The organism is Pseudomonas sp. SDT291_1_S447 (assembly GCF_054070155.1).
Genome location: NZ_JBSVXS010000022.1, coordinates 1 through 55,920, shown reverse-complemented (window position 1 = coordinate 55,920; position 55,920 = coordinate 1). Strand labels below are relative to the sequence as shown.

Here is a 55,920-nt window from a genome sequence, read left to right as displayed (position 1 = left end):
GAGCCGGCCGGAGCAGATTATCGAGAACGTTGGGGCGTTGAAGAATTTGAGCTTCAGTGCTGAAGAGCTGGCGGAGATTGACCGGTTTGCGCAGGAAGGCGGGATCAATCTTTGGGAGAAGCCTTCGACGGCAGAATAAGCGACCCTCACCCCAGCCCTCTCCCGGAGGGAGAGGGAGCCGACCGAGTTGTCTTGCGCCATACATCGACCTGAAATACCGAGTCGATTATGGATTCAGCAAAGCAATATCAGGTCGGCGTACCTCTAAAGCATCCCCCAATCAGTCCCCTCTCCCTCCGGGAGAGGGTTAGGGTGAGGGGCTTTTGCTGTTCAGGGCTCAGCGAAAAAACGGCACATCCCCCAACACCGTCGCCCGCTGCATCACCCGTCGCGCCGGCCGATAGTCATCCACCGCGTAATGCTGCGTCACGCGGTTATCCCAGAACGCAATATCGTCCTGTTGCCAGCGCCAGCGAATGGTGAATTCCGGCCGTGTTGCATGGGCGAACAGAAACTTCAGAATCGCCTCGCTCTCGGTTTCCGACAGCTCATTGATCTTCGACGTAAACCCTTCATTGACGAACAACGAGCGTCGCCCACTGACCGGGTGTGTACGAATCACCGGGTGCGACAGCGGTGGATTCTTGCGCCGAGCCTCTTCCCACTGCGCCAACGCTTCAGGCGTATTGCCATAGCGCTCCAGTGGAAACGAGCGAGTGAAGTCGTGAGTCGCGGTCAGCCCTTCGAGCAAACTTTTCATCGGCGCCGACAGCGCTTCGTACGCAGCAATCCCACTGGCCCACAACGTGTCGCCACCAAACTCCGGCAGCAACTTGGCGCTGAGCACCGCGCCCATCGCCGGGGTCGGCAGGAAGGTCACGTCGGTGTGCCAGATCGCGTTGTCGCGCACGTCGGTGACGGCGGTGTCGAGGATCAGCACTTCCGGTTGTTCCGGTACGTTCGGGTAGATCGGGTGAATGTGCAGGTCGCCGAAGTAAGCGGCGAAGCGCGCCTGTTGTGGCGGCTCGATTGGCTGGTTGCGGAAGAACAGTACTTGATACTTGAGCAGCGCCTGTTCGATGGCGTCGCGGTGTTCCAGGCTCAGCGGCTGACTGATGTCGACGCCGCTGATCTGCGCGCCGAGGGCCGAGCTTAATGGGGTGATGTTGAGGCTGCTCATGGTCTTTCTCTTCGAATTCGGGGTTCAAGCTTTTGTAGGAGTGAGCCTGCTCGCGATTGCAGACTGGCAGACAATGCTGTGGTGAATGACACACCGCAATCGCGAGCAGGCTCACTCCTATAGGGGATTCACATGAAAGTTGTCAGTGGGCCTGGCCGTCCCACGGCACCAGTTTGCGCTGCAGGGCGCGCAGGCCCATTTCCATGGCGAAGGCGATCAGGGCGATGACCAGAATCCCCAGCACCACCACATCGGTGACCAGGAACTGCGCGGCCGACTGCACCATGAAACCCAAGCCGCTGGTGGCAGCAATCAGTTCGGCCGCAACCAGCGTCGACCAGCCAACCCCCAGACCAATGCGCACGCCCGTCAAAATGTCCGGCAACGCGCTCGGCAAAATCACATGACGAATCAGCTGCACGCGAGTCGCGCCGAGCGACTGCGCTGCGCGCAATTTCGCCGGATCAACCGTGCGCACACCGGTGGCGGTAGCGATGGCAATCGGCGCGAAAATCGCCAGATAAATCAGCAGCACTTTCGACAACTCACCGATGCCGCACCAGATCACGATCAACGGCAGATAAGCCAGCGGTGGAATCGGGCGGTAGAACTCGATCAGCGGATCGAGCACGCCACGGGCGATGCGGTTGGCGCCGATGGCAATGCCCACCGGTACGGCGGTCAGAATCGCAAAACCGAGGCCCAGACCGATGCGGCTAAGGCTTGCGCCGAGGTGCTGCCACAGCGTTGAATCCATGTACCCGGTAGTCGCCAGCAACCAGCCTTTTTGCAGTACGGCAGAGGGTGGCGGCAGGAACAGCGGTTCGATCAAACCGGTGGCGGTCACTGCCCACCAGATCGCCAACAAGGCAAACAGCGTCAGCAAGCTGATCCAGCGTGTGCTGAGGCTGCGGCGTACGGGAATCGCCGCCGAAGCGCTGACCGGTTTTACCGCAGCCGAAGAAACGTCGTAACTACTCATGCGCGCTCCTGCCGTTGAATTGCACCGCGTTGCGAGAACACTTTGCTCAGCACGTGTTCGCGGGTTTCGATAAAACGCGGATCGGATTTGATCGCGCGGGCGGATTCACCGGCAGCGTAACGCTGACCGAAATCCAGATGCAGGCGCTCAACGATCTGCCCCGGATTCGGCGCGAGCAGAATCAGGTCAGTGGCGAGGAACACCGCTTCTTCAATGTCGTGGGTAATCAGGAAAACCGGCTTGGCCGTGCGCTGCCAGACTTGCAGCAACAGCTCCTGCATCTGTTCGCGGGTGAACGCGTCGAGCGCGCCGAAGGGCTCGTCCATCAGCAATACACGCGGATCAGCGGCGAGGGCGCGGGCGAGGCCGACACGCTGCTTCTGACCACCGGAGAGTTGCCAGATACGACGGCTTTCGAAACCGGAAAGATCGACCAGCGCGAGCATTTCACGGGCGATTTTTTCGCGTTTGTCCTTGGCGACCCCGGCCAGTTCGAGACCGAAACCGACGTTGGCCAACACATCCTGCCAAGGCAGTAACGCGTCATCCTGGAACACCACGCCACGTTCGGCGCTCGGGCCTTTGACCGGCACGCCGTCGAGGGTGATGCGCCCGGCGCTCGGTTCGACGAAACCGGCAATCAGGTTCAACAGCGAAGTCTTGCCACTGCCGGACGGGCCGAGGGCGACCAGCAATTGCTGAGGCCCCAGGGTCAGAGAAATATCCGCCAGCACCGGTTCCGGGCTGCCCGGGTACTGTGCGCTGATGCGCTCCAGCTGTAGCAAGGCCATCGCAGTTAACTCCCGATCAGTTGGTGATGAATTTGGCGCTGACGTACGGCGCGTAGTCCGGCAGAACGGCTTCGACCTTGCCTTGCTCCTTGAGGAACGCGGCGGTGTCGGTGATGGCTTTGGTGGTCGGCGCGCCGAGGCTGACGACCTGATCAGCCGCCAGCGGGTAGACGTTGCCCTGCAGCAGCAATGGGATGTCGCTGGCCTTGGCACCGGAGAGTTTCACCAGCTTGTCGACGTTGGACTGATCGGCGAGCCAGGCTTTCGGGTCTTTGCGGTAATCGGCGTAGGCGTCGAGGGTGACCTTGGCGAACGCGGTGACGATTTCCGGGTGCTTCTCGGCGAAGTCTTTGCGCACGATCCACGCATCGAAGGTCGGCGCGCCGAACTTGGCCAGCTCGCCGGAAGTGATCAGCACTTTGCCGTTTTCTTTGGCGACACCGAGTGCCGGATCCCACACGTAAGTGGCGTCGATGTCACCGCGTTTCCACGCGGCGATGATCGCTGGCGGCGCGAGGTTGAGCACGGTGACTTTCGATGGGGCGATGTTCCAGTGCTTCAGCGCCGCGAGCAGGCTGTAGTGACCGGTGGACACGAACGGCACAGCGATTTTCTTGCCGATCAGATCCTGTGGCGTCTTGATGCCGGAGCCGTCGCGCGCGACCAGTGCTTCAGCGGCGCCGATCTGCGTGGCGATGAGGAAAGTTTCGACCGGGACTTTGCGCGTGATCGCGGCGGTCAGCGGGCTCGAACCGAGGTAGCCGATCTGCACATCACCGGAAGCGATGGCAGCGATGATGTCGGCGCCGTTGTCGAATTTGCGCCAGCTGATGTCGGCCTTGGTGGCTTTTTCATAAGCGCCGTCGGCCTGAGCGACTTTCGCTGGGTCAACGGTGGTTTGGTAGGCGACGGTGAGGTCGGCGGCCTGAGCCAGAAAACTCGCGGCAGCCAGGGAGGCCACGGCGAGCAGGCGAAGCGGGAAATTCAGTTTCATTGAAGAGCTCCATATCAGGCGACCGAGCGTCGGCGTGAAAGGAGACTAAATGATCTAAGAATCGGCAAATAAATAACTTTTTAGAATGAGCTTATGAGCGGAAAAATCTAAGAGCGGGGGAGTTTGTGGGCTTTTCGGATTTATTCGTTCGACGTTAGATCTTTGCCCCCTCACCCCAGCCCTCTCCCCCAGGGGGGCGAGGGGGAAAGGGGGCCGATCTCTGTGCTTTTCAAGGCCTGAGCTCGGCTCGGTATTTCAGGTCGGCGTAACTTTCATGAGCAGCTGAATCAGTCCCCTCTCCCTCCGGGAGAGGGCTAGGGTGAGGGGCTTTTAGTTGCTGATCGCCAAAATACTCGCCTGATACGACCCGACAAACACGTCAAAATCCCCCACCTCGTTCTGCTCCAGCTCAGCCTGTGCAGCCAGCGACGTACGCGCCAACTCCTCAAACTTCGCCTGCTCATCCGCCGCCAGTGGCTCGCTGCGGAAAAATTCGGCATGCGCCTGGCTCTGACGCAACGAGAACTGCGCAAAGCTTTCCTTGTGCTCAGCCATCGCCGCCAACACCTGCGCGGATGGCGTCAGGGACGGATCGCTGACCTTGGCCAGTTGCGCATCGAGTGCCTTGCTGTGCGCATCGCCGCCATGGCTCTGATCCAGCAACGCCGCCAGTGGCGCGATTTGCTCCAGCAGTTCGGCCGCCCAGGTCTTCATCTCCACCGACTCACCGTCGCGCTGCAATTGCAGACCCGGACGGCGACCTTCTTTCACGACGCTGAGGAAGTTCGATGTGGCATTGCCGCACGACGTGTTGGTCAGCAACGGACTGTCGTTGAGCGCGCAATACAGCAGGAACGCGTCGAGGAAGCGCGACTCGGTGAGGTCGATGCCCATCGGCAAAAACGGGTTGATATCCAGGCAACGCACTTCAACGTACTGAATGCCACGCGCCACCAGCGCCTGAATCGGCCGTTCGCCGGTATAGGTCACGCGTTTCGGGCGGATGTTGGAGTAGTACTCGTTTTCGATCTGCAGGATGTTGGTGTTCAGCTGCACCCACTCGCCATCCTGGTGCGTGCCGACTTCAACGTACGGCGCGTACGGCGTGGCCACGGCTTTGCGCAGGCTGTCGGTGTAGCTCGCCAGATCGTTGTAGCACGGTGTCAGACCGGCCTGGGCGTTGCTCTGGTAACCGAGGTCGCTCATGCGCAGGCTGGTGGCATACGGCAAATACAAGGTGTCCGGATCGAGCTGTTCCAACTGATGCGAACGACCGCGCAGGAAACCGGCGTCGAGCGCTGGCGAGGCACCGAACAGGTACATCAGCAGCCAGCTGTAACGACGGAAATTACGGATCAGTGCGATGTAGGAAAACGACTGAAAATCGCGGTCAGTGCCGACAAATCCTTCGGTTTCACGCAGCAGCGGCCAGAGCTTTTCCGGCAGGGAGAAGTTGTAGTGAATCCCGGCGATGCACTGCATGGTCTTGCCGTACCGCAGGGCCAGACCCTTGCGATAGACGTACTTGAGCTGACCGATGTTGGAGGTGCCGTAATAGGCGATCGGGATGTCTTCCTCGGCCGGCAACGGGCACGGCATCGATGGACTCCACAGGTACTCGTTGCCGAGTTTGCTGTAGGCAAAGCGGTGAATCTTGTCCAGGCTCGCCAGCGTGTCGGCCGGGTCGGGCAGGGCGGGCGTGATGAATTCCAGCAGCGACTCGGAGTAGTCGGTGGTGATCTGTTCGTTGGTCAGCGCGGAACCCAAGGCTTCGGGGTGCGGCGTTTGCGCCAGGCGACCTTCGCTGGTCACGCGCAGGCATTCACGTTCGATACCGTGCAGGCACTGCTCGAGCAGAGAGAGGTTAGCGCGCTCGCCGAGCAGAGCCAGGCGGCGGTTGAGAAGTTCGCTCAATTTGGATTCCTTCACGCGTCAGTCGCCCCAATATGGGGGTGGGCAGGACGGTCTACAAGGGTGAAGTTGAAACTGGCGTTTTCGCCTGGTTTTGTAGCGGCAGGCCATTTGCCGGTCAGTCAGGAACTGCACAATCCCTGTGGGAGCGAGCTTGCTCGCGAAGAGGGTTTATCAGCCAAAATTTCGGTTGCCTGACACACCGCCTTCGCGAGCAAGCTCGCTCCCACAAGGTTCGTTGCGCCGAAATTAACTCAAAATGATGACCGGTAGCTACAGGACAGCGAACGTGCCTTGTGCTTTTGCGACCAGTTTGTCGCCCTGCATCACGTCGGCTTCGACCACTAAAGTGCGGCGGCCCGGGTGGATGACCCGTGCCGTACACATGACCTCGCCGTCGGAAACGGCGCGGATGTAGTTAATCTTGCACTCGATGGTCGCGCTCTGTTGATCGAAGCCGTGGGTGCTGGAACAGGCCAGCCCCATGGCGATATCGACCAGACTGAACAGCGCGCCACCGTGCAATTTGCCGCCGCGATTGCGCAGTTCCGGTTCCAGCACCAGGGCGACCTGCGCCACCCCGGTTTCCAGGCTGTGCAGGCGGCAGCCCAACAGCTTGAAAAACGCGCTCTCGACGAGCCCGGCCGGAATTTCCATCAGCGTTTCTTCAACTGCTTGGCGTTGGCGAACAGCGAGGCCATCGCGTTGTTCACTGGCGCTGCGGGTGCGGTTTCCTTACGTGGCGCGTTGTTCGAAGGCTGGCGCTGGGCCGAGCCCGGACGCGAACCACGGGCACCGTCGATTTTCTCGCCCGGGGTGTCGCCCATGCGCATCGACAGGCCAACGCGTTTGCGCGGGATGTCGACTTCCATGACTTTCACCTTGACCACGTCACCGGCCTTCACCGCTTCGCGCGGATCCTTGATGAACTTCTCCGACAGCGCCGAGATATGCACCAGACCGTCCTGATGCACGCCGATATCGACGAACGCACCGAACGCAGTCACGTTGGTCACCACACCTTCGAGGATCATCCCCAGTTGCAGGTCTTTCAGATCTTCGACGCCTTCCTGGAACTCGGCAGTCTTGAACTCCGGACGCGGGTCGCGGCCCGGTTTTTCCAGTTCCTGAATGATGTCGGTCACGGTTGGCAGACCGAAGGTCTCGTCGGTGAATTTCTTCGGATCCAGACGCTTGAGGAAGCTTGCGTCGCCGATCAACGAGCGGATGTCGCGGTCGGTTTCAGCGGCAATACGCTGCACCAGCGGATAGGCTTCCGGGTGAACGGCCGACGAATCCAGCGGGTTGTCGCCGTTCATCACGCGCAAGAAGCCGGCGGCCTGTTCGAAGGTTTTTTCGCCCAGACGTGCGACCTTCTTCAGGGCTGCGCGGGTTTTGAATGCGCCGTGCTCGTCGCGGTGCGCGACGATGTTTTGCGCCAGCGTCGCGTTGAGGCCGGAGATACGCGCCAGCAGCGCCACCGAAGCGGTGTTCACGTCAACGCCAACGGCGTTCACGCAGTCCTCGACCACAGCGTCCAGACCGCGCGCCAGTTTCAGCTGCGAAACGTCGTGCTGGTACTGGCCGACACCGATGGATTTCGGGTCGATTTTCACCAACTCGGCCAGAGGATCCTGCAGACGACGGGCGATGGACACGGCGCCACGGATCGACACGTCGAGATCCGGGAATTCCTTGGCCGCCAGTTCCGATGCCGAGTACACCGACGCACCGGCCTCGGAGACCATGACTTTGGTCATTTTCATCGCTGGGTATTTTTTGATCAGCTCGATCGCCAGTTTGTCGGTTTCGCGGCTGGCGGTGCCGTTGCCGATGGCGATCAGGTCAACCGAGTGCTTGGCGCACAGGGCGGCCAGAATGGCGATGGTCTGATCCCACTTGTTGTGCGGCACGTGCGGGTAAACCGTGGCGTGATCGAGCAACTTGCCGGTGGAATCGACCACGGCGACCTTGCAGCCGGTACGCAGGCCCGGGTCGAGGCCCAGGGTTGCGCGCGGGCCGGCCGGTGCGGCCAATAGCAAGTCGTGCAGGTTGTGGGCGAACACGTTGATCGCTTCGGTTTCGGCGCCGTCACGCAGTTCGCCGAGCAGGTCGGTCTCCAGGTGCGTGTAAAGCTTGACCTTCCACGTCCAGCGCACCACTTCACCGAGCCATTTGTCGGCCGGGCGGTTTTGGTTCTGGATGTTGAATTGCTGGCCGATCATGCCTTCGCACGGGTGCATGGTGCCCGGCAGCTCGTCGCCGACTTTCAGCGCGGAGCTGAGGATGCCTTCGTTGCGGCCACGGAAAATCGCCAGCGCGCGGTGCGACGGCATGCTTTTCAGCGGTTCGTCGTGTTCGAAGTAATCGCGGAACTTGGCGCCTTCCTCTTCCTTGCCAGCGATGACGCGGGCACTGAGGGTCGCTTCCTGTTTCAGGTAGTTACGCAGTTTTTCCAGCAGGCTGGCGTCTTCGGCGAAGCGCTCCATGAGGATGTACTTGGCGCCTTCCAGTGCGGCTTTCACATCGGCCACGCCTTTTTCGGCGTCGATGAAGCGTGCGGCTTCGGTTTCCGGGGTCAGGTTCGGGTCGTTGAACAGGCCGTCGGCCAGGTCGCCGAGGCCGGCTTCCAGGGCGATCTGGCCCTTGGTGCGGCGCTTCTGCTTGTACGGCAGGTACAAGTCTTCGAGGCGGGTCTTGGTGTCGGCGAGTTTGATGTCGCGCTCAAGGGCAGGGGTGAGTTTGCCTTGCTCCTCGATGCTGGCGAGGATGCTGATGCGCCGTTCGTCGAGTTCTCGCAGGTAGCGCAGGCGCTCTTCCAGATGACGCAACTGAGTGTCATCGAGGCTGCCGGTGACTTCTTTCCGGTAACGGGCGATGAAGGGAACGGTAGAGCCTTCATCGAGTAGCGCGACGGCCGCTTCGACCTGTTGTGGGCGTACGCCGAGTTCCTCGGCAATGCGGCTGTTGATGCTGTCCATAAAACCACCTGACATATTGTGAAATCAGGCTCTCAGGCACGGAAATAAAGGCCCGGAGTCTGGTTGAGCGGCTAGAAAATTGCCGCTGCCTGGGTCAAAAGGCAGGCCATTGACCCGTGAAATCGAACAATTACTGCGATAGGCAGGAAAAAAAGCCTGCCACCTGCGGTAACGATTCAGACGTTGCCTGGCACAAAACGCCGCGCATTATAACCAGCGTTCTGTCATTCGGGGGCGTCGCAGTCTGTAGGCATAAACCCCGGTTTTCTGGCAGTGAAGGAAAAATCTGCTAACAATGCACACGGTGCGTATAACGGCAGCTACGCCATAATGCGCGCCGAGCTAAAAGGAGCATCCAATGAGCAGCACTGCACAAACTGCTGAAGGCGAAAAAATTCTCATCGTTGACGACGATCCGGGGCTGAGCAGCCTGCTGGAACGTTTTTTCGTCAGCAAGGGCTACCGCGCCCGTACCGTACCGAACACCGAGCAGATGGATCGTCTGCTGTCGCGTGAAGTTTTCAATCTGGTCGTCCTCGACCTGATGCTGCCCGGCGAAGACGGTCTGACCGCGTGCCGGCGTCTGCGGGCCGCGAACAACCAGATCCCGATTATCATGCTCACCGCCAAGGGCGATGAGATGAGCCGTATCAAGGGTCTGGAACTGGGCGCCGACGATTATCTGGCCAAGCCGTTCAACCCGGACGAGCTGATGGCGCGGGTCAAAGCTGTACTGCGTCGTCAGGCCGCACCGGTACCCGGCGCGCCGGGCAGCGAAGACGAAAACGTCACCTTCGGTGATTACGTGTTGTCGCTGGCCACCCGCGAACTGAAACGCGGCGACGAAGTGCACATGCTCACCACCGGTGAGTTTGCGGTACTCAAGGCCCTGGTGATGAACGCGCGTCAGCCGCTGACCCGCGACAAACTGATGAACCTGGCCCGTGGCCGCGAGTGGGATGCCCTCGAGCGTTCCATCGACGTGCAGATTTCCCGTCTGCGCCGCATGATCGAGCCTGATGCATCGAAGCCGCGCTATATCCAGACTGTCTGGGGTGTGGGCTACGTGTTCGTACCGGATGGCGCCGCCACCAAGTGATCGGCGATTTGTAGGAGCGGGTCTGCAGGTTTTGGTCGAACGGCCATGCCCGCAGACTCGCAATCCGCAATATGCGAGCATTGCTCGCTCCTGCAAGTGTGTAGCGGTTATAGATGAAAACCCCCGTCTGGTTCCCCCAAAGCTTTTTCTCCCGCACCCTTTGGCTGGTGCTCATCGTCGTGCTGTTTTCCAAGGCGCTGACCCTGGTTTATCTGTTGATGAACGAGGACGTGCTGGTGGATCGCCAATACAGCCACGGCGTCGCCCTGACGCTGCGTGCCTATTGGGCCGCCGATGAAGAAAACCGCGCGAAGATCGCTGATGCAGCGACCCTGATTCGGGTTGTGGGCGCCGGTGTGCCGGAAGGCGAGCAGCATTGGCCGTACAGCGAAATCTATCAGCGGCAGATGCAGGCGGAGTTGGGCGCCGACACTGAAGTGCGTTTGCGCATGCACTCGCCGCCGGCGTTGTGGGTGCGCGCCCCGAGCCTCGGTGACGGCTGGCTGAAGGTGCCGCTGTATCCGCACCCGTTGCGCGGCCAGAAAATCTGGAACGTGCTCGGCTGGTTCCTCGCCATCGGCTTGCTGTCGACGGCGTCGGCGTGGATTTTCGTCAGCCAGCTCAACCAACCCTTGAAGCGTCTGGTCTATGCCGCCCGGCAACTCGGTCAGGGTCGCAGCGTACGTCTGCCGATCAGCGATACGCCGAGCGAGATGACCGAGGTTTATCGCGCCTTTAACCAGATGGCCGAAGACGTCGAGCAGGCCGGACGCGAGCGTGAGTTGATGCTGGCCGGCGTGTCCCATGACTTGCGCACACCGTTGACGCGGTTGCGCCTGTCGCTGGAATTGATGGGCGACCGCAATGACCTGACCGACGACATGGTCCGGGACATCGAAGACATGGATGCGATTCTCGACCAGTTCCTCGCGTTTATTCGCGATGGTCGCGACGAATCGGTGGAAGAGGTGGATCTGACTGATCTGGTGCGCGAGGTCGCGGCGCCGTACAACCAGAACGAAGAGAAGGTGCGTTTGCGTCTGGAGCCGATTCAGCCGTTTCCGCTGCGTCGGGTATCGATGAAACGCTTGCTGAACAACCTGATTGGCAACGCCTTGAACCATGCCGGCGGTCACGTTGAAGTCGCGGCTTATGTGTCCGGTGACGTCAGTGCGCCGTATGTGGTGCTGAGCGTGATGGACCGAGGGGCGGGGATCGATCCTTCGGAGCTGGAGGCGATCTTCAACCCATTTACCCGTGGCGATCGTGCCCGGGGCGGGAAGGGTACTGGCTTGGGTTTGGCGATTGTGAAGCGGATTGCTTCGATGCATGGCGGCAATGTTGAATTGCGCAATCGGTCCGGGGGTGGACTGGAGGCGCGGGTGAGGTTGCCGTTGGGATTGATGTTGCCGCGGGATGCTGTGTAGATCAAAAGCCCCTCACCCCAGCCCTCTCCCGGAGGGAGAGGGAGCTGACCGAGGTGTTTTGCGTCATACATCGACCTGAAAGACTGAGTCGATTATGGATCCGGTACAGCAAGATCAAGTCGGCGTATCTCTTAATCATCCCCCAATCGGCCCCTCTCCCGGAGGGAGAGGGGCAGACCGAGGTGTCTGGGGTCATACATCGACCTGAAAGACTGGGGCGATTGTGGATTCGGCACAGCAGGATCAGGTCGGCGTAGTTCTCCAATATCCCCCAATCAGTCCCCTCTCCCTTCGGGAGAGGGTTAGGGTGAGGGGCTGTTGCTCTTAGCTCTAGCTCTTCGCTCTAGCCCTTGCCTTTGGTGCGGGTCATATTCGGCCCGCCATTCTTCTCAAGATGCTCGATGATGATCCCCGCCACATTCTTCCCCGTGGTGGTCTCGATCCCTTCCAGACCCGGCGACGAGTTCACTTCCATCACCAGCGGCCCGTGATTGGAGCGCAGGATATCCACGCCCGCCACCGCCAGGCCCATGACCTTGGCTGCGCGCAACGCGGTCATGCGCTCTTCCGGGGTGATCTTGATCAGGCTGGCGCTGCCGCCGCGATGCAGGTTGGAGCGGAACTCGCCGGGTTTGGCCTGACGCTTCATCGCTGCGATGACTTTGTCACCGACCACGAAGCAGCGAATATCCGCACCACCCGCTTCCTTGATGTACTCCTGAACCATGATGTTCTGCTTCAGGCCCATGAACGCCTCGATCACCGACTCTGCGGCCGTGGCGGTTTCGCACAGCACCACGCCGATACCTTGCGTGCCTTCCAGCACTTTGATCACCAATGGCGCACCGTTGACCATGTCGATCAGATCGGGAATGTCATCCGGCGAGTGGGCAAACCCGGTCACCGGCAGACCGATGCCGCGCCGCGACAGCAGTTGCAGCGAACGCAACTTGTCCCGCGAACGGGCGATGGCCACCGATTCGTTGAGCGGGAATACCCCCATCATTTCGAACTGGCGCAACACCGCGCAGCCGTAGAACGTCACCGACGCACCGATCCGTGGAATCACCGCGTCAAAGCCTTCCAGCGGTTTGCCGCGATAGTGGATCTGCGGCTTGTGGCTGGCGATGTTCATGTAGGCGCGCAAGGTGTCGATCACTACCATTTCATGCCCGCGCTCGGTTCCGGCTTCGACCAGACGGCGGGTGGAATACAGACGCGGGTTCCGCGACAGCACAGCGATCTTCATGCAACACCTGTGGAGGAGGTAGATACCGGGAACACCGGCTTGTCTTGTACATACTTGATGCCCGGATTGACGACCAGTTGGCCATCGATCAGGGCTTTGGAACCGAGCAACAGGCGATAGCGCATGGATTTGCGGCAGGCGAGGGTGAACTCGATCGGCCAGACCCGATCACCCAAAGCCAGAGTGGTGCTGATCACATAGCGCTCCTGGGCATGGCCGTTGGAGCTTTTGATGGTTTTGCGCGTCACCAGTGGCGCTTCGCAGCGGCGGTGACGCAACTGCACCACCGTGCCCAGGTGCGCGGTGAAGCGCACCCATTTCTCACCGTCGCGTTCGAACGGTTCGATGTCGGTGGCATGCAGGCTGGAGGTGCTGGCGCCGGTGTCGATTTTCGCTCGCAGGCCTGCGACTCCCAAATCCGGGAGCGCCACCCACTCGCGCAGACCGACAACGGTCAAATGATCAAATGTCTTCAATAGAAAAAACCAACGATTAACGTGTCCAGGCCTCAGGTGAAACCTGGGCCAACGCTTTGAATGCAGGTTTGGCGAACCAGTAGCCCTGCATCAGAAATATTCCACAGTCCGCCAGGAAATCCCGTTCACCGGCGCTCTCGATGCCTTCGGCAATGACTGTAACGTCCAACTCCGCACAGATTGTGACAATCCCCCGCACTATCGCCTGACGAACACGGTCTTGATCGACATCGCGGATCAGCGCCATGTCGAGTTTGATCAGGTCCGGTTGGAAATCAGCCAGCAGATTGAGCCCCGAATAACCGGCACCGAAATCGTCGATGGCAGTCTTGAAGCCGAATTCGCGGTATTCACGCAGAATATTGGTCAAATGGCGATAGTTATCTACGTGCTCGCTTTCCAGGGTTTCGAAAATCAGCCGGTCGATAGGGAAACGGTGTTTTTTTGCCGCCTCCAGGGTACTGCGAATGCATAACTCTGGACGATAGACCGCGTTGGGCATGAAGTTGATCGACAAGTGTGTCTGCATATTAAGATCGGCCGCACCTTCGATGGCGCGGGTCCGGCAGAGCTGGTCGAAACGGTAGCGGTTATCTTCTGTAACCTGATCCAACACAGTGAGTGCGCCTTCACCCTTCACACCGCGAACCAGCGCTTCATGGGCGAAAACCGACTGGTCGCGCAGATCGACGATGGGTTGGTAGGCGAAGGAAAAATCGAAGCCCAGCGGTTCGCTTTGCTGACACCCTTGGCAACCGGCCTTGGGTGAGGTTAATGAAGACGGAAATTTAGTCACTCGATCACTCCATGCCGATGTACCGGCCAAGATCACAGTCTATCTGGAGGGCCGAGTTCTTGCGCCCGACAGAAACGGTAGTACAGTTCCGACTACTGGCCGAACGAGGAATTCAAATGGCACAAAAAAGCGAAGAGGACGACAAGGTCCGTCTCGACAAGTGGCTGTGGGCTGCGCGTTTTTATAAGACCCGCGCCTTGGCCAAAGCGGCGATCGAGAGCGGCAAGGTGCATTGTCGCGGCGAACGCTGCAAGCCTGGCAAAGAGCCACGCATTGGCGATGAGTTCGAGATTCGTACCGGGTTTGAAGTGCGTACGGTGAAGGTTGAAGCGTTGTCGATTGTGCGACGTGGCGCCCCGGAGGCGCAGACGCTGTATGCAGAGACCGAGGCGAGTATTGCCAAGCGTGAAGCAGCCGCGGCGATGCGCAAGGCGGGCGCGTTGGGCGTGAGCACCGACGGCAAGCCGAGCAAAAAGCAGCGGCGGGATTTGTTCAAGTTTCGCGGTAGCAGTAACGACGAATAATCGCGTTGTTGGTGCTGGCCTCTTCGCGAGCAAGCTCGCTCCCACAGGAAACTGCATTCTAATGTGGGAGCGAGCCTGCTCGCGAATCGCGGGCGCAGCGCTCGCCGAAGACAGCTCGGTATCAGGCGCTACGCACCACACTCATCCGCGAAACCAGCGGCAACTTGCCCACCAGCGAAAAGATCGGCGCCGTCACCTTCAGCCAGAAGTTCGAGGCGTGATACGCAAACGGAGTGTAGAAACCCCAACCCAACGCCCACACCGCCAGCAGCAGACCGCCGATGTAATCGTCCTGACCCCAATGCGCACCGGCCACCAGGCGCGGCAGCATGAACAGCAGCGCCAGACCCCAGATCGTCAGAAACTGGCCGACCGTACGACTGAACACGCCCATAAATAGCGCCCAGATCAACAGCACTGAAGCATGATCACCCGGAAAACTCTGGCCGGAGCGATCCTTCAGCTCCCAGGTTTTCTCCAGGTGCGGGAAGTAATCGCTGATATGCACCGCGCCTTCGAGCACCATCGACGGGCTGCTGTGTTGCCAGTCCATATGGTCGGCGAACTTGGAAAACAGCGCGCGGATCACCACCATCAACAACAGGATCGAGAAAAAACCGAAGAATGCGCGACGCACGTCAATGGCCTTGAACACCCAGTCACCCTTGATCAGCAGCGTCAGCAGGATCAGTCCGACAACGATGTCGAATGGGCGCAGACTTGCAATTGCCCAGATGTGGAGCCATATCGGGTTGCTGGCCAGCGGTGCATTGAGCGAGCGGAACAGCCACTCGTCGAAAATCACACACAGCGAGTTGCCCGTAGGCCATAACCAGAAAGCCAGTAGCGCCAACGGCACTACGTTGCACAGAACCAGCCGGCCGAGGTTCCACCTAGATTGGAACAAACCCGGATTGTTCATAAAATGCCTCCCATGGCAGAGCAGTCGGCACCAAAAAGAGTGCCAAGAAGCGCAAATTTTCACGTCTTGTAACCATTTTGTCACCACATTCAGATACCCAAAATTATGACCGACCTAGCGGATACCGATTTCACCCAACGTTTCATCTTCGATGACAGCGACACGCGCGGCGAACTGGTTGCGCTTGAACGCAGCTACGCCGAGGTTCTCGCCAAGCACCCGTACCCGGAGCCAGTGGCGCAACTGCTGGGCGAATTGATGGCGGCCGCCTCGTTGCTGGTAGGCACGCTGAAGTTCGATGGCTTGCTGATTCTGCAGGCGCGTTCCGAAGGCCCGATCCCGCTGCTGATGATCGAATGTTCCAGCGAGCGCGATATCCGTGGCCTGGCGCGTTACAACGCCGAGCAGATCGCGCCGGATGCGACCCTTGCCGACCTGATGCCGGGCGGTGACCTGACCCTGACCGTCGACCCGACTGTCGGTCAGCGCTACCAGGGCATTGTCGATCTCGACGGCGAAACCCTGTCGGAATGCTTCACCAACTATTTCGTCATGTCGCAACAGGTCGGCACGCGCTTCAAGCTGTTCGCCGATGGCCGTCGTGCCCGCGGGATGCTGCTGCAACAACTGCCGGCCGATCGCCTGAAAGACGAAGAAGAGCGCGCCGCCAGCTGGCAGCACCTCACCGCACTGGCGAGCACGCTGACCGCCGATGAGTTGTTGAGCCTGGACAACGAAACCGTGTTGCATCGCCTCTACCATGAAGAGCAGGTGCGCCTGTTTGATGTGCAGAACCTGCGTTTCCGTTGCACCTGCTCGCGCGAGCGTTCGGGCAACGCGCTGGTCAGTCTGGGTCTTGAGGATGCACAACAATTGGTCCAAGAGAACGGCGGCACTATCGAGATCGATTGCCAGTTCTGCAATCAGCAGTACCTGTTCGACGCGGCCGATATTGCTCAATTGTTCGCTGGCGCAGGCGTCGACACGCCGTCAGATACCCGGCACTAAAACGGTTCAGCGCAGGTAAATTCACTGCGTAACGACGGAATTTCGCCGTTACGACGGGAGGACCCTACTCTTTTTGGGCTTTTCTGGCATAATCCGGCCCACTTTTTTCGCGGTAGTAGTGCACGACTTTCTACTACAAAACGTTTGGAGCACACTCGGCCACTGGCCGACGGGGAACCTCATGACGCAAGCCAATAACGCCGTGTACACCGATCTGAGTGTTGATGATCTGGTAAAAGAAGCCCTGAACCGCGGTGAGGGCGAGCTTGCCGATACCGGCGCTCTGGTTGTTCGCACTGGTCACCGCACCGGTCGTTCGCCTGTTGACCGTTTCATCGTTGAAGAGCCTTCCACCCAGGCCGCTATTGCCTGGGGCCCGATCAACCGCAAGTTCCCGGCCGACAAGTTCGATGCGCTGTGGGCTCGCGTTGAGGCGTTCAATAACGCGCAAGAGCACTTTGTGTCCCACGTGCATGTAGGCGCGGCGGAAGATCACTACCTGGCCGTGAAAATGACCACCCAGACTGCCTGGCAGAATCTGTTCGGTCGTTGCCTGTTCATCAACCCGGCCCAGTACAACCCGGCCGGTCGTGAAGAGTGGCAAGTGCTCAACGTGGCCAACTTCGAGTGCGTGCCTGAGCGTGACGGCACCAACTCCGACGGTTGCGTGATCCTCAACTTCGCACAGAAAAAAGTGTTGATCGCCGGCATGCGTTACGCCGGTGAGATGAAGAAAGCCATGTTCTCCGTGCAGAACTTCCTGCTGCCGGCCGCTGACGTGCTGCCAATGCACTGCGCTGCCAACATCGGCGAAGAAGGCGACGTGACCCTGTTCTTCGGTCTGTCGGGCACCGGTAAAACCACCCTGTCGGCCGACGAAAGCCGTTACCTGATCGGTGATGACGAACACGGCTGGGGCGAAGGCGTGGTGTTCAACATCGAAGGCGGTTGCTATGCCAAGTGCATCGACCTCTCCGAGAAGAACGAGCCGGTTATCTGGAAAGCCATCAAGCACGGTGCTGTACTGGAAAACGTCGTGATCGACGATGCCAAGCACGCCGACTACGCCGATGTCAGCCTGACCCAGAACAGCCGCGCCGCGTACCCGCTGGAACACGTTGCCAAGCGTTCCGAGCACAACCTCGGTGGCGAGCCAAACGCGGTGATCTTCCTGACCTGCGACCTGACCGGCGTACTGCCGCCAGTGTCGATCCTCAACGAAGAACAAGCGGCCTACCACTTCCTGTCCGGCTACACCGCTCTGGTGGGCTCGACTGAAATGGGTTCGGGCAGCGGCATCAAGTCGACCTTCTCCACCTGCTTCGGCGCACCGTTCTTCCCGCGCCCGGCTGGCGAATACGCCGAGCTGCTGATCAAGCGCATCCGCGGCTTCGGCTCCAAGGTCTACCTGGTCAACACCGGTTGGACCGGCGGCGGCTACGGCGTCGGCAAACGCTTCAACATCCCGACCACCCGCGCAGTGATCGCAGCGATCCAGAGCGGCGCACTGATCGGTGCAGCCACCGAACACCTCGACACCATCAACCTCGACGTGCCACTGGCCGTACCGGGCGTTGAAACCAACCTGCTCAACCCACGCAACACCTGGGCTGACAAGGCTGCGTACGACGAGGCTGCGAAAGCACTGGCCGGTCTGTTCATCGAGAACTTCAAGAAGTTCGAAGTGAGCGACGCGATCAAGGCTGCAGGGCCGAAGTTGTAAGATTGGTTTGTTGTGAATGAAAAAGCCGCCCTTTAGGGGCGGCTTTTTTGTGGGCGTTTTTCTTGCTATGTGCCCTGCGAGGGCTTTCGCGTCAGCAATTCAGACAGCGAGTGAGTATTCATTGGGAAGTTCTTGAGTTTGTCTTCACTCACATATGCGGCTTCGATAACGCTCGTGTGTGAAGTCGGTAGTTTTCTTGGTTTTGGAATATCGAGACTCGGTTCACTCGCTGATTTTTTGCCGAGTGAAGTCTTAGAAAAAAGAAGCCTTGAGTCCTGCAGTCGGTAACCGAGTTCATCCGTGGAACCCAGAAGATTCAGATCTTGCTCGAGACCTAGTACGTGCATCACTGACAAGTACGCTCCCATTGTGACGCCTGCACTACCTGCTTCCAGTGAGCGTAATGTCATGACTGACATTCCAGCCCTTTCAGCGACTAGTTTTGCAGTGAGTCTGCGTCTAAGACGCGCCAGTTTCAGGCGCTCACCAAGATCGTTCAAGAGTCGTGCAACCTTCGGAAGTAGCGGCGAGGTTCTCCTGGCCATAAAGCTAAAATTCCTTCACTTTTGGGGTGATAACAACGGAATAATTACAGTTGACCGGGGGGCAAGGAGTTACGTTTACCCTTGGGTCATTCAACCTTCTGAGCGCCCCATCACTCAACTGTCTGACGTGATCACGGCCATTGTTGCCTGGCATGCATCACTCTCAATACTTCCACACATTCGTTTTTGATCGTGTAAACGATGACGTAACTGGGGGTTGCGACGATTTCCCGTGTTCCTTCAACTCTGCCCTTTTTGTACAGCGTTGGACGCTGTCGGGCGAGCTCCCCTTTTGCTTCAAATATCTCATCGAGGTCAGCCGCTGCTTCAGGGTTGTCCTGACTAATACGGTCCATAATCCGCTCTCGGTCAATATGCGTCTCCGGACGCCAAATCAACTTCATTAGCGCACTCGTTTACGCAGGGCATCACGCTTGGCGGCAAATATTCGGCGGGTTTCTTCATCGCTAATACTAGGTCTTGGATCGTCAATACTGATCTGTACCTGTCGTTTGAACCATTCATCATATGCGGCTGCCTCATGCGCTTGTTTCATTGCTTCGGCGCGATCAGGACGAGCGTATGTTTTCATTTGCGATGGGTCATAGCTGGAAGCGTCAACATCGAACTGGTTGATACCCAGTCCTCTCAAATAGGTCACCAGTGTTTCAAGCCTTTTGAACAGGCGCACCTGGCCACTCCGTTGCGCTGTTAGCAGATATTCTTCATTGCCACGCTGAATTTGGATCGCCCAGCCACCAGACTTGGCGACGATACTTGTGCTTCTTACAGAGCCGTTTTCAATCAGGCGAATGAGAGAGCTGTGATCAATGGTTTCAGTGGTCATGGAAGCAAACTCTTGGCTGAACAGTGGCGTCCATCGTACGCAATCAATAGTAGTTTGCAAAATTCAACTCCTGGCAGTAGACACTGAGTGTCCAAAATTATGTTTGTTGGTGAGGCAGGCGATTCTTGTCGGAAACATACCTGCCTGAGATTGTTTTCAGGCTGGATCCTTCCAATTGAGCATTCGCTGCTGCGCGACCTGCAGCAGGTCACAGCCATCCTGCGTCAGCAGATAGAGGGCGTGGGTGATGTGGGGGATGTCTTCGACGTCGGCTTGTTTGAAGCTGAGGCAGTAGAGGGTTTTTAGCAGGTCGCTTGAAGCGCGCAGGCGCTGGACGGCGCATTCGAGGATGTCTTGTGGATTGGCCGTTGTGTCGATGATCAGGGGCTTGGTGTCGGTGAGGTTGGATTCGAGGGCGCGGTAGCGATCGGTGGTGAATTGATTCCAAGTTGTCATTTTTTAATCCTCAATTGCTTCGAAAGAAGCCACCGCATCGTGACCAAGCGACAGGAGGCAACTGTGTTCGGGTTGGTCAACCGGTGAGGATCGCGCACATACCCGGCACACCCGAAGGTGTCCCAAACACAGTCACCATAAACCGCAGGCAAGTGAGTGCCGGCAGCATACAGCGCGTGCGTATACACGATCCAATCGGGTGACCAAGCCCGAGCCGCTGATTTGGCAGCGACAGGCACGACTATAGATTTGGCTTACCAAGCCGCGATAGGCGGCAAGGGAGTCTGGGTTTGTAGGAATGGGACGAATAGCGGATAGGCCATTGCTGTAGGTTTTTTCGTCCGTTCACGCGCCCACGGCCTTCAACCAATAACCCGATACGCCGCCACATCCAGCACACTCGTCGTCAGCCCCGTCGCAGGCGCGTAGATCGGGCCTTTCACCGCCGAAAACGGTACGCCTTTGCTGCCCAGAGACACGTAGCGTTCGCCTTTATCCAGTTCGGTGAAGTAGGTGTAGGAAATATTGTGCATCCGTTTGTACCGGGCTTCATCGCGGACGATGCCGTTGGTGAGGTTTTGCAGGTCGGTCTGGGTCAGGTTGAGGGTTTTGTTCAGTTGTACGCCCCAGCGCTTGAGGCACGTTTCGGCGTAGTGACGGACCACGCGGCCAGGTTCCACCAGGGTTTTCAGGTCGCTTGCGCTGGCAGGGACGCCACCGTCAGCTGTGGCGTTGCCCGCCATGGTCGCGTGGCGGCCGGCCATGGGGTAGACGCTGGTTTTGGTGCCGGTGGCGGTCTGCGGGATCACGCAACTGAAACCCTTGGAGCGTTCATCGCGGGCATAGAAAGCGACATATTCTTTGACGTTGGCGCCGAGTTTGACGCGTTGATCCTGGAAGTTGCCGATTCCCGGGACTGGATCAAGGGCGAATATATTAACCGGGATATTGTTAAGTTGAGGATCATTTAACATCGCATTGGCCAGCATGTGGCAACTTATGCCGCCTCGGCTCCAACCCACCAGATTGACGCGGGTGGGAATAATGCCATCTTTGCGGAACGTTCTGATGATCCCTTCCTGTAACTTCTGTTGAGTAATGCTGCGGTCGCCGTAGTTGTACTTTCGCCACATCCACGAGCCTTCGACTTTGACATCGTCAATAGGAATACCGGCGGCTTTGAGGCGGTTGTATTCGGCCTCGGTGAGTTGTACGCGCTGCCAGTCGCATTTGCCCTTGATAACGTTGAGCGCATGCTGCACGTTTTCCTCCCAGCCCTTGCCGAACAGTGTGCCGGTAAGGCCGTATTCCTTGGTCTTGGTGAACAGGTCGTCAGCTTGCAGGTTGCCGCTGCCGGGTCCGTCGACGACGATCCATTCGGCGAACTCGCGGCCGGTATGGTTGGCAGCCAGTGTGGAAACCAGTTCGCCGTCCCAGAAGTTTTCATGGGTGGTATCGAACTTGTTGGAACCCGTGCCGCAAAAAAATATAGTTAAAACTGTCATGGTGTTGCTCTCGTTTATTTGTAAGAGCGAACAAGTTAGTGCGAGTTGCATGTATAAATAAAGAGTGTTGGTGTTTCCGTATTTGTAGAAGAGTTAGTTGTGTGTTGTTTGTGATGGTTGTTGTTTGGCGACTTCAAGCAAGTTGCAACCATCCTGTACCAGCAAATAAAGTGCATTGACGATGTTGGGAATATCTTTCACGTCAGCCTGTTTGAAACATAGGCAGTAGAGCGTTTCCAGCAAATCACCGGCCGCGCGTAAACGCTGATCGGCGGCATTGATCAAGTCAGTCTGGCTGGAGTGGCTGTCGATAAGCAGCACCGGGTTTTCGCTGTAGCAAGTCTTGAGTGGGCGATAGCGGTTGATCATGGTGAGGCGTGTCCTGTTCGAAGGCGCTGGGGCGGGCCGGCAGAGTGTTTGCAGCCGCGCCGGCCACTATAGAAGGGCGTTTCTCTGTGGGACAAGACAGCCGCAATGGACAGTATTCGTAGGGGTTTTTCCGTGGTTTGAGGAAATGCCCTACGTGTTTTCGCAGCTTTTTCAGGCCAAAACCCTTAGGCGTAATAATTCCTACTTGTTTGTCAGGCGATTCGCGGTAAACCGCTGTATCGTGCGCGCCAGAATCTGTAGGGCGTTTCCAAACGTCTGACACGCGCTTAAAGGGAATTAGGTATGCACTGGCTACGAATGGCCGCGATTTTATTGCTCGGGCTGAGCACTTGCCGTTTGACCATGGGCTCGGACGTTGGCAATGCATGGGTGCTGGATCGTCTCGATCGCACGGATTGGCCGGAGGCACTCATCAGCCAGGCGAGCATGGACACGGCGTCGCGCGGTGAGGTGTTGATGTTCGCCAAAGCCCTGTTGGCCAGTGAAACACTGGATGAAGAAGGGCTTGAGCAGCGACTCGGTGTGCCGCACGTGCAACTGAAGTCGATTCGCCACGTGCGCGATGGCCTCTGGGAGGGATTGCTGCGCACCTATCGCAACGCCAGTCAGAGCTGTGATGAGCAACCGTTCTGCCCGCGTGTGCGCAGCGTCGCTGATCTGCGTCAGTTGGCGGCGGCATTCACCGGCGATATCAGCCCGGCCCATGCGTTGTGGGCGAGCAAGAGTCAGGGCGTGCATGAGCAGATGCTGAATGAGCAGTTGCGGGTGGCGGTGTTGCGCCCCTGAACTTCAGGATTTTGTATTGTTCTGAGTGGCCTCTTCGCGAGCAGGCTCGCTCCCACAGGGACCGTGGTGTTCAAGTAATCGCTGTATCATTCCGAATCGATTTGGCCCCGACCTTTTCTCGACTCGCTGCGATCGCCCGCTAGGCTGTTGGCATGGCAGCAGTCAATGGAGTGACAGCGAATGCACAACACCCTGGAACAGGTTTTTGGTTTTCCACAGTTTCGACCCGGACAAGAGACGGCGATCAGCGCGGTGCTGGCCGGGCGTTCGGCGGCGGCGATTTTTCCCACCGGTTCCGGCAAGTCGATTTGTTATCAATTGCCGGCGCTGATGCTGCCGCACCTGACGTTGGTGGTCTCGCCGTTACTGGCGCTGATGCAGGATCAACTGGCCTTCTTGCAGCGTCATGGCATATCCGCAGGCAGCATCGATTCGGCGCAGAGTCGCGATGATGCCAATGACGTGATGGCCCGCGCCCGTTCGGGCGAGTTGAAGATTCTGATGATCTCGGTGGAGCGCTTGAAGAACGAGCGCTTTCGCAACTTTTTGCAGCAGGTACCGATCTCGTTGCTGGTGGTGGACGAGGCGCATTGCATCTCGGAATGGGGCCACAATTTCCGCCCCGATTACCTCAAGCTGCCGGACTATCAGCGCCAGTTCAACATCCCGCAAACCTTGCTGCTGACCGCTACAGCAACACCGAAAGTCATCGCTGACATGCAGGCCAAATTCGCGATTGCTGCCGACGATGTGGTGACCACCGGTTTCTACCGGCCCAATCTCAATCTGCTGGTCGAACCGGTGCGCGGTCAGGACAAGCGTCGGCGTCTGGTGGAATGGATGAGTGAGCGGCCGGGGCAGCCGAGCATCGTCTACGTGACCTTGCAGAAAACCGCTGAGCACATCGCCGAACACCTTGAACGCAACGGCATTCAGGCCGAGGCTTATCACGCCGGTTTAGCCCACGACAAACGCGAGGCGATCCAGAAGCGCTTTATGGCAGGGCAGTCCAATTGCATCGTTGCGACGATCGCTTTCGGTATGGGCATCGACAAGAGCGACATCCGCAATGTCGTGCACTTCGACTTGCCCAAATCCATCGAAAACTATAGTCAGGAAATCGGCCGCGCCGGGCGCGACGGGCAGCCGTCGGACTGCCTGGTATTGGCCAATCGCGACAGCCTCAACGTGCTGGAAAACTTCGTCTACGGCGATACGCCGGAGCGTGATGGCATCCGCTATGTGCTCGACGAACTGAAGGCCTCGGTGCCGGAAGGACAGTGGGAGTTTCTGCTCGGGCCATTGGCGGATCAGAGCAATATTCGCTCACTGCCGCTGAAAACATTGCTGGTGCAACTGGAGCTGCGCGGGTTGATCGCGCCGCGCTATGCCTACTACGCCGAATACCGTTTCAAATACCTGCTGGAACCGGAAGCGCTGCTTGAGCGTTTCGACGGTGAGCGCAGGGATTTCGTTGCAGCGATCATTCAGACCTCGGCGCGCGCGCGCACCTGGGCCACGGTGAATTTCGAGGCGATGTATTCGCAATATTCCGCCGAACGCAATCGAGTGGTGAAGGCGCTGGATTACTTTCAGGAAAAGGGCTGGGTCGAGCTGGAAAGCAAGCAGATGACCGAGGTCTACAGCCTGCTGAATAGTGACTTTGACAGCGATGCCCTGAGCGCTGAGCTGCATGACTATTTCACCCGGCATGAGCAGGCCGAAGTGGCGCGCATCCACGCGATGCTTGAAGTTTTTGCCACCGAGCGTTGTCTGGGTTATCGCCTGGCCGAGTATTTCGGGGATCGCAATGCGCCTGAGCGGTGTGGGCATTGCTCGGTGTGTCATGGCCAGGTTGCACGGTTGCCGGCACCGCCGGAGTTGCCCGCGCTTGTGGATAAAAACTTTGTGGCGCTGTGCGGCGATTTTATCCACAGGCATGAGCAGCACACCGGGGTCATCCCGACAGCAGAGCGGGTGACGCGGTTTCTGTGCGGGATCAGTGTGCCGCTGTTTACCAAGCTCAAGGCGCGAGCGATTCCCGGGTTTGCGGAATTGGAAGAGTATCCCTATGCCGAAGTCCGGAACTGGGCTGACGATCATTTGCTCGATTAAACATAAATCCTGTGGGAGTCAGGGCGCCTGCATCCATCCGCTGAATGTCGATCATCACGGTAATAAACTTCAAAAACCGTCGTTGGCTGACTATGGTTGAGGTCTGTCTTTGGATCGCCAACAAGAGAACAACATGAGCCAGACATCCTTCGATATTCAGCAGGCCGCCGTGATCGGTGCGGGCACCATGGGCCGGGGCATTGTCATGTGCCTGGCCAATGCCGGGGTGAGCGTGCAGTGGGTGGATAACAATCCACAGATGCTTGAACAGGCGCTAGCCACCGTGGCAGAGACTTATGCACACAACGTGCGGCAGGGGCGAGTTGATCAGGCCGAGGCGGATGCGCGTCTGGCGCGAGTCAGTGCGGCGGCGGATTATGCGGCGATTCGCAATGTCGATCTGGTGATCGAGGCGGTGTACGAAAATCTTGAGCTGAAGCAAAAGATCTTTCGTGAGCTGGATGGTTTGCTCAAGCCTGAGGCGCTGTTGGCGAGTAATACCTCGGCGCTGGACATCGATGCGATTGCTGCCGCGACAAGGCGCCCGGAGCAAGTGTTGGGCCTGCATTTCTTCAGCCCGGCACACATCATGAAACTGCTGGAGATCGTGCGCGGCGCGCAGACTTCGCCGGCCGCTCTGGAAGCAGCACTGGCGCTGGGCAAACGCATGGGCAAGGTCAGCGTGGTGTCGGGCAACTGCCACGGTTTTATCGGCAATCGCATGTTGCATCCGTATGTGCTGGAGGCGCGCAAGATGTTGCTCGAAGGCGCTTATCCACAGCAGGTCGACGCAGCGCTGCAAGGTTTCGGTTTTGCCATGGGGCCGTTCCGCATGTACGACGTGGTCGGCATCGATCTGGAGTGGCGTGCACGTGAGTTGGCCGGCAAGGGCCAGGATGCGCCGGAGGTTCAGGTGGATAACCGCTTGTGCGAGATGGGCCGGTTCGGGCAGAAGTCCGGCAACGGTTATTACCATTACGAACCGGGCAGTCGTCAGGCTGAGCCCGATCCTGAGGTCGATGCGCTGGTATTGCAGGTCAGCGAAGGGCTGGGCTTCCAGCGCCGCGAGATTGGTCCGGAGGAGATTCTGGAGCGTTGTCTGCTGGCATTGGTCAACGAGGGGGCGAAGATTTTGCAGGAGGGCATTGCCGAGTCGGCGCACGATATCGATCTGGTGTATCTGAACGGCTATGGCTTCCCGGCGGACAAGGGCGGGCCGATGGCCTGGGCGGATCAGCAAGGGCTGGCGGCTATTCATCAGCGCTTGCTGGCGCTGGAGACGCGGCAAGGTGATCAGTGGAAACCGGCGCGGTTGATTGGTGAGTTGGCGGCGCAAGGGCAGGGGTTTGCTCAAATGTGATGTCGCCGCCAGAATCGATCCCCCTCACCCCAGCCCTCTCCCCCAAAGGGGGCGAGGGGAAAGGGAGCCGATCTGCGTGGGTTTCAAAACTTGAGTTCGACTCGAAGGATCAGGTCGGTGTATTCCGAGAGAACACCTCGGTCAGTCCCCTCTCCCTCTGGGAGAGGGCTAGGGTGAGGGCAAGCGGCCTCACTGAAAAGCAGGAGAACCAGCACAACCATGTCCAGCCCTCAACGCACCGACTACCCACACTTCCAGCCCATCACCACACGCTGGCACGACAACGACGCCTATGGTCACGTCAACAACGTCACCTACTACAGCTTCTTCGATACGGCGGTGAACACCTACCTGATTCAGGTCGGTGGTCTGGATATCCATGACGGTGAGGTGGTGGGGTTTGTGGTCAGTTCGGCGTGCGATTACTTCGCCTCGATCGCCTTCCCGGATCTGATCGAGATCGGTCTGCGAGTCGGCAAGTTGGGCAACAGTTCAGTGCAATACGAGCTGGCGGTGTTCAAGGTCGGCGAAAGCGAGGCGTGTGCGGCCGGGCGTTTCGTGCATGTGTTCGTTGATCGGGCGAGCAATCAGCCAGTGCCGATTCCTGCGGAACTGCGGCAGGCACTGGAATACCTTGTGGTTTAAAAAAGGCAAAAAAAATCGCAGCCCTCGGGCTGCGATTTTTGTTCAAGCATTCGCCTTAACGGTGGCGATAGTACTTGTGATGCTTGCGGTGGCCATAGGCATGGCCGCGACCTGGGTGGCCGTCGCGGTAGTAGCGACGATCATCATGGCGACGGTCGTAACGACGATCGTCGTCATCACTCTTGTTGCCCATGTAGTTACCCAGCGCGCCACCGGCGCCGCCACCTGCTGCGGAGCCGATCAGGCTGCCGGTGGTGCCGCCCATGCTGCGGCCGACCACGTTACCGCCGGCTGCGCCCAGCGCACCACCGATGGCGGCTTCGCCACGGCTGCGTTTGTCGGCGCCGACCGCACTACCACCCGCGCCGCCCAAGGCTGCGCCGATAGTGGAACCTGTATTGCCGCCTAAGGACTGACCGACGACCGAGCCAAGAACCCCGCCCAATGCGCCGCCCACACCTGCTTCGGTGGTGCCGCCTGCGGAAGCAAAACCACTGACCAGGCCAAGGGACAACAAGAGAATCGAGGAGAACTTCATAGATGAGCCTCAAAGGGATGACGGCGCCGATCCTGAGGCTGTGTGACAAGCGTGACAATCGAAATCCGACGAATAACACGACTTGTATACAACTTTGCAAGTTACTGTTTTTTCACCGGAACTTAACTGTTTTTTGCCGGTCTTTAGCTACTTCGGACAGGCCGTTTTTGTGAAAAAGCGGCCTTTTTTTTGGGCGGTTGAAAAGTGCGAGCGGGAAGAAATGTATTGAATGTCCCACCGCTTTCGCGAGCAAGCTCGCTCTCACATTGAAATGCATTCCAATGTGGGAGCGAGCTTGCTCGCGAATAGGCCGCTACTGACACTGCGTTATGCGGATTTGGCCATGATCAACCCGGTCTCACTCGCCGCTTCCAACCGAATCGCAATGAACTTAGACGTCGGCGTATGGCTGCCATCCCCGGTGCTCTCCAATGGCACCAGCGGATTCACTTCCGGGTAATAAGCCGCCGCTTGCCCGGCCGGAATATCAAACGCCAGCAAGGTGAAGCCCTTCACCCGACGCTCGCGACCATCGTCCCACAGCGAAACGATGTCAGCCTTCTGCCCCGGACGGAAGCCCAGACGAATGATGTCCGCCTCGTTGGCAAACAGCACATCACGTTGGCCCTTCACTCCGCGATAACGGTCGTCGAGACCATAAATCGTGGTGTTGTACTGATCGTGGGAGCGCATCGATTGCAGGATCAGATCCGGCAGTTGCCCGGTGGCGCGGGTGCGTTCGTGTACCAGATCTTTCGGCAGCATGTTCGCGCGGAAATTGGCCCGGCCTGATGGCGTGTTCCACTTGCGTGCGCCAGCGCTGTTACCGAGGTAGAAACCGCCCGGGTTCTTGATCTTCTCGTTGAACTCTTTGAAGTTGGGAATGGTGTCGGCGATCAGTTCGCGGATGCGCCCGTAATCGGCCACCAGCCAGTTCCAGTCCACCGGTTTGCTGCCCAGTGTGGCGGCAGCGATGCCGGCGATGATCGATGGCTCCGAGCGCATCTGGTTCGACAGCGGCTGCAACTGACCGTTGGAGGCGTGAACCATGCTGAACGAGTCTTCCACGGTGACCGCTTGCGGGCCCTCAGTCTGGATATCGATGTCGGTCCGGCCGAGGCACGGCAGGATCAGCGCGTCTTTACCGTGAGCCAGATGGCTGCGGTTGAGTTTGGTGCTGATCTGCACGGTCAGGTCGCAATTGCTCAGTGCGGCGAAGGTACGCGGGCTGTCCGGCGTGGCTTGGGCGAAGTTGCCGCCCAGACCGATAAAGACTTTGGCGCGTCCCTCGGCCATCGCATGGATCGCTTCGACCACGTTGTGGCCGTTGTGACGCGGCACCTTGAACTGAAAGCGTCGTTCCAGCGAATCGAGGAACGCTACTGGCGGACGCTCGTTGATGCCCATCGTGCGGTCGCCCTGCACGTTACTGTGGCCGCGCACCGGGCACAGACCAGCACCGGGTTTACCGATGTTGCCGCGCAGCAGCATCAGGTTGGCGATTTCCTGGATGGTCGGCACCGAATGGCGATGCTGGGTGATGCCCATCGCCCAGCACATGATCACGTTCTTGCCTTTGGCGTACATGCGCGCGGCTTGTTCGATCTCGACCAGGGTCAGGCCGGATTGCTCGACGATCTGTTCCCACGGCGTGTCATCGACCACGCCGAGATACTCCAGCACGTTAGCGCTGTGGGCATTAAGGAAGTCGTGATCGAACACGGCAGGTTCGCCAGCCTTCTGCGCGTCGCGCTCCCACTGCAGAAGGAACTTGGCCATGCCGCGCAGCAGCGCCATGTCACCGCCGAGTGCTGGGCGGAAATACGCGGTGTTGGTCGGCTTGTCGCCGTTGGTGAGCATTTCGATCGGGTGTTGCGGGTGCTGAAAACGCTCCAGGCCACGCTCTTTCAACGGGTTGATGCACACCACTTGCGCGCCGCGCTTCACCGCTTCACGCAGCGGTTCGAGCATGCGCGGGTGGTTGGTGCCCGGGTTCTGGCCCCAGACGAAAATTGCGTCGGCGTGTTCGAAGTCGTCGAAGGTCACGGTGCCTTTACCAACGCCAACACTCTGCGCCAACGCCACACCGCTGGCCTCGTGGCACATGTTCGAGCAGTCAGGGAAGTTGTTGGTGCCGTAAGCGCGCACGAACAGCTGATACAGGTACGCCGCCTCGTTGCTGGCGCGACCCGAGGTGTAGAACTCGGCCAGATCCGGGCTCGGCAGGCTTTGCAGGTGCTTGGCGATCAGCGTGTAGGCGTCGTCCCAGCTGATCGGCTTGTAGCGATCGGTTTCGGCGTCGTAGACCATCGGCTCGGTCAGGCGGCCCTGATATTCCAGCCAGTAATCGCTCTGCTCCAGCAAGGAGGTCACGCTGTGTTTGGCGAAGAACTTGGCGTCGACGCGGCGCTTGGTGGCTTCCCAGTTCACCGCTTTGGCGCCGTTCTCGCAGAACTTGACCATGCCGCTTTCCGGCGAATCACCCCACGCGCAACCCGGGCAGTCGAAGCCGCCATTCTGGTTGGTCTTGAGCATCATGCGCAGGTTTTTCAGCGCGTTGTCGCTGGTCAACCAGGCCTGAGCCACACTGATCAGGGCACCCCAGCCGCCGGCGGCGCCTTTGTATGGCTTGTAGCGCGGGACAGGTTTCTGGTCGGCTTGATGATGTTGGCTCACGCTTGATTCTCCATCGCGGGGCTATACACCCGCGGCGCACTTTTCTGCGGCAGGTGGATGAGATTGAGGTTGTGTCGACGGGCCCATTGCACGGCAAGGCCGGTGGGCGCGGACAGGCTGACCAGGGTCTGGATGCCGGCACGCAAGACTTTCTGGATCAATTCGAGGCTGCAACGGCTGGTGACAATCGCCAGTCCGCCTTCTGTGGATATCTTCTGGCGGATCAGCCCGCCGATCAGCTTGTCGAGGGCGTTGTGCCGGCCGATGTCTTCGCGGCCGAGCAGCAATTCGCCGCTGGCATTCATGAACACCGCCGCGTGCACCGCACCGCAGTACTGGCCCAAGGGTTGAAATGCACTGATGCGCTGACGCAAACCGTCGAGCCATTCAATCGGTGGCAACGGCGCACCGGGCAACACCTTCAGATCGGGCAGTGCTTGCTCGACCGCTTCAACGCCGCACAATCCGCAACCGCTGGTGCCAGCCATTTGCCGGCGCTGCTGCTTGAGGTTCCAGAAGGCGCGGTTGGCGATAGTCACTTGTGCGTATTGCGCCGAGCCTGCGCCGGTCAGTTGCAGGTCATAAATGTCGCTGGCGTCGATGATAATGCCGCTGCCGAGGCTGAAGCCGACGATGAAGTCTTCCAGGTCGGTCGGCGTCACCAGCATCACCGCCTGGCTGATGCCGTTGTAAGCGATCGCCAACGCGACTTCCTCGGCCAGCGCAGTGCTGGCCGATTCCTCGCGGGGTAAATCGCTGTAACTGTAGGTCTGGCTGGCGGCAGGCGCGGGCGTTTCGATTGCTGGCGCCGCGCAGGCTGGGCGCTTGGCGTTCATGGCATCACCGACGGTTTGATCAACGTTAAGACTAGGCGCGGCAAGTTGTCGCGTCTAATCGCTAGTGTCGATCTATTGATAGAGGCCGTCGATCATGAGGCGATTGGCGATTGTTGATAAAGCGCGAAACAGGCCTCGGCCAACGCTGAGCGAGGGGCGCCGCGGCGCATGATCAAGCCCAGCGGGGCGAGGGTCTGGGCGTTTTCGATGGGGTGCAGGCGCAGGTGATCGGTGAGTTTTTCCAGACCACCGTCGAGCGGCATGATCGCGCAGCAAAAGCCGCCGTGTACTGCTTGTAACAATTGATGCACGGCGTCGGTTTGCAGCAAGGGTTGCGGGGTCAGGCCACGGCTGTGGAAGTTGTGGTCGATGGACTGGCGAAAATGCATGCCGCTGGTGAGCATGCCCAGCGGCAGTTCGATCAGTGACTGCCAACTCAACGGAGCCTCGCCAAAGGTGAAGGTGCGCTGGTCGTAGAGCAGGCCCATGCGGGTTTCGTTGAAGGTCAGTGATTCGAAGCGTTCGTGATCCAGACGATCAAGATAGGACACGCCGAGGTCTATGCGGTTGTTCGCCAAATGTTCGAGGATCTGTTCGGAACTCAGCGCCGACATTTCGAAACGCAGGTTCGGGTGTGCGGCATGCAGGCGTTGCATCAAGGGCAGCGGATCGAAACTCGACAGTGGCACCACGCCCAGCCGCAACGTGCCGATCAGGTTGCCGCGACACGCCGCTGCTTCAGCGTGTAAACCGTCATAAGCCGCCATTACCGAACGTGCCCACGCCAGCACACGCTCGCCGGGTGCGGTGAAGCCTTCGAAACGCTGGCCACGGTTGACCAGCGGCAGGTCGAGTTCTTCTTCGAGGCTGCGCAGGCGCATCGACAGGGTTGGCTGGGTAATGTGGCAACGCGCGGCGGCCTGGCCGAAGTGGCGGGTTTCGTCGAGGGCGATGAGGAATTTCAGCTGCTTGATGTCCATCTTCGCTCCGGGCGCTGGCAGGGGTGGCCGATTCTACCGCTTGCGCGGTGGCAGGGTCATTGGTCGGCTTGGAACCGGGTTTGCCTGAGGTGGTCTAGGCTTGGACGACTGACCCTTTATTCCATGGAGAGAACCACGATGAGTCTTTTAAGTTTTGTAAAAGAAGCCGGTGAAAAGCTGCTCGATCTGCTGACCCCGGGTAACGCCAATGCCAGTGAGCAGTTGAAGGAACACATCAGCAAGGTCGGCCTGGGCAATCCGAATGTGCAGGCGACGGTGGATGGCGACAAAGTGACCGTCACCGGTGAAGTCGCGAGTCAGGAAGAGAAAGAGAAGATTCTGTTGGCTGTGGGCAATATTGCCGGGGTTGGCAGCGTGGATGATCAGATCACCGTGACCGGCCCGGTTGTCACTGCCGCACAATTTGTCGTGGTCAAGTCGGGTGACACCCTCAGCGCGATTTCTCTGCGTGTGTACGGGGATGCCAACAAGTATCAGAAAATTTTCGATGCCAACAAACCAATGCTCAAGGATGTGAACAAAATCTATCCGGGGCAGACACTGCGTATTCCTGAGTAACACAGAACCCCTGTAGGAGCTGCCGCAGGCTGCGATCTTTTGACTTTGATTCTTAAAAACCAGATCAAAAGATCGCAGCCTTCGGCAGCTCCTACAAAGATCAAAGCCCTGCAATCAAATCCCGATAATCCTCAACCGCCGCAAACTCTGCCGTGTCCTTCGGCCCCTTGCGACTGTCCGGTTCTTTCACCGCCAACAAATGCGCCACACCAAAATCCCGCGCACTGCGCAGAATCGGCAAGGTATCGTCGATAAACAGGCTACGCGCCGGATTAAAGCCGATATCGGCCTGCAAGGCATCCCAGAACTGCGGATTTTCCTTGGGAAAACCGTAGTCATGCGAGCTGATCAGCTGTTCGAAATACGGCGCCAGTTCGATCCGCTCAAGCTTCAGCGACAGTGAATCGCGGTGCGCGTTGGTGATCATGATCACCCGTTTGCCGGCGCGTTTGATCGCGTCCAGAAAGGTATCGGCATCCGGCCGCAAGGCAATCAGGTGCGCGGTTTCCAGCTTCAATTCACGCACCGACAACTTCAGCTCGGCACTCCAGAAATCCAGGCAATACCACTGCAACTGACCGGCATGCCGTTCGAACAGCGGCTGCAATTCCATCTCGGCCATGGCCCGGCTGACCCCGTGCAGTTCGGCGTAACGCTGGGGCAGGTGTTCCAGCCAGAAATGATTGTCGAAGTGCAGATCCAGCAGCGTGCCGTCCATGTCGAGCAGAACGGTATCGATGTCGGACCACGGTAATGAAGGCATGGCAACGTCTCGAAACGGTAGAAAGATATCCGACATAAACAATCGGGAAAGCCGCGTTATAGTAGCGCGTTCACGCCAAGGAGCTTTGCATGCGCCAGAAACCCACCGTACTTGCCCGCGAGATCGTCGCCACCAGTCGCCTGTTTTGCGTCGAAGAACTCAAGCTGCGTTTTTCCAACGGCGTGGAGCGCACGTACGAGCGTCTGGTTGGCAAAGGTGCGGGCTATGGCGCGGTGATGATTGTAGCGATGCTGGATGCCGAGCACGCGGTGCTGGTCGAAGAGTATTGCGGCGGTACTGACGAATATGAGTTGTCCTTGCCCAAAGGCCTGATCGAGCCCGGCGAGGATGTATTGGCAGCGGCCGAGCGCGAACTCAAGGAAGAGGCCGGTTTTGGCGCGCGACAACTGGAACATCTGACCGAGCTGTCGCTGTCGCCCGGTTACATGAGCCAGAAGATTCAGGTGGTCCTGGCCACTGATTTGTACGAAGAGCGTCTGGAAGGCGACGAGCCCGAGCCGATGCGCGTCGACAAAGTGAACCTGCGCGAATTGTCGTCGCTGGCGCTCAATCCGCAGTTTTCCGAAGGCCGCGCGCTGGCGGCACTTTATTTGGCCCGGGATCTGCTGACCGAGCGCGGGTTCTTTCCAGCATGAGTGAGATATCGATGACGTTTCCCCACCCGTTGATGGCGCCGGTCGTTGAACTGGCATTGCAGGCCGGCGAGGCGATTTTGCCGTTCTGGCGCTCCGGCGTTGAAGTGACGGCCAAGTCCGATGATTCGCCGGTGACGGCGGCGGATCTGGCCGCGCATCACCTGATTCTCGCCGGGCTGACGGCGCTGGATCCGAGCATTCCGGTGTTGTCGGAAGAAGACGCCAACATTCCCCAGAGCGTACGCGCCGGCTGGCAGCGCTGGTGGCTGGTGGATCCGCTGGATGGCACCAAGGAGTTCATCAGCGGCAGTGAAGAGTTCACCGTCAACATCGCGTTGATCGAAAACGGTCGCGTGGTGTTTGGCGTAGTGTCGATGCCGACCAATGGTCGTTATTACGTCGGAGGTGCCGGGCTTGGTGCGTGGCGCTGCGACAAGGGCGGCACGCCGGTTGCGATTCAGGTGCGTGATGTGCCGGGGCCGGGAGAGGCGTTTACCGTGGTGGCCAGCCGTCGGCATTCGAGTCCCGAGCAAGAGCGTTTGTTGGCCGGGCTGAGTGCGAGTCTGGGCGAGTTGCAATTGGCCAATATCGGCAGCTCATTGAAGTTTTGCCTGCTGGCGGAAGGCGCGGCGGATTGCTATCCGCGACTGGCGCCGACTTCGCAATGGGACACGGCGGCGGCGCAGGGTGTGCTGGAAGGGGCGGGCGGTGAGGTACTGGATCTGCGTGGGGCAGCGTTCTGTTATCCGGCGCGGGAATCACTGCTCAATGAGTTCTTTTTGGCGCTGCCGGCGAAGGCGGCGTGGCGTTCCAGATTGTTGGAGTTGGCTCAGGGTTAAGTGGGCTGATCCGCAATCCCCCTCACCCCAGCCCTCTCCCCCAGGAGAGGGAGCCGACCGTGGGAGGTTGGAGAGTAGCGCCGACCTGGTCGAGCTTTGCTGAACCATAATCGCTGCGATTTTTCAGGTCGATGTACAACGCAAGACACCTCGATCAGTCCCCTCTCCCTCGGGGAGAGGGTTAGGGTGAGGGGGCTCTTGATCTTCAGCTGTGCAAAACGTACTGCCCGGTAAATGTCACGGCGTCTTCTTCGCTGCCCTGATTGACGATCCGCGTATCGAGCGCCAACCGCGCCCGCCCATAACGCCGATACATCGCCAGAAACTTCTTCCATACCGCTGAATCCGGCGCCGGGCAAATCGCCACGGCATCTCCAGTGACCGGAAGCGGATAGCTGATCTGCCCCTCCTGAATCACGATGTGCCCGTCGGTGATTCCTTCTTCCTTCAAGCGCAAATGCAACCACCCCCAACCGGCCAGCACCGCGCCGCAGTAAAGGCTGCCGCCGAACATGGTGCTCTTGTGATTGACGTTCGGATCGAGGGGCAGATGCAGACTCAACTGCTGTTCATGCCAGGCAAGCACTTTCAGCCCCATGTCCCGGGTCAGGGGAATGTCGTGATGTAGAACCGACTCCAGATAGCGACTGTCTGTGCTCATTCGTTCTCGTCCCCATGGCTACTGTCGCCGAAGTTGAGGCCATGCTTGCGCAATTTGTCATGCAGGGTTTTGCGCGGAATGCCCAAGGCTTCGGCGAGGCTGCGCACTGAACTGTGGGAGCGCCCCAGTTCGGCAGCGATCAAGGATTTTTCGAAATTTTCCACCTGCTCGCTGAGCCCGCCGCCAGTGACTTCCACGGTGGCGCCGGCACCTTCGGCGCCGCTGTTATCCAGCGCCAGTTCCAGTCCAAGAGCAAAGCGTTCGGCGGCATTCTGCAGTTCACGCACGTTGCCCGGCCAGGTGTGGCGCAGCAGCAAGGCGCGCTGTGCCGGTTGCAGTTCGTGTGGCGGCAGGCCGTGGCGGGCGCTGGCTTCATCGGCGTAATGCTGGAACAGCACCAGCGCATCTTCGCCGCGTTCGCGCAGCGGCGGGATGCGCAGTGGCGCGACGTTGAGGCGGTAATACAAGTCGGCGCGGAAGCGGCCTTGATCGGCGGCCTGACGCAGGTCTTCCTTGGTCGCGGCGATGACGCGGATGTCCAGCGGGATCAGTTGATTGCCGCCCAAGCGCTCGACGACGCGCTCCTGCAGCATGCGCAGTAACTTCACCTGCACGTCCATGCTCATGCTTTCGATTTCATCGAGAAACAGCGTGCCGCCATTGGCGAATTCGAACTTGCCGATCCGGCGTTTTTGCGCACCGGTGAACGCGCCGGGTTCGTGGCCGAACAGTTCGCTTTCCACCACCGACTCGGCCAGCGCGCCGGCGTTGATCGCCACGAACGGGCCGTTACGACGGCTGGACAAATCGTGCAAGGCGCGGGCGACCACTTCTTTGCCAGCGCCGGTTTCGCCGAGGATCAGCACGTCAGCTTTGGTCGCGGCCAGCGCGCCGATCTGTTCACGCAAACGCAGCATCGGTGTCGAATGGCCGACCAGACGTGCACTCAATTCGTTGCGATCGCTCAGGGCCAGACGCAGGCTGCGGTTGTCCAGCACCAGCCGGCGCAGCGCGAGCGCGCGGCGCACGCTGTCGAGCAGCGCGTCGCTGGCAAACGGTTTTTCAAGAAAGTCATAAGCGCCGGCACGCATGGCCTGCACCGCCAGTGGCACGTCGCCGTGCCCAGTGATCAACAGCACGGGTAACTCCGGATCCTGCGCGTGCAATTCGCTGAGCAATTCCAGTCCGTCCATGCCCGGCATGCGAATGTCGCTGACCACCACGCCGGGCCAGTCACGCTCAAGCTGCGCCGCCAGGCCCTTGGCTTCGGACAGCGGCAGAATTTTCAGACCGGCCAGATCCAGGGTCTGGCCGAGGGCCTGACGCAGGTGCGGATCGTCGTCGATCAACACCACCTGAATGCGATTGTCGATGGTCATGCACTTCGATCCTCGGACGGTTGCAGGCTGACCCCGGGCGCACCGGCGCGCAGTCGCAGGGTAATCAAGGCGCCACCTTGCTTGTGGTTGGCAAACGACAGTTCACCACCGAAGGCGCGCATCAGCGTTTCACAGATTGCCAGCCCCAAACCCAAGCCCTGAGTGCGGGTCTTGGTGGTGTAGAAGGGCTCGCTGGCGCGGCCGAGGGCTTCCATGCAGAACCCTGGGCCGTTGTCGCGAATGTACAGATTGACGCCCTCGGCGGTGGATTCGGCACTCAACCACAGTTTGCGCGGCGGGCCTTTTTCGGTGAGGGCATCGAGGGCGTTGGCGAGCAGGTTGCCGAGCACCTGGCGCAGGCGCGTTTCTCCAGCCTCGACCCACAGCGTGGCGGCCGGCAGATCGCGGATCAGCTCAACCTCCATGCTCCGGCGCCGTTTGGCCAGCAGTGCCAGGGCATCGTCGAGCGCCGGTTGCAGGGCAACGCTTTCCGGCGCGTGGCGATCGCGGCGGGCAAAGGCGCGCAGGTGGGCGATGATCGAGGCCATGCGCCCGGTCAGTTCGCTGATCAGTTTGAGGTTGCCGCGTGCATCGTCGGTGCGCTGATGATCGAGCAGCACTTCGGCGTTTTCCGCGTAGCTGCGGATCGCTGCCAGCGGCTGATTGAGTTCGTGGCTGATGCTCGCTGACATGGTCCCCAGCGCCGACAACTTGCCGGCCTGGACCAGATCGTCCTGGGCGCGCACCAGTTCCTGCTGGGCCTGTTCACGCTCCAGTACTTCTTCTTTCAAACGCCGGTTGAGGCCTTCGAGGTCGCTGGTGCGCTCGGTGACGCGGCCTTCCAGTTCGCGGCGTGCCTTGGCCTCGAACGCGATGCGTTCCAGATAATGCCGACGGCGCTGCATCATCAGACCGAGCAACAGCATCAGCACCAACAGTGTGGCGCCGCCGATGGCAACCACGGTGCGCACCGGGCGATCAATCAGCGTGCGCGGGGCAAGGATGCTGACGCTCCAGCCCGTTTCGGCAATGTCGTGGGTCTGGATCAGCCACGCCGTCGGGCTAAGGTTAAGCGGGCGCGGATCGCGGGTCGGGTAAGGCTGGATGGCAGTGATCGCCGAGCGTTCACTGTCGCTCAAGTTACGGGTCGAGCGAAAGCGCCATTCGGGGCGCGAGGTGAGGATGACCACGCCGTTGTGGTCAGTCACCAACAGTTGTTCCGGGGTTTTGCCCCACAGACTTTCGGTGTGGTCGAGGTCGACCTTGATCACCAGCACGCCGATGATCTTTTCGCCGTTACGCACGGCGGCGGCAAAGAAATAACCGCGTTTGGCCGACGTGGTGCCGAGGCCGAAGAAGCGCCCGAGGCGTCCGGCCATGGCTTCGCTGAAGTAGGGACGGAACGAAAAATTGCGGCCGACAAAACTGTCGTGTTTGTCCCAGTTCGATGCCGCCAGCGTCTGACCGCTGGTGTCCATCAGGTACATGACTTCGGCACCGGTCTGCGCGGCGATGTTCTTCAGCAGGCGGTTGGCATTGCCTTGGGTGACGCCGTCGTCCGGCGCACCGAGTACCGCGCGCAGCGCCGGCAGGTCGCCGAGGATCTGCGGCAACACTTCATAGCGGTGCAGGGTGCCCAGCAGGTTGGCGACGTACAGGTCGAGGGTCTGGCGGTTCTGGCCGGCCAGTTCGCTGCGGTAGTAGCGCTCGGCGAGATGTTCCAGCGGCCACAACAGCGGCGCCAGACACAGGGCCAGCAGGGCGAGACTGCGCCAGCGAGGTCTGGGGGGAAGGGTTGGTTTCATGAGCCGATGCGCCTGTAGGGACAGGCGCATTATGCCCGGCCTCAGGCGAAGACGTCAGCGTCCTTGAAGAAGGCTGCAGCCTGATCCTTGGCGGACAGCTTCGGGGCTTCGTCCAGTTGCCAATCGATGGCCAGATCCGGATCGTCCCAGCGAATGCTGCGTTCTGCCGACGGCGTGTAGTAATCGGTGGTCTTGTAGAGGAATTCGGCGAACTCGCTCAGCACGACGAAGCCGTGGGCGAAACCTTCCGGGACCCACAACTGACGGTGGTTGTCTGCCGACAGGCGCACGGCCACCCATTTACCGAAGTGCGGTGAGCTGCGGCGAATGTCCACGGCGACATCCAATACTTCACCGACGGTTACGCGGACCAGTTTGCCCTGGGTGTTTTGCAGTTGGTAATGCAGACCACGCAATACGCCTTTTTGCGAGCGCGAGTGGTTGTCCTGAACGAATTGCGTGTCCAGCCCCGTTGCGTTCTGGAAAGCCTTGGCATTGAAACTTTCGTAGAAAAACCCGCGTTCGTCACCAAACACCTTGGGTTCGATGATCAGGACACCGGGCAGGTCGGTGGTGATTACATTCATGGGGTTTCCATAGGCCAGTGTGAATGGTCGACATTCTTGCGCAAACGGCCGGAGGGCGCGAGTGCCGGAAGACAAATAGCCCGGATACCTTTACGCGGTTGGGGGGTTGCGGATCCTGCCAAGCAATGGCGATATAGGCGCCTAATAAAATTTCAGGGGTCGTTTCATGCCGCTCGCCACTTTGATTCATCGCGCCAGTTTGCCCAGCCCGCAGGTGTCTGCCGAGCAGGCCCGGCAATGGCTGGCGGAGCATTACGGGCTCAGCGGCACGTTGCAGGCTCTTGGCAGTCAGCAGGATCTGAATTTTCGCGTCGACAGCCCACGCGGGCGCTTTGTGCTGAAAATCTGCCGAGGCGATTACGCCCTGGTGGAGCTGCAAGCCCAGCATGCGGGCCTCAAGTACCTGGCTGAGCATTCTGCGGTGACGGTGCCGCGAGTGATCGTCGCCAATAACGGCGAAGACCTGCTGTCACTGGAGGTTGGGGGCGAAGCCGTTCATGTGCGGCTGCTGGATTACATCGAGGGGCAGCCGCTCACGCATCTCGATCACTTGGGTCGTGATGTGGTGGCGGGTTTTGGCCGGCTGTGCGGTGAGATGGATCTGGCGTTGGCCGGGTTCGACCATCCGGGCCTTGAGCGCACGTTGCAGTGGGATGCCCGTCACGCCAGTGCACTGATCAGCCATCTGCTGCCGGTGATCAAGGATGAGCAGCAACGCGCATTGATTGCCGATGCCGCCGAACAGGCCGAGCGCCGTTTGCAGCCGTTGCGGGGCAAGCTGCCGGTGCAGGCGATCCATATGGACATCACCGATGACAACGCCGTTTGGGCGCGCGATGCCCAGCGTCACTGGCAGTTGCAGGGAGTGATCGACTTTGGCGATCTGGTGCGCACCTGGCGCATCACCGATCTGTCGGTGACCTGTGCGGCGTTGTTGCATCACGCCGATAGTGATCCGTTTGTCATCCTGCCGGCGGTGCAGGCCTACCACGCGGTCAACCCGCTGCAACATGAGGAGCTGCAAGCACTGTGGCCATTGATCGTCGCGCGCGCGGCGGTATTGGTGCTTAGTGGCGAGCAACAGGTCAGCATCGACCCGACGAATACTTACAGCCGCGACAACCTCAGCCATGAGTGGGAAATCTTCAGGGTGGCGATATCGGTGTCACAGGCGCTGATGGAAGCGGCGATCCTCACGGCCGTCGGTCACGCATTGCCGGCGATCGACAGCGCAGGTTTTGCGCCCTTGCTGCCGGGTCTGGTCGGGCGCGAGTTTGCGCTGATCGATCTCGGTGTCCTGAGTCCGCATTTCGAGGCCGGCAACTGGGAGCAGGAGGGTATCGATCAGCACCTGTTGAACGAAGCGGCGGCGGCCCATGGTTTGGCGGCGAGCCGTTATGGTCAGTACCGTTTGTCGCGCACTCGTCCCGACTGTGCCGTTGAACCGGACACCTTCCCGCTGCACGTGGAATTGCGCGTGCCCGATGGCACCACCGTGGAGGCGCCGTTCGCTGGCGTCGTGCATCAGGCAGCTGACGGCGTGCTGCAACTGGATGGCCCGCAACTCAGCGTGCGCCTGTGGGGCGTGACACCGTCGCTGCACAGCGGCGCGGCGCTAGTCAAAGGTCAGGTGCTGGGCGCGGTCAGCGGCCCGTTGCGAGTGCAGTTGTGTCGGGGCGCGCAGCTCAATGCGCCGCTGTTTTGCACCCCGGCGCATGCCGCGGCTTGGCAGGCGCTGTGCCCATCGCCGGCCGCATTGTTGGGGCTGGCCTGCGATGCCGAGCCGGAGCTGGACGCGAAAACGTTACTCGAACGCCGCGATGCCAGTTTCGCCCGCACCCAGAAACACTACTACGTCGATCCGCCGCGCATCGAACGCGGCTGGCGTAATCACTTGATTGACATGCAGGGCCGCTCCTATCTGGACATGCTCAACAACGTAGCGGTGCTCGGTCACGGTCACCCGCGCATGGCGGCGGTCGCGGCGCGCCAATGGTCGCTGCTCAACACCAACTCGCGGTTCAACTATGCGGCGGTCGCGGAGTTTTCCGAGCGCTTGCTGAAACTGGCGCCGGAAGGCATGGATCGAGTGTTTCTGGTCAACAGCGGCAGCGAGGCCAACGACTTGGCGATTCGTCTGGCGTGGGCCTATAGCGGCGGTCGCGACATGATCAGCGTGCTCGAGGCCTATCACGGCTGGACCATTGGCGCCGATGCGGTCTCGACGTCGATTGCCGACAACCCGAAAGCCCTTGAAAGTCGCCCGGACTGGGTGCATCCGGTACCTGCGCCAAACACTTATCGCGGTGAATTCCGTGGCCTCGATTCGGCGCCGGATTACGTGCGCAGCGTTGAGCATCACCTGGCAAAACTCGCCGAGCAGAAGCGCCAGTTGGCCGGATTTATCTGCGAGCCGGTGTACGGCAATGCCGGCGGTATTTCACTGCCGCCGGGTTATCTGAAGCAGGTGTACGCGCTGGTACGCGCGCAAGGCGGCGTGTGCATCGCCGACGAAGTGCAGGTCGGTTACGGGCGCATGGGCCACTTCTTCTGGGGCTTTGAAGAGCAGGGCGTGGTGCCGGACATCATTTGCATGGCCAAGGGCATGGGCAACGGTCAACCGCTGGGTGCGGTCATCACGCGGCGGGAAATTGCCGAGGCGCTGGAGGCCGAGGGCTATTTCTTCTCATCGGCGGGCGGCAGTCCGGTGAGCTGCCAGATCGGCATGGCGGTGCTCGATGTCATGGAAGAAGAAAAACTCTGGGAGAACGCTCAGGTGGTCGGTGGCCACTTCAAGGCGCGGCTCGAAGCGTTGATCGATAAACATCCGCTGGTGGGCGCGGTGCACGGTTCCGGGTTCTATCTGGGGCTGGAGCTGATCCGCAATCGCGAGACGCTGGAAGCGGCGACCGAAGAGACGGCGTTACTGTGCGATCGCCTGCGCGAGTTGGGGATTTTCATGCAGCCGACCGGCGATGATCTGAACATTCTCAAGATCAAACCGCCGATGGTGACGTCGCGTCAGAGTGTGGATTTCTTTGTCGATATGCTCGACCAGGTCCTCAGCGAAGGTCTGTAGAACGAAGCCAATCCCCTGTGGGAGCGAGCAAGCTCGCTCCCACATTTTGTCTTGGGTTGTTAATTCGATTTGTATCGGCTTTTATTGAATTTATTTAGACGAAAGGCATTTAACAAGCTTCTAAAGCCGATATTTATCGGCTATAAAGTCGCCATTGCTCCGGCATGGCGATCTCATGTCCGGTGCGCGCGTTTTCTTTTCGGTCGAATTGTCGACCGCCAAAGCACTTGCCCGGAGATGATTCATGAGCCGTATCGTTACCGTCGCCGCCACTCAGATGGCCTGTTCGTGGGATCTGCAAGCCAACCTCGAAATCGCTGAAAGGCTGGTGCGTGAAGCCGCCGCCAAAGGCGCGCAGATCATCCTGATTCAGGAGCTGTTCGAGGCGCCGTACTTCTGCCAGAAGCCAAACCCGGACTATCTGCAACTGGCGACGACGGTGGAAGAAAACGTCGCGATCAAACATTTCCAGAAAATCGCCAAAGAGCTGCAAGTGGTGCTGCCGATCAGCTTCTATGAGCTGGCCGGCCGTGCGCGCTTCAACAGCATCGCGATCATCGATGCCGACGGCAGCAACCTCGGGATTTATCGTAAAAGCCACATCCCGGATGGCCCGGGTTACCACGAGAAGTATTACTTCAACCCAGGCGACACCGGATTCAAAGTGTGGAACACCCGCTACGCGAAGATCGGCGTGGGCATCTGCTGGGATCAGTGGTTCCCGGAAGCCGCGCGCAGCATGGCCCTGCAAGGCGCGGAAATTCTGTTTTACCCAACCGCCATCGGCAGCGAGCCGCACGACAAGACCATTTCGTCGCGCGACCACTGGCAGCGCGTGCAACAGGGTCATGCCGGCGCCAACCTGATGCCGCTGATTGCCAGCAACCGCATCGGTAACGAAGAGCAGGACGGCTACGACATCACTTTCTACGGCTCTTCGTTCATCGCCAACCAGTTCGGCGAAAAAGTGCAGGAGCTGAATAAAACCGAAGAAGGTATTCTTGTGCACACTTTCAACCTCGACGAGCTCGAACACATTCGCAGCGCGTGGGGTTCATTCCGTGACCGCCGTCCGAACCTGTACGGCGCGTTGAAAACCCTCGACGGTTCCCTGGAGTCCTGATCCCGATGACCACCTTGAAAAGTACCCCGCGCGCCGACGGCTTTCACATGCCGGCCGAGTGGGCGCCGCAAACGCAGACCTGGATGATCTGGCCCGAGCGCCCGGACAACTGGCGTCTGGGCGGCAAACCGGCGCAAGCCGCACACGCCGCGGTGGCCAAAGCCATTGCGCGTTTTGAACCGGTAACCGTGGCCGTGTCCGCCGGCCAATATGAAAACGCCCGTGCACGCCTCGACGTGCCGAATATCCGCGTGGTCGAGATGTCCAGCGATGACGCCTGGGTACGCGACAGCGGCCCGACCTTCGTCATCAACAACAGCGGCGAAGTGCGCGGTGTGAACTGGGACTTCAACGCCTGGGGCGGTTTCGACGGCGGCCTGTATTCGCCGTGGAATCGCGACTCGCAGGTCGGGGGCAAGATCCTCGAGATCGAGCGCAGCCCGCGTTATCGCACTGAAGGTTTTGTGCTCGAAGGCGGTTCGATTCACGTCGACGGCGAAGGCACGCTGATCACCACCGAAGAATGCCTGCTCAACCGCAATCGCAACCCGCACCTGGGCCGCGAAGAAATCGAAGCGGTACTCAGCGCCAATCTGTCTGTGGATAAAATCATCTGGCTGCCGGACGGTTTGTTCAACGACGAAACCGACGGCCATGTGGATAACTTCTGCTGCTATGTGCGTCCGGGCGAAGTGCTGCTGGCGTGGACCGACGATCCGCAGGATCCGAACTACCCGCGCTGCCAAGCTGCGATGAAAGTCCTGCAAAGCAGCACCGACGCCAAGGGTCGCCCGTTCACGGTGCACAAAATGCCGATTCCGGGGCCGCTGTACGCGACCGAAGAAGAGTGCGCCGGTGTCGATCCGGTGGACGGCACGCAGGAGCGTAATCCGTCCGTGCGCCTGGCCGGTTCCTACGTGAACTTCCTGATCGTCAATGGCGGCATCATCGCGCCGAGCTTCGACGATCCAATGGATGCCCCGGCGAAAGAGATTCTGCAGAAGCTGTTCCCGCAGCACGAAGTGGTGATGGTACCGGGCCGTGAACTGTTACTGGGTGGCGGCAATATCCACTGCCTTACCCAACAGCAACCCGCGCCGCACAAAGAGTGAGTTGAGTCGTAACAGCTTGAGTTGATTAACAAATCGGCCGAGCAATGATTAGCTCGCTATGCATGCACAGAAGCCCGCAGCCCGGTTGGACTGCGGGCTTCTTTGTATCCGCTTGTCGACAACAGCGAAACATTGGCATAGCTCTTGTATTCATCACCCGTGCACTAGGGAGGGGGGAGAACTTCAACAGTTCTGTCATAAACCTTGGATAACGTAGCCGCTCATGAACGGGGAGAGAGCGCTGAAATGAACGCCGAAGTGAACGTAGTCAGCGAGCGGACGTTGCATCCCATGGCCGTTAACGGCGAATCGCTCCAGATTGTCGCGCACTGGTTGAAGTCCAATGGAACGCGTCAGATCAGGCAACCTGATCCGCGCCGGATGATGATCGAGCGTTACCCCGCTGACCTGTTCAGCGAGGCCGAACTGGATGCGTTGTGGGCTGTGATGGAAGGATAAGAACAACAACAGGGATTGGTCAAAGCGCTGCCGGGATGGCGGCGCTTTTTTATGCACGACTGTTTTGTGAATACCCATTAAATGTGGGAGCGAGCTTGCTCGCGAAAGCGTCCGGTCAGTCAGCATCGTCGTTGAATGACCCACCGCATTCGCGAGCAAGCTCGCTCCCACAGGGATTTGTGTGAAGTCAGAAACTGTAGGTGCCGGTCATCACGACGCTACGTGGCGCACCCGGCTGGATTTGATACTGGCTGGTCGCCGACGCGTAATATTCGCGATCGGTGATGTTGTTCAGCGCCGTACGCAAATCCCAATCCTTGAAGCGGTAGCCGACCAGCGCATCCCAGCGACCATAACCCGGTAAAACGGTGGTGTTGGCGTTATCGGCATAACGTTGGCCAACCAGGGTCAGACCGGTTTCGCCGTACCAGCCCATTTCCGGTTTCCAGGTCAGGAACAGGCTGCCGTTGTGCTTGGCGACGTTGTTGATGCGTTTGCCTTCCAGGCCGTTGTTGTCCTTCTCGATCTTCGCATCCTGCACACCGACGCCACCGCGCATGTACCAGTTGCCGACGATGTTACCGGTGGCGGTCAACTCGATCCCGCGCGAGCGTTGCAGGCCGGACATCACGGTCAGCGTCGGGTCATTAGGATCGCTGGTGCGGCGGTTGTAGAGCTCCAGGTCATAGATCGCCAGCGTGGTGCTCAAGCGGTCATCAAACCAGTCGCTCTTCACGCCGATTTCTTTCTGCTTGGTCAGTTCGGGGCTGAGGTCGTTGGTGTTGCCGGCCGCGCCTGGGGTGATGCCGATCAAGCCGCCGCCCACTGGTGAAAATGTTTTCGACCATGAGGCATAGAACGAATGGTTTTGCAGCGGCGTCCAGACCAGACCCACACGCGGGCTGGTGCTGTGGCTGTCGCGGTCTTCGGAGATGTTGCGCAGCTTGTTGGTCGACTCGATATCGAAGGTGTCGTAACGCAGCCCCCCCAGCAGTTGCCATTGATCGTTCAGGCGCAGTTGGTCCTGGACGTACACCGCACGGCTTTCGACTTCGGTGTGGCTGCTGCTGGAGACCTGCATGCTGCCGGTGTGGCGCAGATCGCGGTTCGGGTTGTACAAGTCGAGCGACGGCACCGGCTGCGCGCCGGGCGTTCTGCCAGTGGCGGCGTTGTACAGCGTCGGATCGCGGCGCTGGCTGCCGATCTCGACGCCCGTGAGCAAGCGATGCTCAAGGCCGAAGGTATCGAATCCACCTTCCAGTTCGAGGTTGTTATAGACGTTGCGGGTGGTCAGATCCTGCTGCCAGTGCTGGCGCGTGACCTTGTTGGTCGCCGGCGTGTAACCGGTGAGGTAGGTGTTGTCGAAATCACTGTCGAGCTTGAACACGCCGAGGGTCTGGCGCAGTTGCCAGTTGTCGTTGATCTCGTAGGTGAGTTTCGAGCGCAGCGATTGCGACTTGTCATCGATGAAGTCGTGATCGTTGCCATAGGTCGTGTCACGTCCGACATCGGCCGGGCGCCCGTTGACGCCGGGGATGCCGCGATCCGGGGTGCGGTTGTAACGGCTGTATTCGTATTGCACCAGCCAGTTCAGGTCCGGCGTCAGCTGCCAGCTCATCGACGGCGCGAACAGTTGGCGATTACCGCTGACGCCGTCGCGGAAGCTGTTTTCATCCATGTTGCCCATGTTCAGGCGCAGGCTGATGTTTTCGCTCGGGTCAGTACTGAGGTCGGCGTAAAGACTGCGCAAATCTTCGCTGCCAGCCTGGGCTTCGATGGTCGAGCGACGGCCGAATTCCGGCATCTTGCTCACGCGGTTGACGATCCCGCCCTGACTGCCACGGCCGTACAGCACAGCGGCTGGGCCTTTGAGTACTTCGACGCGTTCGATGTTGTGCAGGTCGCGCTTGTATTGGCTGTCGTCGCGGATGCCGTCGAGATAGAAATCGTTGCTGGCATCGAAGCCGCGAATGCGCAGGCTGTCGAAGCGAGTATCGGCGCTGCTGCTGACGTTGGGCATGCCGCTCAAGGCGTCAGCAATATCGTTGGTGCCGTAGTTGGCGACGTTGGCGGTCTTGATCGAATCAATCGCCTGCGGCACATAACGCACCGGCGTTGAGGTGCGCGTCGCGGTGCTGCTGAGCTTCACGCGCGGGTCGTCGGCTTGCGCTTCGGCACTGATCGCGGTGGCGGGTAATTCGGTCGCCGAATAGGCAAAACCACTGGACAGAAAAGCAGAAAGCCCAAGGGTGACGGGCGTAAGACGGAACGGGGCAGGCATTGAACAGCGCATCCGAAAGGGTAGAAGAATTCGATCGCGCGAATGGTAATGCTTTGCATTTACTTCCGTTAATTATTCCTTATAAGTTCACTCGTCTGATTGTTTCAATTTGTGTCCGGTTCGACACAATCTGACCGGTCGGCCAATTCGACCGATTCGTGAAACAGACTGAAAGCCATTCCAGCGTTTTTCCGCATGAGTGCGGGGACTAATCTGCCGCCATCGATTTTTTGCCGGAGTTTTCCCATGATTCTTCATTACGTCTACGACCCGCTGTGTGGCTGGTGTTATGGCGCCAAGCCGCTCATTGAAGCCGCGCAACAGGTGCTGCCAGTGCTCGCCCATGCCGGGGGCATGATGAGTGGCGCCAACCGCCAGCCGGTTTCCTCGCAACTGCGCAATTACGTCATGCCCCACGACCGACGCATTGCCGAGTACACCGGCCAGCCTTTCGGCGAGGCGTATTTCGACGGCTTGCTGCGCGATCACTCGGCCGTCTTCGATTCCACGCCACCGATTGCGGCGGTCATGGCGGCCGAAGCCATCGACCGAGGCGGCCTGCGCATGTTGGGGCGGTTGCAGACCGCGCACTATGTGGAAGGGCGACGCATTGCCGATTCAGCCGTGCTGTTGGAATTGGCCATGCAGATGGGCTATGCGCAGGAAGATTTCCACATTGCGTTTGAGTCCGTTGATAGCGAGGGGCATATAAAAGCCAGTCGCCAGTTTTTGGCTCAGTTGGGCGGCCAGGGTTTTCCGACATTGGCTCTGGAGCAGAACGGGACATTCCAATTGGTCGACATCAGCCCCTGGCTGGGCAAGCCGCAGGCATTTGCCGATTGGTTGCAACAGGCAATCGTCCTCGATGAAACCGGTAAAACTTCTGCATTTTGTTCTATCGATGGTTGCGCCTGATACGCGCTGGATTCACTGGCTGTTTGCATTTCCCAGCAAGGAGTCAGCGCAAAATTTACGTTTCTTAGACGATTTTTACCTATTTAAAGACGATTCTTGAAATTGACACATTGTTGAGGGCGCGGCTACGATTCGGCCCAACGCCTGTGGCCAACCGCCATGACTCAAAACAAGGAGCAGGCCCGCCATCACGTTATCGTGGGCGGGCCTTTTTGTTTCGGGGTGAATAAAAGAGTGCAAAAGCGCCGTTTCCGCCGTTCGACACAGCGCGTTTCAACCCGTAATAAGGAAAACAAAATGTTGAACAAGCGAATCAGTCTGATCGCACTGGGGATGTTGAGTGCCACTCAGGCCATGGCTAACGACCAGGCCGAGTCCAAGGGTTTTGTTGAAGACAGCAGCCTCAAAGTGCTGCTGCGCAATGCCTACATCAATCGTGATTACAAAAACGGTAACGACGACAAGGCCGAGTGGGGCCAAGCGGCCATCGGTACGTTCTCGTCCGGCTTCACCCAGGGCACCGTGGGTGTCGGTGTCGACGCTTTCGGTCTGTACGCACTGCGTCTGGACGGCGGCAAGGGCCGCAGCGGCGCCGGTGGTATCGATTTCTTCAAGCAGGAAAATGACGGTCGCGCGAACCATGACATAGCCAAGGGCGGTGCCGCGGTGAAGTTCCGCTTCTCCAACACCGTGTTGACCTACGGCGACCAGATGCCGGCCCTGCCGGTGCTGAGCTACGACAATGTGCGTCTGCTGCCGGAAAGCTACACCGGTACCCTGATCACTTCCAAAGAGATCAAAGGCCTGGAACTGAACGCCGGTCGTTTCACCGCCGAATCGCGCAAGAGCGACGAAGGTCGTGACAGCGGTGGTCTGAAGTCGATCAACGTGTTGGGCGGTAGCTACCAGTTCACCGAGAACTTCAAAGGTGCGTTGTACGCTTCCGACGTCGAAGACGTATTGAAGAAACAATACGTGAACGCCAACTACGTGTTGCCGTTCAACAAGGATCAGTCGCTGACCCTGGACTTCAACGGCTATCGCACCAAGCTGGACAACTCCTATGTCCGCGAAAACGGTGTTACCGGCGACGACAACAAGATCTGGAGCCTGGCTGCAACCTTCGCTACCGGCCCGCACTCGTTCACCGTGGCCCATCAGCGTTCCACCGGCGACAGCAACCTGGGCTACGCCTATGGCGGTTACCAGAAAGATCAAGGTCGTGTCGGTGATGGTGGTAACTCCATCTACCTGGCCAACTCCTACTGGTCGGACTTCAACGCTGAAGACGAGCGCAGCTGGCAGTTGGGCTACGGCCTCGACTTCAGCGCATTCGGCGTGCCGGGCCTGAGCTACAACTTCGCTTACGTGCGTGGCGACAACATCACCACTTCCACCAGCGAAGGCGGCACCGAGCGCGAGATCTTCAACCAGTTCAAATACGTCGTGCAGTCTGGCCCGGCCAAAGACTTGAGCGTGAAATTGCGCAGCTCGATCCTGCGTGTTTCGCAGAAGTCCAGCGAGTACAACGTCAGCGGTAACGAACTGCGCGTATTCGTGGACTACCCGATCAACATCTTCTGATGCCTGATCAAGTGTAAGAAACATGAGAAAAACCCCGACTGGTTCGGGGTTTTTTTTCGACGGTTTTTCGATGGAAACCGGAAAAAACCGGTGTTTTTGTCATGTAAAAGTTGTTTTCAGGTGACTGCAAACGTCGTTTCAAACAGGGCTTTAAATGCCTGAAATTCTTTCTCATGGACGCAAATTCTGCACCTAATAGATTAGGCCGCTCAACGCAGCGGAGAATTTGGTAATGATCGTTTTGAACAGAGAAGTGGGCGAATCGCTACGGCGCGACAAATATGTCAACGTCCAGGGTGGTGACTTCAATCTCTACGGTCATTTTGCCGACTTCGTCAGACTGACCAAAAGTTGGGAAAACATGGAGCCTGACAGTTACTACGGTCAGGCCGAAGCCGGCATGCGTTACCGTCGTTACAGCGACTTTGAGTACAACCCGAAAACCCGCGAGCTCAAGCAACTCGAGCATCGCGCGTACGTGCAGTCGAAAGAGAACAACGCTTATGTTGGCGGCCTCGTGCGGCACTTCCAGGACTTCTCCGATGAAGTGATTACTTCGCCGGTGATGCGCAGCCTGATCGACACCGATTTCGAAGTGTACAAAAGCGTGCTCCCGGAAGAGCTACACGATGAAATCTGGCAGTGCCAGATTCATCAGATCCGCATCGAGATCAAACCCGGCAAACAACTGGAAATCACCCCTGAAGGCATTCACTGCGACGGCTATCCGTTCAGCGGTGTGCACTTCTGGGGCCGTAACAACGTCGAGGGAGCGGAGAGTCGTCTGTACGACATCCACGAGCATCAACTGGCGTCGACCACCTACGAGGAAATTCTCGACACCACTTACTTCCTTGATCGCGACATGCGCCACTACGTAACTCCGGCCCGCAACACGCACACGCATGCGATGGCGTACCGGCAGATTCTGGCGATTTCCTTCTCGCGGCCCGGGACCGCTTTCGACATTGTTCGCTAATCAGATCACCCCAATCGACGGCGTCGAGTGCTCGACGCCGGTGGTGCTGCGCCGCGCCACGGCCAAGGATGCGCAGCGCATGGAGCGCTTCTTCCGCCAGTTCGACGAAGTGTCCTTCTGCGAGTGGCAGGACGCCAAGTGCCTGCGCGGCGTGCTGATCCAGAAAACCACCACGGCCTATCTCGCCTTCGACGTCGCCGGCGAAATCGTCGGCGCGGTGCTCGGTGGCATGCTCGGCAGTCGCGGCACCATCAATCATCTGGCGGTCAGCCCGCGCTATCGCAGCCAGGGTGTCGGTCAACGACTGGTTGAAGCCGCGTCGTCCGATATGAAACGGGTCGGAGTGTTACGGATGTTTCTGTTCGTCGACGATGCTAACCTCGCGGGCAAGCGTTTTTGGACCGCCCAAGGTTTTTGCGAGCCTCATGGCGAACGGACATTTGAGAGGGATCTATGAATGAAACGTCCGGCAGTGCGCCGCTGATGGCTGCCCATCAGCCGTCGCGCACGTTCGCCGAAGCCAGTCCGGTGGTCGCCGGATATTTCACGGTGTCATTTGTGTTCGGGCTGATGGCCGTCAACGCAGGCCTGCCGATGTGGTTGCCGGTGGCGATGTGTTTGTTCGTTTACGCCGGCGCTTCGCAATTCGCTGCACTGGCGCTGATCTCCAGCGGCGCGTCGCTGACCACCATTGTGCTGACCACGTTCTTGATCAACGCGCGGCACATGTTGATGTCGGTGTACATGGCCAAAGCCCTGCGCGCCCTCGGTTTGAGCCGCATGGAACGCTGGGCTTATGCCGGCGGCCTGACTGACGAATCCTTTGCGTTCCACAGCGTCAAACTCGGCACTGGCGCGCCGGTCAACGTGCGCTATCTGATCGGTTTCAACCTGTTCTGCCACACCTCATGGGTGCTCGGTGGATTACTCGGCGCGGTCTGCGCGCAATACGCGGCGCACTTGATCAAATACCAGCTCGACTACGCACTGACGGCGATGATGCTCTACGTGCTGGTGTCGCTGTGCAACACCCGCAACAAACTCATCGCGGCCGCTGCTGCGGTGATTTGCATGGGCGCACTGAGCCTGGTCGGCAGTTCGCCGTTCAATGTGTTTATCGCCACGTTTGTGGGCTGCGGAGTGGGTGTATGCCTGACCAAACGTTCCTGATTCTGGTAGTGGCGCTGATGATGGCCGTGACCTTCCTGCCGCGCGCCTTGCCACTGCAAGTGAATACCGAGCACTGGCCGCCGTTCGTTGCGCGGGCGCTTGAATACTTGCCGGTGGCGATCGTCGCTGCGATCAGCCTGACTCCCTTGTTGATCAAGGATCAGCACATACAGCTCGATCGCCCGGAATTCTATGCCGCGATTCCGACGTTGTTATGTGCGTATTTCAGCAAAAACCTCTTTCTCAGTGTGGCGGTTGGGACGGCTGCGTACATTGCGCTCGGCTCGTTCATGTAGCGGTAGATCGACGACATTGTTCAACGCCTGGCTCGACAACTCCGGATTGTTCACCGCCAGGCGCACTTCGAGGAAATCCTCGAAACCGGGGAAAATCGTCAGGCCGTTCTTCTGCGCGGCCTCGCGCGAGACCATGCCGACCGCGTCCATCTGCGTGATCAACGACAACGTCAACGTTTCACTGCACGAATAAACCATGCGCTGGCCGTTCTCGTGATTGCCCAGCCCGGCGTCGAGAAAACGCAAAAAGCTGTGGGAATACGGACAATCTTCCGCAGGACGCACCTGAAACTTATTGCCCAGCAACGTCAGCGGATCGTTCTCCTGCCCGCAATGCGCGCCGACCACCTGCACCTGTACATCCGGCAAGACAATGCTCGGCAACCCCGGCCGCTGCGGGCCGATCAGCACCGCCAGGTCGAAGTCTTCGTTCTTCAGCTTGCTGAGATTTTCCATCGACTCGGCGTAGCTGAATTCCATCTGATAATCGGGAAACACCTCAATCAGGCGCCCGATCATTCGCCGATTGAAATCCGGCGACAAGGTGTTGTTCAACGCCACCTTCAACGTACGCTGGCCCGGCACCTTCAGTGCCTCGACCTTTTCTTCCATCTGTCGCGTGGCAATCAGCACTTTGTCCATATACGGCGTCAGCTCAGTGCCTTGCGGCGTCAGCGTCAGCCCTTTGTTGGAACGTCGAAACAAGCGGAAACCGAACTGCTCTTCGACCTTGTTCAACTGCGCGGCCAACGCCTGCACGGTCAGGCACGAATGCTCGGCTGCGGCCGACAACGAGCCGGTCTGCACGATGCGCATGAGGTTGCGTAAGGTTCTGCTATCCATGGGTAATGCCCTCTGAAGTGGGCTGGGTATTGTTGTTTACGAGACTGCCGGTCAGGCGCCATATGCTGGCTATATTCCTGTACCTGAGCATAGTTGTCGCGGGTTTAGTAGCGAATTGATGTCCTCGCCGATGGCTGGAGGCTGACACAGGATCGGGGTTTTTGGTGACGTGGGGGTGATGGGGGTCAAAAAAAGTGCGTGGTTTTGGTGCGTGGGGGCGATTTTTCACGGGGAAAAGGCTGACAACGTTAGTGGTTTTGGCCTGCGAAATACGTGGATGCGTCTTAGGCGAACTTGCGATCGAGCTGATAGCGGCGATTCGTCAAAGCAGATGAAGTAGCAGTGGTGAGGCATCAAGCCTATGTGGCTACAGATCTGTGTAAGGTAAGCGAAGTGATTGCATCAAAAGAAGCGGCCAATATGGAGTGCCAAGTTGGCAACAGGCTTCATCACGTTATTGAAATTCAGGAGCAACCGTCCATTGCACGAATTCCTACGGACAAGACTGCCCAAGCCATGTTGGAAGCACGAACTATTCGGCAGCGGTTCGATTCGGTCGACGAAATGCTCAAATCCGGTCATATCCGAATCCCAATCAACGGGGAATGTGGTAACCAGTAATACGCTTACGGAGCTTTTTTATCGATTTATTCGTATATGTACTAGTATCAAAGCAAGACAAATCTGGAGAGGCTCAATGACTACCTCATCCCCAGCCCTCACCCCACGCGAACAACTCGACGCCCCCGAAGCCGGCCGCGTTGCGCTGAAGTTCTTCTTCAACCTTATGGAGCGTTGGGGTTGCAGCGCAGAGCAGCAACGCACATTACTCGGCGGCGTTGGTAACACCACTTTCTACAAATACAAACACCTGCCGAACATACGTCTGCCTAACGACACCCTTGAGCGCATCTCCTATCTGATGGGTATTCACAAGGCGCTGAGCATCATCTTCAGCAATAGCCGTGAGCGCGCCTATACGTGGGTCAGCAGTCCAAACACAGCGGCGCCGTTCAACGGGCAAACTGCATTGGATTACATGCTGGCGGGGAGAGTGATCGACATCGCCGATGTGCGTCGCTATCTCGATGGGGTGCGCGGTTGAAGGCGCCCGATTTGGTTGATGTGCCGTGGCCGCGAGCCTACCGGATCGTCAACAGCAGCTTCCCGCCGATTGCGCTGTTCGAAGACGTGCTCGATCCCGAAGATCTGGAAGTTGCCTACGCAATTGAAGCGCTGACCAATGATCGTCTGATCGAGCAGGCCGGGGTTCTCGCCCGCGTGAGACCCGAAGATCGACTCTCTGGCCCCGGTTCGACTCCGGTGATGGCTGCGTTTACCCACGTCGGCAAACGCAGTCGTTTCTGCGATGGCACCTTCGGCGTTTACTACGCCGCCAGCAGTCAGGCTGCGGCCATCTCCGAAACCTGTTATCACCAGGAACGATTTCTTGCGGCGACTCAGGAAGCAGATCTTGAGTTGACCATGCGCACTTACGTCAATCGGGTGGTTAAACCGTTACACGACATTCGTCACGATCACCCCGAGCTGCACAATCCGGATCCTGAGGCTTACGGGCCGTCTCAGCTATTCGCCCGGCAACTGCGCGAAACCGAGTCGTGGGGTCTGCTCTACAACAGCGTTCGCCAGCCTGGCCATGAATGCGTCGCCGCGTTTCGGCCGCCAGCGGTATCGATTCCGAAGCAGGGCAAGCATCTGCGTTATGTGTGGAGCGCGAGTCAGCAGAAGATTTCTTTTGTGTTTGAGATCAGTCAGGTCTGAAACGCAAAAGCCCTCGCATCGGCGAGGGCCTGAAACCGGCGTTTACATCAACGGCTTGTCCGGCGGCGCATCCATCACTTTTACTACATCATCGATCAGCGCTTTGCTTAACTCCTGCAGATACTGCGAGGCATAAGCGTGAAGATCAGGGTCCCGCGAGATTGAAGTGTCCGCAGTGAGCAGTCGTGAAATGTGAAGCAAGTGTGAGGCGTGGGAAAGGGCGGCGATTACCGGTACACCACGGTTGGTGCGGAACATCGCTTGATTGGAGTGGAAGGAAAAGTGGGTGAGGCCGAGGGTTTTCAGATCTTGAGAGTGGGTCATTTCGCTTCACCTGCCGTTCGAGAAGGACGGCGTGAAGTGACCGGGGTTACTGACGGATCGATGGCTTTCATTTGTGAACTCCCTGTATCAAATGAGAGCTGCCAATTCGTTATCAGACGAATGGGTGGCAGCTATGCGCGGGCTGATAAACCGGAGATACAGGAACCCGGCAGACCCGAAGGTCTCCCACGCACAGCCGCCATTGCACGATAATGCAGACACAAAAAATGCGCCGGCAAACGTGAGTTGGGGCGCTGGTGCGCCTGTATCTTACCCGGGTTATCAGGCCCGGTCGCTGAATTGGCAGCGACGGGTTTGACGGTAGCTTGGGGAGTAGCAGGCGCGCAATCGTGGCCAGTAGTGGCTTTGCTTGCTTGTCGTTACAACAAATTTCTCAGGATTTAGCGGCATGCGTTTTGTCGGTCACGACTTGTTCTTAACCTTTTCTAAGCAACAAAACGAGGAGATCAGCGATGGTCGATGAACTGGAGCAATTCCAGCAGGACTTGCTGGAGTCTGTACGTCAGATGAAGGCCGGTGAGGCCGCTCGCGTAACGCAGATGCTGCCCTCTGCGGTGGAGAAACAAAGCGTCGAGGCATCAAGCACTCTTGGACTGGGAAACCGCGTTGCCATTGACTCCGCCGGTTCAGTGAGCTGAGAAACACTGCTCATGCAATTACGCTTTTTATGGGCACACCATAATTATTGCCAATTCATAATTTGGCATAAAAGTGGAAATTCGGGCATTTTTGGCAAAAGCCGTGCTTTGGGGGAGAAGGGCGTCTGGCGATTAGATCGACGTGTGCTGAGGAGAGGCGCTATTTCTACTGAAGCAGAAACGCTGCCAAAAATATAAACACCCCAGAAACAACAAAGCCCCTGCATTTCTGCAGGGGCTTCGTTTTGTATGGTGCCGGCACCAGGAGTCGAACCCGGGACCTACTGATTACAAGTAAGGTGC

54 protein-coding genes and 1 pseudogene (1 of these 55 only partly in view) are annotated in these 55,920 nt (G+C 58.9%); 26 read left to right on the top strand and 29 right to left on the bottom strand.

Going from position 1 to position 55,920, the window contains the following annotated elements; translation table 11 throughout:
• Positions 1-139, top strand: the end of a protein-coding gene (gene mgrA, locus ACW9IR_RS10515) for an L-glyceraldehyde 3-phosphate reductase (protein WP_034148469.1). 899 nt of this gene lie to the left of the window's left edge; only the last 139 of its 1,038 coding nucleotides appear in the window; its start codon lies off the left edge, out of view; the stop codon is at positions 137-139.
• Positions 140-337: 198 nt separating this feature from the next.
• Here mgrA and tauD read toward each other — a convergent pair whose 3' ends face one another.
• The 7 genes from tauD to ACW9IR_RS10480 form a co-directional block, all read right to left on the bottom strand.
• Positions 338-1,180: a taurine dioxygenase gene (gene tauD, locus ACW9IR_RS10510; RefSeq protein ID WP_034151870.1), complete on the bottom strand. Its 843-nt coding sequence runs from the start codon at positions 1,178-1,180 to the stop codon at positions 338-340.
• 142 nt (positions 1,181-1,322) lie between these two features.
• A complete protein-coding gene (gene tauC / locus ACW9IR_RS10505; RefSeq protein WP_457463072.1) occupies positions 1,323-2,162 on the bottom strand; it encodes a taurine ABC transporter permease TauC in 840 nt (279 codons plus the stop codon).
• Entirely contained in the window at positions 2,159-2,953 is a 795-nt protein-coding gene (gene tauB / locus ACW9IR_RS10500; RefSeq protein ID WP_095122225.1) for a taurine ABC transporter ATP-binding subunit, read from the bottom strand. Before tauB ends, tauC begins: the two co-directional genes overlap by 4 nt.
• Positions 2,954-2,969: 16 nt before the next feature.
• The gene (gene tauA / locus ACW9IR_RS10495; RefSeq protein ID WP_110720688.1) at positions 2,970-3,947 is read right to left on the bottom strand and encodes a taurine ABC transporter substrate-binding protein; all 978 of its coding nucleotides are present in this window, start codon (positions 3,945-3,947) and stop codon (positions 2,970-2,972) included.
• 330 nt (positions 3,948-4,277) lie between these two features.
• Positions 4,278-5,861: a glutamate--cysteine ligase gene (gshA, locus tag ACW9IR_RS10490; RefSeq protein ID WP_311884944.1), complete on the bottom strand. Its 1,584-nt coding sequence runs from the start codon at positions 5,859-5,861 to the stop codon at positions 4,278-4,280.
• 270 nt (positions 5,862-6,131) lie between these two features.
• Positions 6,132-6,515, bottom strand: coding sequence for a PaaI family thioesterase (locus tag ACW9IR_RS10485; protein ID WP_053116527.1), 384 nt, complete (start codon positions 6,513-6,515; stop codon positions 6,132-6,134).
• Positions 6,515-8,839 (bottom strand): Tex family protein, encoded by a 2,325-nt coding sequence (locus ACW9IR_RS10480; protein ID WP_457463068.1) that lies wholly within the window; start codon positions 8,837-8,839, stop codon positions 6,515-6,517. The genes ACW9IR_RS10485 and ACW9IR_RS10480 overlap by 1 nt, the downstream gene beginning before the upstream one ends.
• A gap of 358 nt (positions 8,840-9,197) precedes the next feature.
• Here ACW9IR_RS10480 and ompR point away from each other — a divergent pair, with 358 nt between their 5' ends.
• Both ompR and ACW9IR_RS10470 read left to right on the top strand, forming a co-directional pair.
• Positions 9,198-9,938, top strand: a complete 741-nt coding sequence (gene ompR / locus ACW9IR_RS10475) for an osmolarity response regulator transcription factor OmpR (RefSeq protein WP_095123420.1) — start codon at positions 9,198-9,200, stop codon at positions 9,936-9,938.
• A 113-nt stretch (positions 9,939-10,051) separates the two neighbouring features.
• On the top strand, positions 10,052-11,365 hold the full coding sequence (locus tag ACW9IR_RS10470; protein ID WP_007917930.1) for an ATP-binding protein: 1,314 nt from the start codon (positions 10,052-10,054) through the stop codon (positions 11,363-11,365).
• Between the two features lie 343 nt (positions 11,366-11,708).
• Here ACW9IR_RS10470 and rimK read toward each other — a convergent pair whose 3' ends face one another.
• The 3 genes from rimK to rimA are packed head-to-tail and all read right to left on the bottom strand — an operon-like array spanning position 11,709 to position 13,886.
• Positions 11,709-12,614 carry a 30S ribosomal protein S6--L-glutamate ligase gene (gene rimK, locus ACW9IR_RS10465; RefSeq protein WP_007949201.1) on the bottom strand — a complete coding sequence of 302 codons (906 nt, stop codon included), beginning with the start codon at positions 12,612-12,614 and terminating at the stop codon, positions 11,709-11,711.
• Positions 12,611-13,090, bottom strand: coding sequence for a retropepsin-like aspartic endopeptidase RimB (gene rimB / locus ACW9IR_RS10460; protein WP_042557136.1), 480 nt, complete (start codon positions 13,088-13,090; stop codon positions 12,611-12,613). The genes rimK and rimB overlap by 4 nt, the downstream gene beginning before the upstream one ends.
• Positions 13,091-13,106: 16 nt before the next feature.
• Complete coding sequence (gene rimA / locus ACW9IR_RS10455; protein WP_095123422.1) at positions 13,107-13,886, bottom strand: S6 modification regulatory phosphodiesterase RimA; 780 nt, start codon at positions 13,884-13,886, stop codon at positions 13,107-13,109.
• A gap of 116 nt (positions 13,887-14,002) precedes the next feature.
• Here rimA and ACW9IR_RS10450 point away from each other — a divergent pair, with 116 nt between their 5' ends.
• Positions 14,003-14,410 (top strand): RNA-binding S4 domain-containing protein, encoded by a 408-nt coding sequence (locus ACW9IR_RS10450; protein WP_007917939.1) that lies wholly within the window; start codon positions 14,003-14,005, stop codon positions 14,408-14,410.
• 121 nt (positions 14,411-14,531) lie between these two features.
• On the opposite strand, the gene ACW9IR_RS10445 is transcribed toward ACW9IR_RS10450, so the two are convergent.
• Positions 14,532-15,332 carry a phosphatase PAP2 family protein gene (locus tag ACW9IR_RS10445; RefSeq protein WP_110720685.1) on the bottom strand — a complete coding sequence of 267 codons (801 nt, stop codon included), beginning with the start codon at positions 15,330-15,332 and terminating at the stop codon, positions 14,532-14,534.
• A 105-nt stretch (positions 15,333-15,437) separates the two neighbouring features.
• Here ACW9IR_RS10445 and hslO point away from each other — a divergent pair, with 105 nt between their 5' ends.
• Entirely contained in the window at positions 15,438-16,340 is a 903-nt protein-coding gene (gene hslO, locus ACW9IR_RS10440; RefSeq protein WP_110720684.1) for an Hsp33 family molecular chaperone HslO, read from the top strand.
• A 181-nt stretch (positions 16,341-16,521) separates the two neighbouring features.
• Complete coding sequence (locus ACW9IR_RS10435; RefSeq protein WP_007917942.1) at positions 16,522-18,063, top strand: phosphoenolpyruvate carboxykinase; 1,542 nt, start codon at positions 16,522-16,524, stop codon at positions 18,061-18,063.
• Positions 18,064-18,128: 65 nt separating this feature from the next.
• On the opposite strand, the gene ACW9IR_RS10430 is transcribed toward ACW9IR_RS10435, so the two are convergent.
• From ACW9IR_RS10430 to ACW9IR_RS10405, 6 genes are all read right to left on the bottom strand, one after another.
• Positions 18,129-18,608, bottom strand: a complete 480-nt coding sequence (locus ACW9IR_RS10430; RefSeq protein WP_102899594.1) for a helix-turn-helix domain-containing protein — start codon at positions 18,606-18,608, stop codon at positions 18,129-18,131.
• 131 nt (positions 18,609-18,739) lie between these two features.
• The gene (locus ACW9IR_RS10425) at positions 18,740-19,012 is read right to left on the bottom strand and encodes a type II toxin-antitoxin system RelE/ParE family toxin (protein ID WP_102899593.1); all 273 of its coding nucleotides are present in this window, start codon (positions 19,010-19,012) and stop codon (positions 18,740-18,742) included.
• Entirely contained in the window at positions 19,012-19,455 is a 444-nt protein-coding gene (locus ACW9IR_RS10420) for an antitoxin PaaA2 family protein (RefSeq protein ID WP_122605799.1), read from the bottom strand. Before ACW9IR_RS10420 ends, ACW9IR_RS10425 begins: the two co-directional genes overlap by 1 nt.
• Before the next feature lie 156 nt (positions 19,456-19,611).
• Positions 19,612-19,911 carry a hypothetical protein gene (locus ACW9IR_RS10415; RefSeq protein WP_150709103.1) on the bottom strand — a complete coding sequence of 100 codons (300 nt, stop codon included), beginning with the start codon at positions 19,909-19,911 and terminating at the stop codon, positions 19,612-19,614.
• Positions 19,912-20,273: 362 nt separating this feature from the next.
• Positions 20,274-21,416: a hypothetical protein gene (locus tag ACW9IR_RS10410; protein WP_457463062.1), complete on the bottom strand. Its 1,143-nt coding sequence runs from the start codon at positions 21,414-21,416 to the stop codon at positions 20,274-20,276.
• A gap of 93 nt (positions 21,417-21,509) precedes the next feature.
• Complete coding sequence (locus ACW9IR_RS10405; protein WP_102899589.1) at positions 21,510-21,785, bottom strand: hypothetical protein; 276 nt, start codon at positions 21,783-21,785, stop codon at positions 21,510-21,512.
• 303 nt (positions 21,786-22,088) lie between these two features.
• On the opposite strand from ACW9IR_RS10405, the gene ACW9IR_RS10400 reads away from it, so the two are divergent.
• From ACW9IR_RS10400 to ACW9IR_RS10385, 4 genes are all read left to right on the top strand, one after another.
• Complete coding sequence (locus ACW9IR_RS10400) at positions 22,089-22,592, top strand: polysaccharide deacetylase (protein WP_102899588.1); 504 nt, start codon at positions 22,089-22,091, stop codon at positions 22,590-22,592.
• A 180-nt stretch (positions 22,593-22,772) separates the two neighbouring features.
• Entirely contained in the window at positions 22,773-24,707 is a 1,935-nt protein-coding gene (locus tag ACW9IR_RS10395) for a RecQ family ATP-dependent DNA helicase (protein ID WP_102899587.1), read from the top strand.
• A 133-nt stretch (positions 24,708-24,840) separates the two neighbouring features.
• Positions 24,841-26,067 carry a 3-hydroxyacyl-CoA dehydrogenase NAD-binding domain-containing protein gene (locus ACW9IR_RS10390; protein WP_457463059.1) on the top strand — a complete coding sequence of 409 codons (1,227 nt, stop codon included), beginning with the start codon at positions 24,841-24,843 and terminating at the stop codon, positions 26,065-26,067.
• Between the two features lie 219 nt (positions 26,068-26,286).
• Positions 26,287-26,712 carry an acyl-CoA thioesterase gene (locus tag ACW9IR_RS10385; protein ID WP_102899585.1) on the top strand — a complete coding sequence of 142 codons (426 nt, stop codon included), beginning with the start codon at positions 26,287-26,289 and terminating at the stop codon, positions 26,710-26,712.
• A 55-nt stretch (positions 26,713-26,767) separates the two neighbouring features.
• On the opposite strand, the gene ACW9IR_RS10380 is transcribed toward ACW9IR_RS10385, so the two are convergent.
• The 4 genes from ACW9IR_RS10380 to ACW9IR_RS10365 all read right to left on the bottom strand — a co-directional run bounded on the left by ACW9IR_RS10380 (position 26,768) and on the right by ACW9IR_RS10365 (position 31,742).
• Positions 26,768-27,250: a glycine zipper domain-containing protein gene (locus tag ACW9IR_RS10380; RefSeq protein ID WP_007909074.1), complete on the bottom strand. Its 483-nt coding sequence runs from the start codon at positions 27,248-27,250 to the stop codon at positions 26,768-26,770.
• A 327-nt stretch (positions 27,251-27,577) separates the two neighbouring features.
• Entirely contained in the window at positions 27,578-29,926 is a 2,349-nt protein-coding gene (locus ACW9IR_RS10375) for an FdhF/YdeP family oxidoreductase (RefSeq protein WP_077570248.1), read from the bottom strand.
• Positions 29,923-30,762 (bottom strand): formate dehydrogenase accessory sulfurtransferase FdhD, encoded by an 840-nt coding sequence (gene fdhD, locus ACW9IR_RS10370; RefSeq protein WP_457463056.1) that lies wholly within the window; start codon positions 30,760-30,762, stop codon positions 29,923-29,925. Before fdhD ends, ACW9IR_RS10375 begins: the two co-directional genes overlap by 4 nt.
• Positions 30,763-30,854: 92 nt before the next feature.
• Positions 30,855-31,742 carry a LysR family transcriptional regulator gene (locus tag ACW9IR_RS10365; protein WP_457463054.1) on the bottom strand — a complete coding sequence of 296 codons (888 nt, stop codon included), beginning with the start codon at positions 31,740-31,742 and terminating at the stop codon, positions 30,855-30,857.
• Between the two features lie 138 nt (positions 31,743-31,880).
• On the opposite strand from ACW9IR_RS10365, the gene lysM reads away from it, so the two are divergent.
• Positions 31,881-32,321 carry a peptidoglycan-binding protein LysM gene (lysM, locus tag ACW9IR_RS10360; RefSeq protein WP_102899582.1) on the top strand — a complete coding sequence of 147 codons (441 nt, stop codon included), beginning with the start codon at positions 31,881-31,883 and terminating at the stop codon, positions 32,319-32,321.
• 100 nt (positions 32,322-32,421) lie between these two features.
• On the opposite strand, the gene yrfG is transcribed toward lysM, so the two are convergent.
• Positions 32,422-33,084, bottom strand: coding sequence for a GMP/IMP nucleotidase (gene yrfG, locus ACW9IR_RS10355; protein WP_457463051.1), 663 nt, complete (start codon positions 33,082-33,084; stop codon positions 32,422-32,424).
• An 89-nt stretch (positions 33,085-33,173) separates the two neighbouring features.
• Between yrfG and nudE the strand changes: the two genes are divergently transcribed.
• Both nudE and cysQ read left to right on the top strand, forming a co-directional pair.
• Positions 33,174-33,740 carry an ADP compounds hydrolase NudE gene (nudE, locus tag ACW9IR_RS10350; protein WP_102899580.1) on the top strand — a complete coding sequence of 189 codons (567 nt, stop codon included), beginning with the start codon at positions 33,174-33,176 and terminating at the stop codon, positions 33,738-33,740.
• An 11-nt stretch (positions 33,741-33,751) separates the two neighbouring features.
• Positions 33,752-34,579 carry a 3'(2'),5'-bisphosphate nucleotidase CysQ gene (cysQ, locus tag ACW9IR_RS10345; RefSeq protein ID WP_110720670.1) on the top strand — a complete coding sequence of 276 codons (828 nt, stop codon included), beginning with the start codon at positions 33,752-33,754 and terminating at the stop codon, positions 34,577-34,579.
• A gap of 205 nt (positions 34,580-34,784) precedes the next feature.
• On the opposite strand, the gene ACW9IR_RS10340 is transcribed toward cysQ, so the two are convergent.
• From ACW9IR_RS10340 to rfbC, 4 genes are read right to left on the bottom strand one after another with little or no spacing between them, the layout of a single operon-like run.
• The gene (locus ACW9IR_RS10340; RefSeq protein WP_102899578.1) at positions 34,785-35,240 is read right to left on the bottom strand and encodes a YiiD C-terminal domain-containing protein; all 456 of its coding nucleotides are present in this window, start codon (positions 35,238-35,240) and stop codon (positions 34,785-34,787) included.
• Complete coding sequence (locus ACW9IR_RS10335) at positions 35,237-36,619, bottom strand: sigma-54-dependent transcriptional regulator (RefSeq protein ID WP_102899577.1); 1,383 nt, start codon at positions 36,617-36,619, stop codon at positions 35,237-35,239. The genes ACW9IR_RS10340 and ACW9IR_RS10335 overlap by 4 nt, the downstream gene beginning before the upstream one ends.
• Positions 36,616-38,424, bottom strand: a complete 1,809-nt coding sequence (locus ACW9IR_RS10330; protein WP_457463048.1) for a sensor histidine kinase — start codon at positions 38,422-38,424, stop codon at positions 36,616-36,618. The genes ACW9IR_RS10335 and ACW9IR_RS10330 overlap by 4 nt, the downstream gene beginning before the upstream one ends.
• Before the next feature lie 41 nt (positions 38,425-38,465).
• A complete protein-coding gene (gene rfbC, locus ACW9IR_RS10325; protein WP_102899576.1) occupies positions 38,466-39,011 on the bottom strand; it encodes a dTDP-4-dehydrorhamnose 3,5-epimerase in 546 nt (181 codons plus the stop codon).
• 166 nt (positions 39,012-39,177) lie between these two features.
• On the opposite strand from rfbC, the gene ACW9IR_RS10320 reads away from it, so the two are divergent.
• The 4 genes from ACW9IR_RS10320 (at position 39,178) to ACW9IR_RS10305 (ending at position 44,784) form a co-directional block, all read left to right on the top strand.
• Complete coding sequence (locus tag ACW9IR_RS10320) at positions 39,178-42,090, top strand: aminotransferase (RefSeq protein ID WP_457463045.1); 2,913 nt, start codon at positions 39,178-39,180, stop codon at positions 42,088-42,090.
• Between the two features lie 244 nt (positions 42,091-42,334).
• Positions 42,335-43,213 carry an N-carbamoylputrescine amidase gene (gene aguB / locus ACW9IR_RS10315; protein WP_007909107.1) on the top strand — a complete coding sequence of 293 codons (879 nt, stop codon included), beginning with the start codon at positions 42,335-42,337 and terminating at the stop codon, positions 43,211-43,213.
• Positions 43,214-43,218: 5 nt separating this feature from the next.
• Positions 43,219-44,325: an agmatine deiminase gene (gene aguA / locus ACW9IR_RS10310; protein ID WP_095120796.1), complete on the top strand. Its 1,107-nt coding sequence runs from the start codon at positions 43,219-43,221 to the stop codon at positions 44,323-44,325.
• A gap of 246 nt (positions 44,326-44,571) precedes the next feature.
• Entirely contained in the window at positions 44,572-44,784 is a 213-nt protein-coding gene (locus ACW9IR_RS10305) for a hypothetical protein (RefSeq protein ID WP_016986304.1), read from the top strand.
• 187 nt (positions 44,785-44,971) lie between these two features.
• On the opposite strand, the gene ACW9IR_RS10300 is transcribed toward ACW9IR_RS10305, so the two are convergent.
• Positions 44,972-47,065: a TonB-dependent receptor gene (locus ACW9IR_RS10300; protein ID WP_457463042.1), complete on the bottom strand. Its 2,094-nt coding sequence runs from the start codon at positions 47,063-47,065 to the stop codon at positions 44,972-44,974.
• Positions 47,066-47,311: 246 nt separating this feature from the next.
• Between ACW9IR_RS10300 and ACW9IR_RS10295 the strand changes: the two genes are divergently transcribed.
• The 6 genes from ACW9IR_RS10295 (at position 47,312) to ACW9IR_RS10270 (ending at position 52,009) form a co-directional block, all read left to right on the top strand.
• Positions 47,312-47,980, top strand: coding sequence for a DsbA family protein (locus tag ACW9IR_RS10295; protein ID WP_102899572.1), 669 nt, complete (start codon positions 47,312-47,314; stop codon positions 47,978-47,980).
• A gap of 297 nt (positions 47,981-48,277) precedes the next feature.
• Positions 48,278-49,564 (top strand): OprD family porin, encoded by a 1,287-nt coding sequence (locus tag ACW9IR_RS10290; protein ID WP_102899571.1) that lies wholly within the window; start codon positions 48,278-48,280, stop codon positions 49,562-49,564.
• A gap of 232 nt (positions 49,565-49,796) precedes the next feature.
• A complete protein-coding gene (locus ACW9IR_RS10285) occupies positions 49,797-50,543 on the top strand; it encodes a 2OG-Fe dioxygenase family protein (RefSeq protein ID WP_102899570.1) in 747 nt (248 codons plus the stop codon).
• 79 nt (positions 50,544-50,622) lie between these two features.
• Positions 50,623-51,000: a GNAT family N-acetyltransferase gene (locus ACW9IR_RS10280; RefSeq protein WP_008080517.1), complete on the top strand. Its 378-nt coding sequence runs from the start codon at positions 50,623-50,625 to the stop codon at positions 50,998-51,000.
• Positions 50,997-51,713, top strand: coding sequence for an AzlC family ABC transporter permease (locus ACW9IR_RS10275; protein ID WP_095120792.1), 717 nt, complete (start codon positions 50,997-50,999; stop codon positions 51,711-51,713). Before ACW9IR_RS10280 ends, ACW9IR_RS10275 begins: the two co-directional genes overlap by 4 nt.
• Positions 51,692-52,009: an AzlD domain-containing protein gene (locus tag ACW9IR_RS10270; protein WP_007952614.1), complete on the top strand. Its 318-nt coding sequence runs from the start codon at positions 51,692-51,694 to the stop codon at positions 52,007-52,009. Before ACW9IR_RS10275 ends, ACW9IR_RS10270 begins: the two co-directional genes overlap by 22 nt.
• Here ACW9IR_RS10270 and ACW9IR_RS10265 read toward each other — a convergent pair.
• Positions 51,926-52,852: a LysR family transcriptional regulator gene (locus tag ACW9IR_RS10265; RefSeq protein WP_095190045.1), complete on the bottom strand. Its 927-nt coding sequence runs from the start codon at positions 52,850-52,852 to the stop codon at positions 51,926-51,928. The two genes, ACW9IR_RS10270 and ACW9IR_RS10265, sit on opposite strands and share 84 nt — an antisense overlap.
• 697 nt (positions 52,853-53,549) lie before the next feature.
• Here ACW9IR_RS10265 and ACW9IR_RS10260 point away from each other — a divergent pair.
• Both ACW9IR_RS10260 and ACW9IR_RS10255 read left to right on the top strand, forming a co-directional pair.
• On the top strand, positions 53,550-53,957 hold the full coding sequence (locus ACW9IR_RS10260; protein WP_095190046.1) for an MbcA/ParS/Xre antitoxin family protein: 408 nt from the start codon (positions 53,550-53,552) through the stop codon (positions 53,955-53,957).
• A gap of 11 nt (positions 53,958-53,968) precedes the next feature.
• Positions 53,969-54,634: an RES family NAD+ phosphorylase gene (locus tag ACW9IR_RS10255; protein ID WP_186613105.1), complete on the top strand. Its 666-nt coding sequence runs from the start codon at positions 53,969-53,971 to the stop codon at positions 54,632-54,634.
• Positions 54,635-54,676: 42 nt separating this feature from the next.
• Here the strand turns inward: ACW9IR_RS10255 and ACW9IR_RS10250 are convergent, their stop codons facing one another.
• Positions 54,677-54,958 carry a DUF3077 domain-containing protein gene (locus ACW9IR_RS10250; RefSeq protein ID WP_102899568.1) on the bottom strand — a complete coding sequence of 94 codons (282 nt, stop codon included), beginning with the start codon at positions 54,956-54,958 and terminating at the stop codon, positions 54,677-54,679.
• A 473-nt stretch (positions 54,959-55,431) separates the two neighbouring features.
• On the opposite strand from ACW9IR_RS10250, the pseudogene ACW9IR_RS10245 reads away from it, so the two are divergent.
• Positions 55,432-55,575 (top strand): annotated as a pseudogene (locus ACW9IR_RS10245) (helix-turn-helix domain-containing protein); the annotation flags it as partial.
• Positions 55,576-55,920 lie beyond the last annotated feature (345 nt).

Excerpts from the sequence above, each read along its gene's own strand:
- tauD (WP_034151870.1), bottom strand. The coding sequence starts at position 1,180 with ATGAGCAGCCTCAACATCACCCCATTAAGCTCGGCCCTCGGCGCGCAG.
- tauC (WP_457463072.1), bottom strand. The coding sequence starts at position 2,162 with ATGAGTAGTTACGACGTTTCTTCGGCTGCGGTAAAACCGGTCAGCGCT.
- tauB (WP_095122225.1), bottom strand. The coding sequence starts at position 2,953 with ATGGCCTTGCTACAGCTGGAGCGCATCAGCGCACAGTACCCGGGCAGC.
- tauA (WP_110720688.1), bottom strand. The coding sequence starts at position 3,947 with ATGAAACTGAATTTCCCGCTTCGCCTGCTCGCCGTGGCCTCCCTGGCT.
- ACW9IR_RS10485 (WP_053116527.1), bottom strand. The coding sequence starts at position 6,515 with ATGGAAATTCCGGCCGGGCTCGTCGAGAGCGCGTTTTTCAAGCTGTTG.
- ACW9IR_RS10480 (WP_457463068.1), bottom strand. The coding sequence starts at position 8,839 with ATGGACAGCATCAACAGCCGCATTGCCGAGGAACTCGGCGTACGCCCA.
- ompR (WP_095123420.1), top strand. The coding sequence starts at position 9,198 with ATGAGCAGCACTGCACAAACTGCTGAAGGCGAAAAAATTCTCATCGTT.
- ACW9IR_RS10470 (WP_007917930.1), top strand. The coding sequence starts at position 10,052 with ATGAAAACCCCCGTCTGGTTCCCCCAAAGCTTTTTCTCCCGCACCCTT.
- rimK (WP_007949201.1), bottom strand. The coding sequence starts at position 12,614 with ATGAAGATCGCTGTGCTGTCGCGGAACCCGCGTCTGTATTCCACCCGC.
- ACW9IR_RS10450 (WP_007917939.1), top strand. The coding sequence starts at position 14,003 with ATGGCACAAAAAAGCGAAGAGGACGACAAGGTCCGTCTCGACAAGTGG.
- ACW9IR_RS10445 (WP_110720685.1), bottom strand. The coding sequence starts at position 15,332 with ATGAACAATCCGGGTTTGTTCCAATCTAGGTGGAACCTCGGCCGGCTG.
- hslO (WP_110720684.1), top strand. The coding sequence starts at position 15,438 with ATGACCGACCTAGCGGATACCGATTTCACCCAACGTTTCATCTTCGAT.
- ACW9IR_RS10435 (WP_007917942.1), top strand. The coding sequence starts at position 16,522 with ATGACGCAAGCCAATAACGCCGTGTACACCGATCTGAGTGTTGATGAT.
- ACW9IR_RS10430 (WP_102899594.1), bottom strand. The coding sequence starts at position 18,608 with ATGGCCAGGAGAACCTCGCCGCTACTTCCGAAGGTTGCACGACTCTTG.
- ACW9IR_RS10425 (WP_102899593.1), bottom strand. The coding sequence starts at position 19,012 with ATGAAGTTGATTTGGCGTCCGGAGACGCATATTGACCGAGAGCGGATT.
- ACW9IR_RS10420 (WP_122605799.1), bottom strand. The coding sequence starts at position 19,455 with ATGACCACTGAAACCATTGATCACAGCTCTCTCATTCGCCTGATTGAA.
- ACW9IR_RS10415 (WP_150709103.1), bottom strand. The coding sequence starts at position 19,911 with ATGACAACTTGGAATCAATTCACCACCGATCGCTACCGCGCCCTCGAA.
- ACW9IR_RS10410 (WP_457463062.1), bottom strand. The coding sequence starts at position 21,416 with ATGACAGTTTTAACTATATTTTTTTGCGGCACGGGTTCCAACAAGTTC.
- ACW9IR_RS10405 (WP_102899589.1), bottom strand. The coding sequence starts at position 21,785 with ATGATCAACCGCTATCGCCCACTCAAGACTTGCTACAGCGAAAACCCG.
- ACW9IR_RS10400 (WP_102899588.1), top strand. The coding sequence starts at position 22,089 with ATGCACTGGCTACGAATGGCCGCGATTTTATTGCTCGGGCTGAGCACT.
- ACW9IR_RS10395 (WP_102899587.1), top strand. The coding sequence starts at position 22,773 with ATGCACAACACCCTGGAACAGGTTTTTGGTTTTCCACAGTTTCGACCC.
- ACW9IR_RS10390 (WP_457463059.1), top strand. The coding sequence starts at position 24,841 with ATGAGCCAGACATCCTTCGATATTCAGCAGGCCGCCGTGATCGGTGCG.
- ACW9IR_RS10385 (WP_102899585.1), top strand. The coding sequence starts at position 26,287 with ATGTCCAGCCCTCAACGCACCGACTACCCACACTTCCAGCCCATCACC.
- ACW9IR_RS10380 (WP_007909074.1), bottom strand. The coding sequence starts at position 27,250 with ATGAAGTTCTCCTCGATTCTCTTGTTGTCCCTTGGCCTGGTCAGTGGT.
- fdhD (WP_457463056.1), bottom strand. The coding sequence starts at position 30,762 with ATGAACGCCAAGCGCCCAGCCTGCGCGGCGCCAGCAATCGAAACGCCC.
- ACW9IR_RS10365 (WP_457463054.1), bottom strand. The coding sequence starts at position 31,742 with ATGGACATCAAGCAGCTGAAATTCCTCATCGCCCTCGACGAAACCCGC.
- lysM (WP_102899582.1), top strand. The coding sequence starts at position 31,881 with ATGAGTCTTTTAAGTTTTGTAAAAGAAGCCGGTGAAAAGCTGCTCGAT.
- yrfG (WP_457463051.1), bottom strand. The coding sequence starts at position 33,084 with ATGCCTTCATTACCGTGGTCCGACATCGATACCGTTCTGCTCGACATG.
- nudE (WP_102899580.1), top strand. The coding sequence starts at position 33,174 with ATGCGCCAGAAACCCACCGTACTTGCCCGCGAGATCGTCGCCACCAGT.
- cysQ (WP_110720670.1), top strand. The coding sequence starts at position 33,752 with ATGACGTTTCCCCACCCGTTGATGGCGCCGGTCGTTGAACTGGCATTG.
- ACW9IR_RS10340 (WP_102899578.1), bottom strand. The coding sequence starts at position 35,240 with ATGAGCACAGACAGTCGCTATCTGGAGTCGGTTCTACATCACGACATT.
- ACW9IR_RS10335 (WP_102899577.1), bottom strand. The coding sequence starts at position 36,619 with ATGACCATCGACAATCGCATTCAGGTGGTGTTGATCGACGACGATCCG.
- ACW9IR_RS10330 (WP_457463048.1), bottom strand. The coding sequence starts at position 38,424 with ATGAAACCAACCCTTCCCCCCAGACCTCGCTGGCGCAGTCTCGCCCTG.
- rfbC (WP_102899576.1), bottom strand. The coding sequence starts at position 39,011 with ATGAATGTAATCACCACCGACCTGCCCGGTGTCCTGATCATCGAACCC.
- ACW9IR_RS10320 (WP_457463045.1), top strand. The coding sequence starts at position 39,178 with ATGCCGCTCGCCACTTTGATTCATCGCGCCAGTTTGCCCAGCCCGCAG.
- aguB (WP_007909107.1), top strand. The coding sequence starts at position 42,335 with ATGAGCCGTATCGTTACCGTCGCCGCCACTCAGATGGCCTGTTCGTGG.
- aguA (WP_095120796.1), top strand. The coding sequence starts at position 43,219 with ATGACCACCTTGAAAAGTACCCCGCGCGCCGACGGCTTTCACATGCCG.
- ACW9IR_RS10305 (WP_016986304.1), top strand. The coding sequence starts at position 44,572 with ATGAACGCCGAAGTGAACGTAGTCAGCGAGCGGACGTTGCATCCCATG.
- ACW9IR_RS10300 (WP_457463042.1), bottom strand. The coding sequence starts at position 47,065 with ATGCCTGCCCCGTTCCGTCTTACGCCCGTCACCCTTGGGCTTTCTGCT.
- ACW9IR_RS10295 (WP_102899572.1), top strand. The coding sequence starts at position 47,312 with ATGATTCTTCATTACGTCTACGACCCGCTGTGTGGCTGGTGTTATGGC.
- ACW9IR_RS10290 (WP_102899571.1), top strand. The coding sequence starts at position 48,278 with ATGTTGAACAAGCGAATCAGTCTGATCGCACTGGGGATGTTGAGTGCC.
- ACW9IR_RS10285 (WP_102899570.1), top strand. The coding sequence starts at position 49,797 with ATGATCGTTTTGAACAGAGAAGTGGGCGAATCGCTACGGCGCGACAAA.
- ACW9IR_RS10280 (WP_008080517.1), top strand. The coding sequence starts at position 50,623 with ATGGAGCGCTTCTTCCGCCAGTTCGACGAAGTGTCCTTCTGCGAGTGG.
- ACW9IR_RS10275 (WP_095120792.1), top strand. The coding sequence starts at position 50,997 with ATGAATGAAACGTCCGGCAGTGCGCCGCTGATGGCTGCCCATCAGCCG.
- ACW9IR_RS10270 (WP_007952614.1), top strand. The coding sequence starts at position 51,692 with ATGCCTGACCAAACGTTCCTGATTCTGGTAGTGGCGCTGATGATGGCC.
- ACW9IR_RS10265 (WP_095190045.1), bottom strand. The coding sequence starts at position 52,852 with ATGGATAGCAGAACCTTACGCAACCTCATGCGCATCGTGCAGACCGGC.
- ACW9IR_RS10260 (WP_095190046.1), top strand. The coding sequence starts at position 53,550 with ATGACTACCTCATCCCCAGCCCTCACCCCACGCGAACAACTCGACGCC.
- ACW9IR_RS10250 (WP_102899568.1), bottom strand. The coding sequence starts at position 54,958 with ATGACCCACTCTCAAGATCTGAAAACCCTCGGCCTCACCCACTTTTCC.